This window comes from Nodosilinea nodulosa PCC 7104 (assembly GCF_000309385.1).
GTDB lineage: Bacteria > Cyanobacteriota > Cyanobacteriia > Phormidesmidales > Phormidesmidaceae > Nodosilinea > Nodosilinea nodulosa.
Window position 1 is genome coordinate 3,359,149 of sequence record NZ_JH976537.1, and the last position, 42,007, is coordinate 3,401,155.

Below are 42,007 nucleotides of genomic sequence, written 5' to 3' on the forward strand. Positions count from 1 at the left end.
CCATGGCAGACGGTGTACACCTACTTCCGGAACTGGCGCAAGGACGGCACCTGGATCATCATTCATGACCACTTGCGCGAGTGGACTCGGATTGAGCAAGACCGACACCCTCAACCGTCAGAAGCCGTCATCGATAGTCAGAGCGTGAAAAGCGCGGCCATGGTGCATGAGGCCGTTGGCTATGATGCGGGCAAAAAGATTAAAGGACGTAAACGGTTTCTGGGCGTCGATACCTTCGGCTTGGTGCTGCGGGTGCTGGTCACCGCCGCCAGTGTGCCGGAGCGTGAGGGGGGTAAGCAACTCCTCAAGCGCGTCAAAGCGATGGGGCCTGCCATCTCGAGACTGACCATTATTTGGGCGGATGGGGGCTTTGATGGCCCTGCTTTCATGATGTGGGTGATGGATACCTGTCGTTGGATTCTCCAAGTCGTGCTGCGACCTCAACAAACTAAAGGGTTCGTGCTGCTCAAGAAACGCTGGGTGGTGGAGCGTACCCTCGGTTGGCTGATGGGGTGCCGACGTTTGGTGCGAGATTATGAACTGCTACCCGAAACCTCAGAGACCCTCATCTACCTGGCCATGATCCGTATTATGGTCAGGCGGTTGGCATAATTTTTGACCCCTCAGATCTTTTAAAACGTCCTCTGACCACTGCTATCGCTACATGAGAACGCTGATTCAAAATTGACGCACGGCCCAAAACCGCAAGATGCTGAGAATGCTGTCCATACTCAGCACCGACAGCACGCTACCGGCACTGCCAACGCTCAAAATGCTGCCCGCACTGCCAATACTGAGAATACTCCCCGCGCTGCCGATGCTGAGAATGCTGCCGGTGCTGCCAATGCTGAGAATGCTGCCCGCGCTGCCCAGGCTCAGCAGGCTAAAGTAGCTGCCCCGGCTCAAAATAGCGCGATGCCCTGGGGTGACGGCGCGACCATTGGCAGGGTTAGAGACGGTTTGCTGTCGTTCAAACATGCCTGGATACCCTAATCGAATCTGTAGTCTCAGCTAGCGCTCTGTCAGCACTAAGCATTGGGTTTAGGGATCTCTGAAACACTTGTTTGGCAAGCCTTTTCAAAGAGAGCAACCCTAAAATTTAGTCTTGACGCGGCCCTAGTCGTCGGGACTTGTTCAGAATGCCATTCGTTGGCCGTGACTGTGACACCCGATGCCTGAATTAGCCTACCCCATCGGTCCGCCCAGAATGACCTTGGCCAGGGCATTGATCACCGCTTCGGGGGGTTCTTGCTTGAGGTCGCTGTACCACTGCTGGGTGGCTTCGGGCACGTGGCCGTAGATGGTGCTGGTGCGCTTGCGGGCTTTAAGCGCCAGGTCGGCGGTGCGATCTTTGCGGGCGGCTTCGTAGCGGTTGAGGGCATCGGCCACGCCGATGTTGGTGGTGACCAGGTAGCGGGTGATGACTTCGGCATCTTCGATCGCCTGGCAGCCGCCCTGGCCCAGGGTGGGGGTGGTGGCGTGGGCCGAGTCGCCGAGCAGGGCAATGCGGCCTTTTACCAGGTTCTCAAGGGGGTCAATATCGCCGATTTCCAGGCGGTTGGTTTGCTCAGAGTCGATCGCCTGAATCAGCTTTTGCACCCGCTCGGGCCAGCCCCGAAAAATGTTGGCCAGCTCGTCCTGGCGATGGGTGGGAGCAACCTCGGTGCCCTCGGCCATCGGCGCGCCAAAGAAAAAATAGAAGCGATCGCCCCCAACCGGCATCATGGAGGCGCGCTTGCTGTCGCCCACGTAGATTACCCACAGGTCTTTTTCGCACAGTTCCGGGTCGGCCTTTACCAGGCCATTCCAGTTGACGTAGCGGGCATAGCGGCGATCAACGCAGGACCCGACCACGTAGGCGCGCACCGCCGAGTGAATGCCATCGGCCCCAATGACCAGATCGCCAGTGGCGCGATCGCCATTCTCAAAGATTGCCGTGGCGGTGTGCTCGTCTTGCTCAACGCCGACGCAGTTCATGCCCAGGTGTACGTCTTCGGGGCCGAAGGTGTCGAGCAGCATGGACTGCAAATCAGTGCGAGACACCGGATAGGGACGCTGACCCACCTGCTCAAACAGGGGCCGCAGATCGACGTAGCTGAGGCTTTCATCGGTGTGGCTGCGGTACTCCATCGCGTTCATTTCGCCGCCGATGGCCGCCAGCTTTTCGCCCAGCCCCAGGTAGTTGAGCACCTTGACCCCGTTAGACCAGAGGGAAATGCCCGCCCCGGCAGGGCGCAACTCCTGGGCGCGATCGTAGATCTCCACCTGGTAGCCCGCCTGGCGCATGGCAATACCCGTGGTCAAGCCGCCGATACCGGCTCCAATAATCACCACCTTCAGGTTGTACATGGGCCTCTCCTAACTGTTGCGATGGGTAGAGCGTTGCGATGGATGGAGCACGCTGCCTAGACTATCCAATCCGTCCGCTGCTGCCTAGGACTTTAGAGTCACTCTTTTCACTATAAAGAAAAAGCTGTATACAGTGCACATTTAGGCTGCCTCGGCTAGCGGCTCGACCTTGGAACGTCAACCCTAAAGGAGAACTGGGCAGTATTTATACTCAATCTTCAAAAAACTATCCAATCGTTCACCAATTTATTACCCCAAAATCTCAGAAACAGCTGGATTTTTCTTGGCCACAGAGAAAAGGTAACTGTCCAGATTTGGAAGTCCATCATGTGGCATCGTTTCCCTGTAGTGTTGACTCTGCTTACCGCTGGTGGTCTGGGGGGCTGGGGCTATATGGCCCTATCCCCTCAGGCGGCCTCCGCTCCGCTGTCCTTTGGAGGTGAGAAAGCTAAGGTTCCCGCCGGCCTCGAATCCCCTGGGATTCACTCCGATAAAGTTGCCACCATCTATGTGCAACGCAACAAGCGCCCCGGCAGCGGGCGGCGCGGTATGCGCGGCTAGGGTGTAGGTTCACCCGCTTTAGCGGCTCGGAGCCTTTCTAGCTGGTACTGAGCATCGTCAAAGCAGCCCAGGCGGCTGACATCTAGACAGGCGCTGGCTACGGTTTCTAAATCGGCGATCGCGCTATCGATATCCCCCAGCTCCGCATGGAGCAAGCCCCGGTCGTAGTAGGCGAAGGGATGGTTGGGATTGAGCTTGATCGTCTGGTTGAAGTCGTTCATCGCCCCGGCAAAATCGCCTAGGTCCTGGCGCGTCAGGCCACGGTTGTAGTAGGGCTCTGGGCTGCTGGCATCGATTTGAATCGCGATCGAAAAGTCTTGAATCGCGCCCTGAAAGTCGTTCAGGCGGCGCTTGACCAGGCCTCGATTTTCGTAGGCCAAACTGTTGTTCGGGCGCAGGTTTACGGCTTCGGTACAGTCGCTCAGGGCGGCGGCCTGATCGTTTAGATTCGACCGCGACAGGCACCGATTGAGGTAGGCATCGGCTTTGCTTTCGGGATCTTTGGCCAGATTGATGGCGGCGGTGTAGTCCTGCATGGCCCCGGCTTCGTCGCCCAGCTCGGCTCGGGCATTGCCCCGGTTCACGTAGGCATCGGTGTAGCTGTCTTTGTGCTGGAGGGCCTCGCCATAGTCGGCGATCGCCCCCTGCAAATCGCCCAGCTGAAAGCGCAGGTTGCCCCGCTGGTAGTAGGTAACGGCCTGATCGGGGTGGGCCTCAATGGCGTTGGTCAGGTCTTGCAGAGCTGCCTCCGACTGGCCGTTTTCCCACAGCAGGGTAGAGCGCTGGGCCAGGGCCTCGCTGTTGTGGGGCCTCAGCTCTAGAACCCGATTGAGATAGTTGAGGGAATCGTTCTTTTGGCCCATCTGCTTGGCTGTTTCAGCCTGCTGAAGCAGATGGTTCACTTTCATGGTTTGGGGAATGCGCAGCCAAACAACCGCTGCCGCCACCAGCAGGGCCAGGGCGGCCCCGGCCCCCAGCCAAAGGGTCGATCGGTGCAGGGGGCGGGTCGCCCTGGCGGGGACCGGGTCATCGGCTACCGGCGATCGCTCTTCAAAGTCCATCGCGCTGTTTTCCTCGGGTAAGGGGTTAACTGCGGCGGTGGCCGCGATCGGGGGTGGGGTGGGCTTCAGGTCGGGGAGGGCCAGCAGGATGTCTTTGGCCTGGTGAAACTGCGACTCAGCCTGGGGCGACACCATGCGCAGCAAGATGTCTTTGAGGGGGTTGCCCAGGGTGGAGCACTCGTCAAGCTGAAGTTTGATCTGGTCCACAAAATCGTCCTGGCTCAGCCGGGGAATGGCCTCATTCGACAGCCCAGTCGCCATCTGAATGGCAATCATGCCGAGGGCAAAGTGGTCGGCGGCAAAGCGGGTGTACTGCCGGTGCTTGACCTGGGGCAGGTAGGCCGACTCAGGGCTGAGGCTAGAGGAGCTGCCGTTGGTTTCTGGGCCAGGTTCTGGGGTGCCCGTATCTTGAATTAGGCCAAAGTCGACCAGGACTAAATCGCCGCGATCGCGATGGCGAATTAGGTTGTTGGGGTGCAGATTTTGATGGGCAATGCCGTGGCGCTGAATTAGATCTAGAATGCCTAGACTCTCTCTCAAAAAGCTCTGTACGTCGGCCTCAGACCGGGGCTTTTGCTCGACTAGCTCGCTCAGCAACGAATGCCCGGGCACATAGTCGCGCACCCAGTAAAAATCCTGCCCTTCTTGAACCGTGGACAGGTTTTTGGCGATCGCTTCGTACTCGCCCATGCGCTTGAGCAAATTGACTCGCTTGGCCAGCAAATCGTTGAGAAATTTAAGGGTAATGGTGTTGTGGGCCGGCAGCTGCAAGTGCTTGACAATACATTTCGCCTTGGCCGAACTGCCATGATCGGTCATCAGGTAGGTCTTGGTGTAAGCCTTAGTACTGACAACTCGAATGAACTGAAATCGTCCATCGATCAGTCTTTTCACAACCATTAGATTTGCCGCGGTAAATGCACTGGGCAGAGTAATAAAGAAAACTCTTAGCCCGCTAAAGACGCGAATCTGCTGCCGCTTTTTGTTGAATCAGAGCCTCTGATTTAGGAAATAAAATCCCTATTTTGAGGGATTAAAATAACCCCTGCGGCTCCCTGTAGTTGTAGCGTCGACTTCAGGATATTGAGCCATGAGTCACATTGCCCTTCGGCTGAAACTCAAGGCTCAGGCAGCTAAGATAAGTGTGACAACCCATCAGCAGCAATACTACTATGTACTGTGTAATTTATGACGGTAACTGTAACCTCTGCGTCAGTCTGGTGCGGTTGTTAGAGTCGCTCGATCGCGGTGCCCAGTTTCAGTACGTGCCGATGCAGGACGGGCAAACCCTTGACCGCTATGGCATTACCCCCGCCGACTGCGAGGCCGGAATGCTCCTGATCGATTTACAAGCGCCCGATCGCCGCTGGCAGGGCAGCGATGCCGCCGAAGAAATTGGCCGTTTGCTGCCCCTGGGCAACCCCTTCGTGCAGGCCTACCGCGCGCTGCCGGGGGCCAAGCAGGTGGGCGATCAGGTTTACGCCTTTGTGCGCGATCGCCGCTACGAGCTATTTGGCCAGCGCCCCAGCCGCTACAACTCGGCCTATCCCCTCTGCGACGATGGGCGGTGTCGGCCCCCGGCCAACCCATCCCCGGAGCTGCCTTAGCTAACACTTTTGACATGTAACGACATGCCCTATTACTCGAAGGCTGAAATATGCCGACTATTCCAGATCGCTTGGCTCCCTGGCTCCCCTGCTCCCCCGCGATTGGCAATAGTCGCCACACTTGTGCCGCAGTCTACTAGCTACCTCTCCGGGGCGCATGGGCGATCGCGTTAGCCGCCAATAAAACCAGGTTTTGAGTGCTGCTAAATGGCTAGCTCACGCCGGACTAACTCCGGTGCGAGACCCTGGGAGTCCGTTCTGCGAAATCGTTGGGAGGAAAGCGGCCGGATAGGGTGTATCCACAGATGACGGCGGCGGCTGACCCCTGAGATTCTAGAGAAACAGGCGGCATTCCCCTCACCAATGGCTTGCCGCCCCCTCTTCACTCAGCACAGGAAGGATGACTGCTATGGCTTCGCGATCGCACTTTGCCCTGGTTGTTCTCAGCGTTCTGACTACCGCTGCGCTGGCTGCTACCGCCGCCGATGCTCGCCCTGGGCAGGGGCAGGCCCATCGCCCTCAGCCCGGCGCGGCGGTGGTGCAGGGGGTTATCCCAGGTTGAGCCTGCCGCTGTCGTGGTAGAAACCTCTGAGGGCACCGTTGCCCCCCCTGAATCTATTGTCGAGGCCACCGGGGAACCTCTGAAGCAGAAGCCCAGGAAGGCCTGCCCCTCGATGGCTCTGGCGCTCAGGAATCCGCTGAAAACCCCCAGAATTTACCCCCCGGCCTCCAGCGCCAGGTTGAGAGCGGACGCGGCCTGCCTGCCGGTTTGCAAAACCGATAAAACTGTTCAGGCGCAATTCTCCCGCAATTCCGGGGACCGGGTTTCTGGGGGGTATCCAGCCATAATTGGATGTTCGCCCAGAGGCCCGGTCCCTTTGGCGTAGACCTCTACTCAGGGAGCACCCGCACCCGGGCAAACTTGAGGCCGTTGACGCCCTGGAGCGGCTCAACGGTGCCCTGTTCCACATGGCTATCGACAATGCCTTCGCGGTGCAGGTAGCGCAGGTAGCGCTGGTATTCCTGCCACTCTTCGCTGGTGGAGTAGACCACGGTGAGCATGCCGGGCTGGGTGATGCGATCGCCCGTTTCGGCATCGCAGGCTTTGTCGATGCGTTTTTTGACAATTTCGTAGCGGGTGTCGCGGGTGCCCCGCACGTCGAACAGGCGCTCGGTGGTTTCATCGTGAACAATGTCCACTGTGTAGCCCTGCACCAGCACCAGGTGGGTGATGGTCATGTCGGTGTCGTAGTTGGCCTTGAGGGCAAAGCCCTGGCGGGCGCAGTCGCATACAGCCCGCAGCTGCTCGTAGCGCAGCGACTTGAGCTGAAAATCGGTGAATTTGGCATCAATGGCCTGACCCGCATAGATCATGTGGTCGATGCCGTCGGTGGCCTCCAGGTCGCAGTAGTGGGCGGTAATGGCCTGCATCGACTGCTGCCAATGGTTCCAGGTGTCGCGCAGCAGACCGTTGATGTGGCCGATGGTCTGGTCGTAGATGGCGCGGGCTGTGTACACACAGCCGTGGTTGGTATCAATGGCGGCCTGGTACTGGGCGATCGCGGCTTCTGCCTCGGCGCTGTGCTGGGCAAAGTAGGCAAAGTGCACCTCGACTTCTCCCTGGAGGTAGCGCAGCAGCGTCACTTCCGAGTCTACGGTGACCCCTGCCTCCAGGGTGGTAATGTGGTCGGCCAGATCTAGGGCCAGCTGCCCCACCAGGGCATTGCTCACCGCCCGGCCAGCGGCTTCGACCACCGCCAGGGCGAGGCGAAACTGGGCCAACAAATCTTGCTGAATGGCTCGATTGCGCTCGTCCGACGAGCCGCGAATGTCGGAGATGCCGTACAGGGGGTAAACGCTCTCAAACACAATGGGGGTGGGGGGCAGGCCGAGGCTGAGCCGCTCCGACTCTTGCTCAAACCGCCAGCGCACCGAGGGATGAATATTGGTAAAGCGATCCTGCACGCTGTGGCGCATCGCCGCCGTCAGGGCCGGAATGAGTGTGGTAGCGCGGCTGCAATCGGCCTGGTCAAAGGCGTAGGGCTTGGGGCTGGCAAGGCCCACCAGGCCCACCATTTGAGCGCTGCTATCGCCCAGGCGGGCGGTGCGCATGACCAGGGGGATGAGCAGGAGCGATCGCACCCCTTGACTGAGCATATCCATTTCGCAGGAGGTATTGCTGTCGAGGCTGAGGTCGGGCACGTTGACGACCTCGCGGCGATCGGTAGCCCGCAAAAACGCCGAGCCCTGTAGGTCCTCTACGGTGTAGGTGGCAATTTGCCATTCCGGCTGATCTAGCTGAGTAAACAGCTGCGCCTGGCAGTTCTCGGCGCTCAGCAAAAAGCTGTCGGTGGCGCCAAACAGCTGCTTCATTAGCTCATTGGCCTGCTCAAAGCGGCGCGTGCCCAGCACCGACTCATGGCCCACCAGCAGCTGAATTAACGCTTTAGAGGTCTCCCGTTCGGTAACATCGACGCCCTCAATCAGAATTTGGCCGCTAACGGTGTAGTTACCCGGCTTGAGCGCTGCCAGCAGGTGCTTAAAGGCTGGCTCCTTGCCCAGGAGCTGCGTGGCAATCTGCTCGCGGCTGGGTGGTTCAGCCCAGCAATCCGCCAGGCTAGCCGCCAGCTCAGGGCTAATGGCCGTAATGTCCAGGCCAGCTTCAGCGGTGCGCAGGCGCAGTTCAATCTGCCGCTGCTGGCCCGTTTCGGAGTCGGCTAGCGATACCACCAGCGGCTCGTGGAGCAGCCGCTGGGAGACTAAGTTGGCCTGCCCATAGGCGTAGCAGAGCAGTGCGCTCAAAAAATGCCGCCGAAACCGCTCCCGCAGGGCCTTCTGGTGAGCTGGTGTCAGACGGTCAAAAAAGCTGAGATCGAGGTGACCGCCTTTGGCCGGAATGCCCGTCAGACGGCAAAAATAGCGGTTGGCAAACAGCACCGGATGCGGCTGGGGCTGAGCACCCACCTCACCGGCCACATCCACCACCGCCATCACCAGCTGGCTGTAGTGCTGAATTAGCTCTAGCCAGGGCAGCGGGGGCTTTTCTTCGTCATGATTGGCCTTTTCAATGCGATCAGGGGTCTCACCCTCCTGGCGATTATCGGCGCGATCGCCCAGAGTGTAACCGAGGTCGATCACAGGAATAGCTCTGGAGATTGGGTCTGTGTCGATGCAGCGAGACGATTCGTTAGCCATAGTTGCGTTTGATACCACCCTTCAAAAACTCTTACAAGGCAGCTCAATGGAATTCCGAATCTCGACTCAAATCTTTGCGGAATCCAAGGACTTAATGGAGATGCGGTAAACCCTCATCTCCCCGATGCACCCTTGGATGTAGTTCTGCGCCATGGCCCATTGGCCAGGTTTACCCCTTGAAATCCATGGTACCCAATTGCGGCAGCTAACCTCTGCCCAGATTCACCCTGCTCCCGCTGGGGCCTCCACCCTTTAGAATAGAAGTCCTACCCAGGATTACCTTCCCCGCTGAGCTATGTTTGAAGCCCTCTCCGATCGCCTTGAATCTGCCTGGAAAAGCCTGCGCGGCCAGGACAAAATCAGCGAATCTAACATCGATAGCGCCCTGCGGGAGGTGCGCCGCGCCCTGCTGGAGGCCGATGTCAACCTCCAGGTAATCAAAGACTTTATCGCTCAGGTGAAAGAAAACGCCCTGGGCATTGAGGTGGTCAAGGGGGTCAGCCCCGACCAGCAGTTCATCAAAGTGGTGAACGATGAGCTGGTGCGGCTGATGGGCGACACCAACGCGCCCCTGGCCAACGCGCCCACCAAGCCCACGGTAGTGCTGATGGCGGGCCTCCAGGGCACGGGTAAAACCACCGCCACCGCCAAGCTGGCCCTGCACCTGCGCAAAGAAAACCGCAGCACCCTGCTGGTGGCTACCGACGTCTACCGCCCGGCGGCGGTCGATCAGCTGGTCACCCTCGGCAAGCAGATCGACGTGCCTGTGTTTGAGCTGGGCACCGACGCCAACCCGGTGGACATTGCCCGTCGGGGGGTCGAGCAGGCCAAAGCCGACGGTATTGATACCGTGATTGTAGACACGGCAGGTCGTTTGCAGATTGACCCCAAAATGATGGGCGAGCTGGCCGATATCAAGACCGCGATCGCGCCCGACGAGGTGCTGCTGGTGGTCGATGCCATGACCGGCCAGGAAGCGGCCAACCTGACCCGCACCTTCCATGACCAGATTGGCATCACCGGGGCCATTCTGACCAAAATGGACGGCGATGCGCGGGGTGGGGCCGCTCTGTCGGTGCGGCAAATTTCCGGGCAGCCGATTAAGTTTATCGGCGTGGGTGAAAAGGTGGAGGCACTCCAGCCCTTCTACCCCGATCGCATGGCATCGCGCATTTTGGGCATGGGCGACGTGCTCACCCTGGTAGAAAAAGCCCAGGAAGCGGTGGACCTTGGCGATGCCGAAAAGCTCCAGCAAAAAATTCTTGAAGCCGAGTTTGACTTCGACGACTTTCTCAAGCAGATGCGCTTTATGAAGAGCATGGGCTCTTTGGGCGGCATCATGAAGCTGATCCCCGGTATGGGCAAGCAAATTACCGGCGACATGCTGGAGCAGGGCGAAGCGCAGCTCAAACGCTGCGAAGCCATGATCAACTCCATGACCACCGCAGAGCGCAAGCAGCCCAACCTGCTCTCCAGTTCCCCCAGCCGCCGTCGCCGGATTGCCAAAGGCTCGGGCCATCAGGAAAAAGACGTGGGCAAGCTGGTCAGCGACTTCACCAAGATGCGCACCATGATGCAGCAAATGGGGCGCGGCGGCGGTTTCCCCGGCATGGGTGGCGGTATGCCGGGTATGGGCGGCGGCTTCCCCGGGATGGGCGGCGGCATGCCGGGGCTGCCGGGCATGGGCGGTGGGCCTCAGCCAGGTTTTCGCCCCCCCAGCAACAAAAAGCAGAAGAGCCAGAAGAAAAAGAAGGGCTTTGGCCAACTTTAGATACCTGAGTTTGAGCTAAGTCAAACAGTGGTAATGCTCTTGGGCAGGAAGAACTAATGATTGTTGATTGCTGCTCAATTTAGATGTTAGTCGTCATGTGGAAGGCCATTGCTGATTTGACTATCGAAGATCTGATCCAAGCTCCGGTTTGGGAGCTTGCATCCAGTGAAGCCCAGGATCTGGTTCGCCCTACTTCACTCAAAGCTCTGAGCGAGTATCGAAACGGTCCCGTCCACATCGCGCTTACCAGCTTTCGTGCCGCTGGGGGGAAGAAAATGATTGGGTTCTGCTCACCTGCTGAGCCTTCTGGACTCGACTATGTCTAGCCCGTGATAATCGTAAATGGTAGCCAAGTTCCGCTTTGGCGTCGAGATGAATTCAATGAGACCGAGTGGCAATCTTTAGCTCTGAGACTTGGCTTAGCAATCGAGGAGTTTCTGCCGCTTTCAATTCGTTGCGAGGTACCCGTCGATGGGACTTTCTATCGTCACGTCCTTGTTGCACCCTAATTCGGCATTGTAGTAGAGATAAGGTTGCCAGTGGTGTTTCCACCATCCTGTGTCCTGGCTTAATGACAGTAAACCCAACGGCTTATATCGGGCAACTCAAACTCGCTCCCAAACCAGATCAAATACCTGTAAACCCCCGTTTTGATCAGTGGGTGCCGTTCTTAGCGTGACCCGGTTTCCGCTGATCGTAAAGGTTCGCACCAGATCGGTGCCCACCCGGTTGGGGATGGAGGCTACCTCAAGGCGATGGGTGACGGTGTTGCCCTCTATGCTGTAGGTTCCGGCGTAGGCGCTGAAGCTGGTGAAGGCCCGGGCCAATTCCTCGGTGGGGATAGCATCCATCTCGCTGCTCAGGGGGGAGCCTACTGGCTTGCTCAAGGCTGGGCGATCGCCCCTGGCAAACATCACCATCATGCGCCCGGCGGCGGTGTAGGTGATGTAGCCCTTGGGGTTAGCTCCGTATACCTCTGGCGTTACGCTGCCGTCAGCGTAGATGGCGCTGGCCGAAACCAAGCTCCAGGTGCCCAGCAGGGGGTTCTCTTGGCTCATAGATGTGGTCTGGTTTGGGGTTAACCCTAGTAGACCACTTCATAGTCAGCATGTTCAGCAGTATGGAGCTTCCAGTATTCTGCGGCGATCGCATCGCTGCTGTACTTGGGGTCATCGCCATTGACGGTGCCGCAGATTGTCACAGTTCCCACCTTAATCGGTGAATCTTTGAGGGCCGCATGGAGGGTGCTGGCCAGCACGCGAATGCCCGCCTTGCCCAGAGAAAGCGAGACAAAATTGGGGTCAGGATACAGCGCAAAGCCGCCGCCCGTAAACAGCAGCGTGCCTTTTTGCTGGCTCTGCATGGCAGGGAGCACGGCCTGAACGCAGGCGATCGCCCCGGCGACATTGGCGCGAAAGTCGCTGACTAACGTGTCGAACTCGGTTTGCAGCACGCTCTCCATGCGGGGCACAGCGGCGTTGTAGACCAGCACCTCTGGCGTACCCAACTGGGTTTGGATGGCCGCGAACGCCGCTTTTAGGGCTGCTTCATCGCCAGCATCGGCCAGGAAATAGTGGGAGGTAACACCTTCGGATTGCAGCGTAGACTGATAGCCTTTGAGCTTGGCCTCGTTGCGGGCGATCATCACAATTTCAAAACCTTCACTGGCAAATTTGCGGGCGATCGCCATGCCGTTGCCTTCGCCCATGCCCACAATTACACAGAGCTGAGTCATAGTTTTAATCCTTGCGTTAGGCCAAAATTAGCGGCGTGAGTACTGGAGCCATCAGCATTTCAAACTCTAGATTGGTGGCGCTGACGATATTTTCAACGATCTTGCCGTTGGCCAATCGCATGACGTGAGTTTCATGAAAAGTAATCACGCGATCGCTTTTGGGAATACCAAAATAGTCTTTTACGTGCTGCTGAAATGACTTGAAGCGCACCACAACGCGATCGCCTGCGGCAAAACTATCCTCAATACTCAGCGGTTTCACATCGGGAAAAGCGTCATAGAAGCCAGAAAAAACCTGCTTGTATTCTTCAATACCATTGATCGGGCCAGTGGGCTTGAGGCCGGTAATAATTTGAACGTTTTCGTCCAGCAGTTCTTCTGCCAGACCCATGTCACCCTTGCCTAAAAACTGCTCAACATAGCGGTGGGCAACGGCTAAATTTTGGCTTTCTGCTTCACTCATCCTAGATACTCTCCAACTTGCTTGAAATCTACAATAGTGGCAAAATTCAGATAAATCAAATTGATAATAAACATAGAATGCATCAATCAAAGTGATAGATCTCAGCGCCATTGACCTCAACCTGCTGGTGGCCTTTGAGGCGCTGTACACCGAGCGCAGCGTGACGGCGGCCGCCCAGCGCATCCACATCGGGCAACCGGCGATGAGTGCGGCGCTGGGGCGACTGCGATCGCTCTTTGCCGACGACCTATTTGTGCGGGTGGGCCGGGAGATGAAGCCCACCGCCAGGGCCGAGGCGATCGCGCCTCAGGTGGCGGCGGCGCTAAACGCGGTGCGGGCCACCCTGGCTGAGCGACAAACCTTTGACCCGGCGACGGCAACCAAAATATTTACCCTGGCCACCTCTGACTATTTCGCCAGCCTGATCTTGCCAAAACTGCTGGCTGTATTTAAACACCAAGCTCCCCAAGTCGATCTCCGCCTGATTACCGTTGAGAAGGAATCCTTTGTGGAACTTTTAGAGGAGAACATTATCGATTTGGCGTTGGGAACCTTTGCAGACTTGCCCTCGCATATTTCGCAAGAAACTCTGGTTGTAGAGAATTTTGTGGGCCTCTGCCGCCAGGGGCATCCTGCGATTGAACATGGCGCCGTTAGCCTGGAGCGCTTCGTTGGGTTTCCCCACGCCCTGTTTACGCTGCGCCGAGATGCCGTGGGCATGATTGACCAAACCCTGGCTAAGCTAGGCTTACAGCGCCGGATTGCCCTCACCATTCCCTACTGGTTTACGCTGCCAACGGCGATCGCCGCTTCCGATCTGCTCACCGCCATTCCCTCCTGTTTGCAGCAGCACTTTGTCAGCTATTACCCGGTACAGTGTTTTGAGATTCCCCTGGAACTGCCGTCCTGGGGGGTAGCGATGGCCTGGAGTAAACTGCAAGACCGCGATGCCGCCAATCTTTGGCTGCGGCAAATTGTGCGAGACGTTTGTCGAGAGCTGGACCTGTAAACGGCCATGGCGCTTCAAGAGCAGATTCAATTGGCCGTTGGCCCACTGCTGACCCAGGGAGGGATTCCGGGGGCTGCGATCGCCCTGTCTATTGATGGGCAGCTGGTTTTGGAAATCGGCCTTGGCGATCGCGACCTCCATCAATCCGCGCCATTACCCGCCAGTGCCAGCTTCTATATCTACAGCGTCACCAAAACCCTGATCGCGGCGGCGGTGCTGAATCGGGCGAACGCCGGGTGGCTCGATCTAGACGCACCGATTCAGCAATACTGGCCCAATTTTCCGGTCGCAACGCCCCTTACCCTGCGGCAGATTCTCAGCCACACCAGCGGCCTGCCCGACTACGGCGGGCTCCCAGCCTACGGCGCAGCGGTAAAATCGACGCCGGGTTCCCCCTGGTCAGGCGAGGACTACCTGGATGTGGCCCGCAGGAGAGGCTTGCTATTTGAGCCAGGGACGGGCTGGTCGTACTCCAACATCGGCTATCTGGCCCTCAAAACCCTGATGGAGCAGAGCACGGGCCAGTCGATGCAGGACTTTTTGGACGAGCTGTTTTTTACCCCGCTGGGGCTACAACGCACCTTTGTGGCCGCCTCCCTAGGCGATGTGGTTGGCCTCACGCCGGGCTACACCGCCATGTTTGACGACGAGCTTCAGGATATGTCGCAGCGCTACCATCCGGGCTGGGTATCCCACGGGGTAGTGGTGTCTACGGCGGCGGAACTGGTCAGGATGATGGACGCTCTGATGTCAGGGCAAATTCTGAACAGATTGCTGGTTGAGCAGATGGCTCAGCCGGTTCACAGCCTGGGAGCCCACCCACCCCTCCAGAGCGTAGCCAGCGGGCTGGGGCTATTTATGGACACCAACTCGCCCTATGGCCGGGTGGCCGGGCACAACGGCGGCGGTCCGGGCTATTCGATCGCGGCCTTTCATTTTTCCGCGCTGGCGGGTCGCCCCACCACCATTGCGGCGGCGACCAACCGAGAGGGCAACAACGTGGGGTTAGATGTCGCCTATGCTGTGGCCCGCGTGCTGGCGGGGGCATGATCGATTGCTACAAATTGTTCGGTGCTGGGAATTCCTGTCGGGCAGCGGGCAAGCTAGGGACGTGAACCAAGGTAGGTCAGCCCCCGGAGCCTGTATGAATAGCAAACGCGCCCCCCGCAGAATTTTTCCAAAAGTGAGCACCATGCCGCGTCCGGCCACTGAGGCCGCTCAGTACCTCGACATGTACAAGCTAACGGTCGAGAAAACGCGCCTTCAGCAGGAGCTGGAGTACATTGACGGTCGCCGCCAGCAGCTGTGCGATCGCCTGGCCGAAATCGAGCAGGAAACCCAGGCGCTGGATGCCAAAGCCGTCAATCTGCGCCCGCCATCTCACCCCACCGCCGCGCCGAAGCCCCAGGGCATGAACTTTGCCCCCAGCGCCAACGTGTACCTGCCCGAGCGCAACAGCCGCCAGGCTCCCGACGACTACAACACGCTGATGCTGGACTATTAGGCTGCGGCTGGTGGCTGAGCGCAGTCGAAGCCCGATGTCTCCCGAGGGGAAAGCAACTCGATAGAATAGGAGCATGAAGCAACTCCTGCTGGTGCTGATTCGCGGCTATCGACGCCTAGTTTCGCCCCTTTTTCCGCCTACCTGCCGGTTTACCCCCACCTGCTCGCAGTACGCGCTGACGGCGATCGAGCGGTTTGGCCCGGTGAAGGGGAGCTGGCTGGCGGCGCGAAGAATTACGCGCTGTCACCCCTTTCACCCCGGCGGCTACGACCCGGTGCCGGAAGGGGCCGATGCCGAGGCATCCGACATATAGTTAAGGTGAGGCATACAGACCATGGGACGGCCAGGAAAGCTCTTCTTCTTTTGTGGCAAGATGGCCGCAGGAAAATCGACCCTAGCCAGGGAAATAGCGCGGCGAGAGGATGCCATTTTGGTTGAGCAGGATGATCTTTTACTCAAATTGTTTCCGGGCGAAATTGTAGATATCCCTGGCTTTATCAAGTATTCATCGCGGTTAGAAGATGCCCTAACACCGCACCTATGCTCACTGCTCTCAAAAGGCATGGTCGTGGTGCTCGACTTTCCCGGCAATACGACGACACAGCGCGCCTGGTTTCGAGAACTGATTGACTGCACAAATGCCGACCACGAGCTGCACTACATTGATGTGACCGATGAGCTGTGCAAGCGTCAGCTGCGGGAACGCAGCAGGGAGCTGGCTGAAGGCTCAGCTTTCACAAGTGATGCCGAATTTGATGCCATCACCCAGTATTTTCAGCCGCCGTCAGCGAGCGAGAACTTTAACGTCATTCATCATCAGCGCGGCTAACGTCGAATCATGACTCAGTCAAAACAGATTTGCTAGAAACCCGGTTTCTGCTACGGGATGAGCAAGGATAGTTGCCTCACCACAAAAGAAACCGGGTTTCTGGTCTGATACCAAATCCGAATTCCATAATCCCGATTCCCAAAAGGTAGGACCGTAGGGTGCATTCGCGGCTACACCCCCGTCTGGCAGCGCCCTGATTGCTTTGATTAGCCGCAATGCACCGCTGGGGAATAGGGGATAGCTAATCAGGATTTGGTCTGAGCGCATTCTCAATGCAAGAAGTGGCGCACCCCGGTCATGGCCATGATCAGGCCCAGCTCGTTGGCGGCTTTAATTGAGTCGTCGTCGCGGCGGCTGCCCCCCGGCTGCACCACGGCGCGAATGCCCGCAGCGGCGGCGGTGCGCACAGAATCGTCGAAGGGGAAGAAGCCGTCGCTGGCGAGCACGGCGCCCTGGGCTTTTTCACCGGCTTGAGCGAGGGCGATGCTGACGGAACCGACCCGGTTCATCTGCCCGGCCCCAATGCCGAGGGTTTGCTGCTGGTGAGTCACCACGATCGCGTTCGATTTCACATGCTTGACCACGCGCCAGGCAAACAGCATTTCGGCCAGCTCCGTTTCGCTGGGTTTGAGTTCAGTCACGATCTGCCAGGTGGTGGGGTCGTCGCGGTGGGTGTCGGGGGCTTGCAGAAGGAATCCGCCTGCGATCGCATTCACCACCTGCTTTGGCCCCGTCAGCAAATCCTCCAGCACCAGCACCCGCAGGTTCTGCTTTCTGGCCAGAATGGCTTTAGCGGCATCGTCGCACCCTGGGGCCACGATGCACTCCAAAAACGTGCCCGTGAGCTGCTGGGCTGTATCGGCATCGATCGCCCGATTGAGCACCACAATGCCGCCAAAGGCTGACACATCGTCGGCATCGTAGGCGCGGCGGTAGGCGGTGGCCAGGGTGTCGCCCATGGCCACGCCGCAGGGGTTGGTGTGCTTGAGCACGGCAGCGGCGGGGCGATCGCTAGGGAATTCTGCAATAATCCGCCGCGCCGCCTCCAGATCCACCAGGTTGTTGTAGCTCAGCTCTTTGCCCTGGAGCTGCTCGGCCCCGGCCCAGCCCGTCGGCACCGACCCGGTGCGGTACCAGGCCGCCGTTTGGTGGGGGTTTTCGCCGTAGCGCAGGGTGGCCTGCTGGCGGCCCGTCAGCGCCCACTGCTGGGGCAGGGCCTCGGCCTCGCCCGTGGACTCGGTCAGGTAGGTGGCGATCGCCTGGTCGTAGCTGGCCGTGTGCCAAAACGCGGCGCGGGCGCAGGCCTGGCGAAATTCTAGCGGTACTTGCCCCTGATTTTCGCGGAGAGATTCCAGATAAGGCTCGTACTGCTCGGCGCTGCACAGCACCGTCAGGTAGGCGTGGTTCTTGGCCGCTGCCCGCAGTAGCGTTGGTCCGCCAATGTCGATATTTTCGATCGCATCGGCCAGGGTCACGCCTGATTTTGCGATCGTCTGCTCGAAGGGGTAGAGGTTGACCACCACCAGATCCAGCGGACGAATGCCGCTGGCGGCCAGATCCTGCTGGTCCTCCGGCAAGTCTTGCCGGGCCAAAATGCCGCCGTGGATTTTGGGGTGCAGCGTTTTGACCCGACCGCCGAGAATTTCGGGCGACCCGGTGTAGTCTGACACTTTGGTAACGGGGAGATTGGCCGCCGCGATCGCCTTTGCCGTACCGCCGCTGCTAATCAGGTCAAAGCCAAACTCTTCCACCAGGGCTTTGGCCAACGACTCCAGGCCGGTTTTATCGGATACGCTCAACAGTGCCAGGCGCGCCATAGCTCTCTAATCCTTGATTTTGCAGACCCCCACTATACCGAAAAAGCCCATCTCCCCCTTATCTGTAATGTGGGTCAATCCTCAGCCTATGGGCTAAATCTGGCTTCATCCTGCGCGCCCCCGCGACCATCCCCTCACCTCCTCACCCTCCTCACCTCCTCACCTCCTCACCCCCCTCACCTCCTCACCTCCTCACCTCCCTCATCTCCTCACCCCCCTCATCCCCCTTACCTCCCCCATCCCCCTCTGCCCTGTGACACCATAACGATGCCCCCTCACCGTAGAATGATTTTCGACCACAGGCCTCAAATGCTCAACTCAAACCTCGGCGGGCCACTACTATGGGCAGCGATGGTGACTAAACAACCAGTGCTAAAGACCCAAAGGCTTGTGCTGCGCCTGGGCAAGACCGAGGATATTCCGGCGATTTTGCAGTATTACCGGGCTAACCGAGCGTATTTAGAACCCTTTGAGCCTCAGCGCCCGGACAATTTCTATACCCGTGACTTCTGGAAAACGGTGCTGGTTGCCAGGGAAAGCGATTTGCATACAGGCTATGCGGTTAAGCTGCTGATATTTTTGCAGGCTGACCCCAACCAGGTAATTGGCACCATTAACCTCAATACCATTGTGCGTGGAGCACTGCACGGAGCCGTTCTCGGCTATGGCCTGTCGGCCCAGCACCAGGGCCAGGGCTATATGACAGAAGCCGCCCAGCAGCTCATCACCTACGCCTTTGACGAGCTGAATCTGCACCGCATTATGGCCAACTACATGCTCCACAACTACCGCAGCGCCAATGTGCTCAAGCGCCTGGGCTTTCAAATTGAGGGCGTTGCCAGAGATTTTCTATTTATCAACGGCCAGTGGCAAGACCACGTGATGACCAGTCTGGTGAATCCGCACTGGCAAATGCCGGAACCGTAGCGGTCAAGTTGTGCCTCCGAAGCACCGCTTTGACAGGCGAACCCCAGACCTGTTTAGGGTTTGTGAGGCGAGTTTAGATTACTCTGGTGAAATATGTCAAACTGCTCCTCTAGACCCACCGATTTTAAGTACCAAAAAGCAATGGCAAGGGGCAGAATATATTTATCCCACGGGAATGCCTTCATCATAATTAAGCTATTGAATAGCACAACTAAAGTCATTAGATTAAGCCTGGAAAAACGAAGGCAGGCCAATAGAGCTAAACTATAAAAAAATATAATTTTTAAGCTGCTGGACGATATTAAGTTAGCGATCTTAGACGTTGTGCCTAAGCCTGTCAAAAGAGGCGGAAAGATTATGCAGTACAGCAGCAGCCCTGCCGCGATTAAAAGAATTTTAAGTTTTTTCTGCTTCAGTAACTCTCTGAAATTTCGGAATCGCTGCTTGGGTTCAAACAAAAGAAATTCTGAAATCGCCACATAAAGGCCTATGAAAGACAGGAAGTTGACCGCTCCTCCCGGCGTTAAAGCCCAGTTCGTTTGCTGAACCTCAGGCGTACTGCGAACTTTCAATGCGGCCTCTGGGGCCAAGCCCTGAAATAGATAAAACCAGCCGAAAAGAGATAGCCCCGCAATTAGAGGGGCCAGCCATTTCCACTGCTTGACAAGAACGATGCGGCGATCGCGAACAATCTCAACGGCTGCGATTATGAATTCGTAGGTTAAAATCGCAGCCGGGAAAGCAACCATGTACTGCCGAGATGCGATCGCAAGAATAAAGCTAAGACTGCTCAAAAGATAACGATTTTTGACGTAGAAAATAAAGCCAGTCAGAACCCAGAAGCAAGCAATAATATCGGTATATAGCAGTCTGCTATACCAAAGAAAATAAGGGCATAGCAGAAGCCCCAGCAGGCAAAGTAAAGACCTTTTACCGTTCTCTCGCCTGGGCCAACCGATAGCGACGGCTATGCTCATAGACAGCATTATGTTGAGCAACCGGCCCGCTGCAATTCCACCATGGAAAAAATATTCCAAGCCACCAAATATAATAAATGGCAGCGGTGTATTAAGCTCTTTATAGTCTCGTATAGACTCAAGGCTGGGGGGCATTTGCTTGCTAAACGTCAGGCTAGTATCCCAAAACCGCTGCTCATCCCATAGCGGCGGCGCTTGGGAGATATCTAGCCAAAATACTAATATGCTGTAAATAGCCGTAACACACACTAAAAAGATAAAGCGTTGTTGCAGGAGGGAGGGTCGATTTATCATAAAAGTCAGTGTTAGGTCAATGGTTATTGGAGTCTAAACAGAAGGACCAAGTTAAACCCGATTTAAGTTGCCGGGTTTTCTCCTTTCGGGAGATACTTCGTGAATGACTCCGCTCAACCCTCTGCCTAGCAAAAGATCGAACATTGAACGAAGTTGAAATGTGCATCCCGTCGAATTTTGCTGCTATAGGCGTGGTTTCTAGCTGCTCAACTAGGTTTTTTTAAGTCAATTGGTGGGTAGGATGACTACGCGGACGATGTTCGGCTTGATTTGGGTTTAATGCCCTAACAAATTCTTGAAGGCTGGTGGAGCCTTTAACTTCAATCCGAGGCAGTAAAAGTAGTGTATCTTGAAACGAGCTATGTCCCGGGCGGCACGATAGACCCATGGTGTAGCCGCAGGCTCCGACTAGGTGTTGTACGACTGGGTCCACTTCTCCATAGGGATAGGCAATGGTTTGAATGGGGTGGCCCAGTTCTTCGGTAAGGATGGCGCGCGATCGCCCGCTTTCTTGAACAATATCCTCTATAGAAAGTGCAGTCAGATGGCGGTGGGTCGCGGTATGAGAGCCAAATTCAATGCCTTGCGCCTGCAACTGGCGAATTTGCGGCCAATCCATTAACTGAACGTCTTCGCCATAGACAGCGTCCCATTGGTTCGATTGCCCCACTCGATCGGCGACCAAGAAAACCGTGGCGGAGAACCCATATTTTTTCAGGGCAGGATAGGCATGCTCAAAGAAGTCCAGATAGCCATCATCAAATGTGAGGACGATGGCACGTCCAGGGAGAGGCTGTTTGGTCGCGATCGCCTTCTGCCAAGCCGCTAAGCTAACGCTGTAATAACCGGCATCGCGGAGATAGCATAACTGCTCAGCAAACATCTCTGGGGAAAGCCGCCATTGGTTGAGATCTGCCGCACCAGTGGGAGCAATGCGGTGGTACATCAAAATGGGAAGGCGATTGGTCGTTATGGGCTGGGTATTGTTTTTACAAGGCTTTCCACCATGCCATAGAACCATGGAAGCGACTGCTTCAGGGGGTGGAGTGGGCTGAGGTATTTCTACAATGCTCGGGGAGTGCTTTTTCCAAGGCATCCAGTTACGCCCTGATTTTTGGTAGAGCTGAATCCGATAGAGGGGAGTTCTAATTTCCTTCACAAGGCGCAGATTCTTCACCTTCATAAAGGTGTCACTGATGCCTTTTGCGCCAAAGGGGTGATCCCAGTTATAGCCAGTGCGATCGGGCTCATCAACGACTAAATGGGCATGGGCCGTGAGAAAATAGCCGCCCGGTTCTAGAGCGTTCACGGCCTTTTGGGCAAAATTTTCTAATGCGCCCCACCCATCCATGTAGTAGAGCACTTCGCTACAGACAATGAGTTGGAGAGACTCGGGCAGGGGGTCGATTGCCATATCCAGCTGTTTAAATTGGATATGGGAGAACTGAGCACAGCGCTGAGCGGTTCGATCTACGGCAATTTGAGAAATATCTGTGGCGATTAAAGACTGAACTCGGGGTGCAAGTTGCGCGGTAAAGTGCCCCTCTGCACAAGCTAGTTCTAGGGCGCGTGTAATCTTTTCGGTGGGGAGTAAGGAAAGAGTTTGTTCATATTTTGTTTGTTCGTAGCCGATGGTGTATTTCCAGGGATCGGGGCAAGTCGCGAAAAGGGTCTCAAAGTAGTCGCGGTTATTAAAACCGACTTGTACGGATGCAGGGTTGGCAGACTCTTCTGAGGAAATTACCCCTTTGGCTCGATTGGGTTGCGTTGACCGAGCTAAAGGCAGGATATCGGGCGCATACATCACGCGCTGGATCGGTTGGTGCGGATCGGGGGTTTGGGCGATCGCCTCTCCCGTTGCCTTTGCCATATCCATCAACGCTTCGGCAGTTTGGGTCGGTAGCGATGCCCATCGAGAACTGCTGCTGCCAAGCATCTGGTGACGTTGCCCGAAGAGCAGCGTGTGAGAGAGCTCCACAAATTCTTTGGAAAGGCTAGCAGAACAAGATGCTGGATGCGTTGGTCGGTGTTGTAGCTGCGCTTGAGCGGCGATCGCCAAACCCTGCCGAAGTGTTAGGTTTGGCGTGATGGGCTGTCCTACAAACGCCTCCCGTACTGACACGCGGCACAACTCAACGCCGCCTTCTAAGGTGAGGGCAACCCGCAGTGCCTGAGCCGATACCTTGCCATTATGCACCGGCACCGTAAATAGGCCAAAGGGGATACCCCCAACAGTCAAGGTAACCTTGAGGTCGGATACATCAGAGTTCGCCACAATGACATCAGATAGAGGACAGCTGACCTCCACGGTGATTGCATGAGAATCGGGCTGAAGCGTTTGGGGCGAGGGATCTACATGGGTTGCATCATAGAAATTTTCCCCAGACCAGTCAGGTCGATCCCAGAAGTCTTGTAAAAAAGTTGTCCAGCCAATTTGATTGTGCTGAGTATTCCAATCATCGGTATCTACACCATTGGAAATAGCCTGTTTTTGGTAAACCGTTTCTTTATAAAAGCACCCCAGAATTTGCCAGTAAAACTGGGCAACAATGCTGTCTTTTAAAACGATTTTAGAAATCTGTCCGTCACAAACAGGTAGTTCTAACACCCCTAAGCGCAGGCCTGCAACCGTCACGATGCCGTATAGCCGCTCAACCCCAGCAGGAGGAATTATATCGACAATCGGTTGTGTGGCCTCTAACACCGTGCCGTATGTATGACCTAACTGGAGGGGCCATGGTACGTCGGCGGCATGTTCCAAAATCATTCGTTCTAAGATGATATTGACGCGCTTCACTAAGCCTTGAGCTGCGGAGGCGTGTTCCAGAGCTACCAAAAAGTGCTGAAGCGATAAATTGATGTCTTGCCAAAGTTGCCACCACTTTGTGGGCGGGCAACAGGTTGGCAGAGGAACTGACTCAAATAAACTCGCTGCAATGCAATAGGGATCTAAATTCGGTGCGGTGCCGTTGAGTAATGTGAGTAAAGGGCTTGTATTCTTACTGAGTCCAATAACTAATCCTGCTGGCCATGTGGCCCAATGGAACTGTAGACTGTTGAGTGTGTCCCCAGGGAGACCATCTTCGTAATCTGGATGGGGGTTGGAAACTCGTGGGTCAGGGGTATGACCTTGTTTTAAAACCCGTAGTCCATCAACAAAAAACTGAGTCCCATCGCTAGAAAGCGATTGGGCGCGCATTCGGTAGTAGGCTAAAGTATCTGGAATGCCGCCAAAACGAGTACCTTGGCGAGCTATGCGTTGCCATAGATCCCAGTCTTCGCAAGTTTTTAGAGAGGTATCAAACCCTCCTACACGATTAAAAACATCTTTTTTGACGACACAGGCATGCACCGCAAAAGGGCAATAATGCGCCAGAGTGCTAAATAAATCGGTGGATTGAGGTACTGGCTTTCCATAAACCAAAAAGCCATCGGGGGCAACTCTGGCCCAGCCGCAATGAACCGCGTCGAGAGAGGCGTCCTCATGAATTTTGGTGGCGATTTGGCTTAAATAGGTCGTCGCAATCCAATCGTCTGCGTCTAGAAAGAGCAACCATTCTGCTCTTGCGAACTGCACCCCTGTATTGCGTGCCGCACTGACCCCCTGGTTGGCCTGAGTTACAACGCGGATTCTGCTGTCTTGGTTGGCAAACTGGTTGGCGATCGCCCCAGTTTCATCTACAGAGCCATCGTCTACAATGATTGCTTCCCAATGAGATGTCGTTTGACTCAACAGAGAGGCAGTGGTTTCAGCCAGTGTCGCCGCCGCATTGTGTGCTGGAATAATGATCGAAACACTGAAGGGGATCATGGAGTTTTAAGCTAAAAATAATGTAGCCAGTCAGTTAATTGGCAATATTTCATAGATGGCAACTATAAAATCTGTTTAGCAAAGGGTAGCTGCCTAACGATATGCCCAACCAAAAAACAGAATGCGATCGCTATCGGTGTAACAAGGATGCATTTGATTACAGACTCCAGCATGACATTACGCAACGCAAATATGAGTAGTGTGAGAACAGGAGTATGAACAACATAAACAGCATAGGTATTGCTTGCCATCGTCTTGGTTAAATTAGTCTGAAAATTTAGTTTTTCACGACACCAAACTAATAGGCTAATTATGATTGCGACACACATAAACTGTTCCCAGATAGAAAAGGCAAGCAGCGATCGCCAATCCCACCCTCCCCCTGCCGAATAGGGACTAAAATTACCATCCATGATTCCAGCAGCAATTAAGATTCCAGGGAGTACTAGCAGCAGACCAAGAGCAACACCCGTCCATATCTTTCCTTGCATTTTAGTGAGTTCTGAAAACCAATTGTATTGATACGCCAGCATGCCTATGGATAGCAATACAACATATTGAATAAAATGTCCGTTAGGAAGCCCCAATAGCTGTAAGAATTTATTTTCAACAAACAACATGCGATCGGCGAATACCAAGATTCCTAACCCCAAAGCTACCCAGAAAATTTGCGCATTACTAGGTCTGTTCATCACTCTAGTAGAAACGCATATTTTCCAAGATTTGATGATCTTATATTTACTCAGCCATTGCCATAGGACATAGGCGAAAGAAAATATCAGCAGGACTTCTACAAACCATAATACGCCCACATCTAGTCCGTTATAAAACTTGATATATTGAGGTAAGAACTGCCAAAAGCTGCCTTCAAAACCAGCCTTTTGAATCCAAGCCACATAGGCCAGGATGGGATTAACTACAATAATATAAATGCAAAGAGGAATCCCTAACCGGATTAGTCGTTCTTTAATGTAAACATTAGCCCCTTTTCGTTTATACGAGCCAGGACTAAAGTAACTTGACAACATGAAAAGAAATCCCATAAAAAAGGACTGGTTAAGTAACCAAAAAAATGTCATTACATACCATGAAAATCCATCTATTTGCCCTGGATCGTTATAGTACCATCGCCCGGAAGCACCGCCATAACCCACAATAAGATGGTGAATAATGACTAATATGGTTAAGAATATCCGTAGATTGTCAATGTACAATAATCGTTTTTTGCTAGCTCTTTTTTGATCCAAAAATGTATAGTTAGTCATGAGTATTCCATATCTCTAAGCACTTCGCTATTGGCTTTCGATGATGCACGCAAAGCTAGTGCCAGGTTGACCACACAAGAATTCTATTTGCTGTGCCAACTGCATGATTTTAAGGGCTGGACGATCGCATTTACCTCAGAATTTGCTGCTTCCCAACGCATAGGAGGGCACAAAACTCCAGCTGCTTTAGAGGACAACGTCGCATCAATAGTTAACGGATAAACATGCCAGTGATAGTCATAGGCGTAGCTCCAGTCTTGTTGATAAATACCCACGTTAACAAAGTAAAAACCACCTACCAGATCCAGGCGATCGAGGGTAAGTCTAATGGTGCCCTCCTCCTGTAATCGGATATAGGGAATGCCCATATCTAGCGTGTTTACGTCTAGGCATGGGGCACCGTTTTCTTGGCTGATAGTAATACTAAAAATGGCGCTATCTAAAGGTTGATGGGTTTTATAATCTACTTCAACACAGAGGAGATCACCTGATTTTATGGTCGATTTTGGTTTTAGACGGACATCGGTAATCTCAATATCCTGAGAACCAAAGCGGTTTTCGTTCACCCGCAGTTCCATACCCATCTGGGTAAGTTGGGGCGGTCGCTGAGGGGTGCGCTGCTGGGTTTGCGATCGCATCTCCATCGTGTACTGCCCGGCAACCACCGCTGGTTCGCCGTAGGCAACAACGGTGCCCTGCTTGAGCCAGAGAGCGCGATCGCACAACCGCTCTACCTGCCCCACATCATGGGATACCAGCACGATGGCACAGCCCTGTTCTTTCATATCGGCAATGCGATTGAGGCACTTAGACTGAAACGATAAATCCCCCACTGACAGAAACTCGTCTACCAGCAAAACCTTGGGGTCTGTGTGTACAGCTACCGAAAAAGCCAGCCGCATCATCATCCCAGAACTGTAGGTACGCACCGGGTTGTCAATAAATGCTTCTAGCTCAGCAAAGGCAACAATCTGATCAAATCTCCGTGCTACCTCACGGCGAGGCAAACCCCCCACAATCGCTGTGACAAAGACGTTCTCTCGTCCGGTCAGGTCGCCATGAAACCCCGCTCCCAGATCCAGCAGTGCCCCTATCCGCCCCCGCATTTTGATGCGTCCCTCGTTAGGATGGGCTACTTTGCCTAGTACTTGTAGCAGAGTCGATTTGCCAGCCCCATTATGACCAATCACCCCCAGCATTTCCCCCTCTGCAACTTCAAAGGAAACGCCCCGCAATGCCCAAAAATCTTCGATGGGCTTGATCCGTCCCAAACCTGTAAGCGCCGCTTCCATAAGTGTGGCGGGCTTCGCCGTATGGTAGCGATCAAACCGCTTGCCTAAATTCTCGACCAAAATGGCAGTGCCCATCCTAAATCTCCTCCACGAACCGCAGGCTTTGGTACTTGAAGAGACGATAGCCAATGGGCAAAAACAACAGCGTGATTCCCGAAATAATGAGCAGAGCTAGCCAATCTGGTTGTGTACCCCACATCAAAATTTGTCGGTAGCAGGTCACGATATGCACCATTGGATTTAGCCCATAGATAAACCAGTAGCGAGGGGGAATGTTGCCTAGCTCATAGAAGATAGGGGTTAGGTAGAACAAAAACTGAAGCAAAACTCCCAGGGTATGTTGGGTATCTCGGAATGTGACGTTGAGTGAGGCTAGGAAATAAGAAAACGTCACGGTGACGGCAAATTGAATTAGCTGTAGCAGTGGCAACGCCAGCAAAATAGGCGTAAATTTGACTCCATCAATGAGTAAAAAAACAAATAGTACTGGCAACGCCAGAACAAAGTGAATCAACCCTGTTGTAACTACAACAACTGGCAAGATAACCGTGGGAAAGCCTGGCTGCCTGATTAACGGGCGACTGCTTATAATAATGCCTGTGGCCTGAAATAGAGAATTTTGGAACCAGTTCCAAACCAATAACCCTGTAAACACATAGGAGGAATATTGGGGAATATCAATCTTGATAACGACCTGAAAAACAAAGACAAAAACCAGCAGCTGTAGCAGTGGGCTAATCAGAGTCCAGGCAATGCCCAGGGCCGATCGCTTATACATTAGCTTCATGTCGCGATCAACAAGCGATCGCAGCAGATCATATAGATAGCCAAGATTCTGCGTAGGGAACTTCTGCCTAGACAGATTAGATGTTCTTTTTAAGATCATTGACTGTCACAGGCTTAAAGAACTGAAGTTGGGGATTGGAAAGATTCCCGCGAGGAAGAAATTGACTCGATAAGTTGCTTTTCTATCTTGTCTTGATTCCTAGCGTTCACTGGCACATATGGTTGACTGCGACCAAGTTTCTTCACTCGCCGATAGGATTGCCAGAGAGACCATGGCCCTGCTAGATTGCCACGAATTTCTAGCCAGATGAGAGAGAGAGGGTAGTCACTTCGCTTGAGCAGATACTCCTTGATTCGATGGTAGTGGGCATAGGGCAGACCTAAGAGAACTTGAGCCAGTCCTCGCCAATCACCATGGTGTAACCATGTAGCGAGGTTATACGATACATGACCTTTGCTGTAGCCATAGAGTTGTCGCTCTAAAGCTTCTCGAGTCTTGCGATGTTTGTGCCAGACAAAGGCTTGAGGGTTATAAACGATGGTATATCCGGCCTTCAAAACTTTGTAAAACACATAGGTATCTTCGCCCACACCAGATGGCATTCCCGGCCCTAGAGCTTCGTCCATTAGGCCAATTTTGGGATGGTGAAAAATACTAGCTCGAAAGGCAGCATTTGCTGTGGCTCCCAAAGACCATGTTGGCGAGGGTTTATGAGGAAACAGGTCGTACCATGCTCCTCCTACCTCAAAGGGCTCAAACCCTCGTCCTAATCCTCCGTAGTTTTCAAAAGCTTGTTGAGAGGCATCTTCTAGCTCAATAGGTAAAACATTGCCATTCACAACCATAACGTCGGGGCGGGTGAAGGGCATAATTAGCTTCTCAATCCAGTCTGGAGGAACGGTAACATCATCATCTGTTGCAATAAGGATGTCACCATGGCTGGCAATAAATCCTGCATTTCTTGCGTATGCTAACCCTTGGCGAGGTTCGTTTACCAAGACTACTTCAGGAAATTCCTGGATAACTGGTGGGGTTAGGCCAGAACTAGGATGATTATCTACAACTATAATTTCAACTGGGCGGCTAGTTTGCTGAACTCTAAGATGGTGCAGGCAGTTGCGGAGATCGCCTGGGCGATCGAAGGTAGCAATCACAATGGAAACCATAACTGAACCAGGCAATGGGTCGGGAACTTGCTGGGTAGATAGGCGATATCTCGATGCTATTGTATTTATGGCCTGTGCCCAGATGATATCGCCTGCCATAATGCCTGAAGGAGCAAGCAATTTAGTGCCAAACTGATTTACAATCAGTTTAGATAAGGTAGATAGAGATATGTTTTGATTATTGTTTATGTAGTCAAAGCTGCCGATGGGGCTGTGATGCCAACTAACAAAGACACGAGCTTTGCTGTATTCTTCTAGACCGATCAGAGGTGACACTGGTTGGCTCAGTTCAATCTGGCGAATAGCGATTGCCGACTGTTTAGTTTCTGTCTTTAGCTTGAGTGCAGGAAAATAGCGAATGGGTAAAGGTTTGTCGGTTTGCCAGCCATGCTCCTGAATGATGTCTGCGACACGTTTAGTTGCTGTTTGATAAGTTTTGAAGCTTGAAAATGCGCCCTGAAATTCAGCCAAGATCAAATCTTTGGGAAACTGGGTTTGATGGAGAGATGCTATTAAGGTGCGACGTATATTCCAGTAAAACATCCACCAAATGCCAATTTTGGCACAAGCACCTCTTAGGTCAGGATAGGCGATTGCTAGGCTTAGCCACAGAGCATAGAGACTGCCATTGAAAGAAATTTGCCGTTTCAATTGGGCATATTCACGGCGATGACGATGGCGAATCATTGCAGCCGGTTCATAAACTAAACTATAGCCAGCCTTTAGTACTCGGATGAACATTTCTAAATCACCCCCACCGTTTGTTGGAGTACCAACATCCAACGCAGGGTCAAAGTAACCAATTGTCTCAAAAACCGACTTCCGATAAGCCATGTTTGCCCCGGTACCAAACTGCCCAGCTCCTAACCATTGCCAGGGCATAGACTGATTTGATATTGTTTGGTATCGCAGGGTTTTGAACCCTCGCCCAAAACCACCGTATTCCTCAAATAATACCTGCGCTTCAGTTTCCAGCTCATAGGGGACTACAAGCCCAGTAACAGCCATTATGCCCGGGCTTTCTAGAAATGCTTGAACCAGTCCTTTTATCCACCCAGTATCTACCACTACATCATCGTCGGTGTAGGCAATAATCTCGCCTTTGGCCTCTAAAATAGCGCGGTTGCGGGCCCAGTCTAGACCGGGACGAGGTTCGCGCACATAGCGCACTTGGGGATAGTGGGTTTCAACGAGTTCTTTGGTGCCTTCCGTTTGGGGGGCGTTGTCTACTACTAGGATGTCGAGGTGAGGATAGTCTAGCTGGCTGATAGCTTCGAGGCAGAGCTTCATGTCATCGGGGCGATCGCGCGTACACACCGCCACCGTCACCAGCGGCCATTCTCCCGTGTACTCCACAGGCGGCAGACTGATCAAATTTTCTAACGTCAGATCTTCGGAGCGTTGAGGCGAAGCTAATCCATTCTTCAGCAATTGGCTGATAATCGCCCAGCTGTGCTGCTCTAAAATTAATTTACTGAGCGTATTTGCCGTGCAGCGGCCCAGGGATATGGGGGCTTTAACATATCCAAGCGGTACACCATGCAGGCGAACTAGCGCTTGCAAACCCATATAGCCTTCCAACTCCTCGAAAGTTGGAATAGGCTGGCTCAGTTCGATATCAACAACTTTTATAGGATAAAGCATATGGAACTCCTAGAGACTAAATTCTGGATAATGACTGATGCAAAACCGTCCCGGCCAATAGCTTGAGCTGAATTTTTAGCGGGTGAACGGGTAGGTAGAAAGGCAGCAGCGTACCAGGTACAAGCATTGATCTGCCTGGACCTTTCGAGGCGAGGTGACGAGGCTTGGTCAATGCAAGCGGAGCTGGTCGCATTTTTTGAGAAAGCTTTAGGAGACTTTTGATCAGCAACATGTAGAAGCTCAGCCTCCCCAGGGGGGTGATAGGATCAATCTTGACGGCTCGCCATAGCCAGCTCAAGGTATCGCGTGAATTTTCAGAAGCACTACATTGCTGGGCCAAATATAAGTAAAAGCTGCTGCAAGACAGTCGGTAGAAATAACTGGGCAGATCGGGGCTTTTCTGCTGATTTTTTTGGAGCATGAGTTGATGCGATCGCGCCATCTGCTCATGGTTCCTAGACATGCTGCTTTGTATTTTTCTGTAGCCGATCAAGAACTCTGGAACTACAGCAAAGTCATAGCTCTTGGCTAGTCGTAAATATAGATCCCAATCCTCACATCCCTGAGAATTTTGGGCCATAAACTCAACGTCATACCCTCCCGTTTGATCCAAGCAGGCTTTGCGGATCAAGGTGGAGCTGGCATTGCCTAGAAAATTGTGGCAAATTAGGGTTTTGTAAACGTCACCCGCAATTCTGGCGGCGTGAAAACTGCCAGTGGGGCGGTCGTTCTGATCAATATCTACTGACCAAGCGTAGATGACTCCTACAGTTGCACTGCTGGCTTGGAATTTACTAACTAGCTTTTCTATGGCATGGGGGTGCCACACATCATCGGCATCAAGGGGCGCAATAAATTGACCCCTGGCATTTTCAATGCCTAAATTTCGCGCGGCGGCTACTCCCGCGTTAGCCTGGTGCAATAGCTTGATGTGAGGCTCTTGCTGCATCCAGCCTTGAACAATGGCTTGGGTGCGATCGCATGAGCCATCGTCTACAACTATTATTTCTAGATGACGATAGGTTTGAGCCACAACCGACCGCAGCGTTTGACCAATAAAATCGGCTGCGTTGTAGGCTGGTATAACGACTGAAACCAGAGGATCCTCTAAGTTGTTCATAACCTTCTCTCCAGGCTAGGGCTAAAGGCTAGACAGTATTGGCCGGCTGCTGAGATTCGGCTTGGCAGACTTTTGTCGCTTCAGCGCATTCCACTCAGCATCCGTAAAGTTTTCCTGATAAGAGCGATCGACATTGACATCCCATAGATCATGGTTTTCGCCCAAAATATTTCTGGCCGCCAGTATAGCTGTCAGCATTGAGTGATCTTGGTTGTTGTAGCGATGCATGCCGTTGCGCCCTACCGTCTGTAAGTTCTCAAAGGTTGTTATGTAGTCCTGAAGTACTTGCAGGTGCTGGCGATAGTCTTTGTCGTAGACCGGATAGGCCTTTGGCTGACGAATTACGCAGCCATCTTCTATGTCTCCTGCACTAACGCCCAAGCTGAGCCGAACAATTTCCTTAGAAGCCAACTCAATCAATGTTGAGTCGGCCATCTCCCAGAGGTCGCCTCCTTTGTTGCAGAAATACTCCATGCCCAGACAGGTCTTGTGGGAGTTTGGCACCATAGCCGGGCTCCAGTTCTTAAAGTTTTGAATGCGCCCTACCCTAAATTCAGGGCTGTGGATATACAGCCAGTTGTCGGGAAACAAGTGCTCGCGGTTAATCACAAGAGACACAATCAAAAAATCCCGGTATTTCAGCCCTCGTGCTGCCGCTAATACCTCGTCGGGAGGTAAGGGGTCAAGGCGGTGCACTAGCTGCGCTACCGGCATCGAATTGATAAAGTGCTCGCCGACCAGTTCCAGCGTGTTATTTCCTTGTTTAGCTATCACTTTGGTAACATGGCCAGCGCGGTGTTCAACCCGTATGACCTCGCTATTTAAGTGCACTGAAGAGCCGCTGGACTCTAGCAGTTCTTGGCAGCGCTCCCACATCATGCCTGGCCCCAGACGAGGGTAGGCAAAGGTTTTAATTAGGCTTTTGGCATTTTGACTGCCAAATATTGCGTTGATGATGGCCCGCTTGAGCGACATATTTTGAATCCGCTGAGCGGCCCAATCGGCTTGGATCTGGGTGCAGGGAATGCCCCAAACCTTCTCAGTGTAGGTTTTGAAGAATATGCGGTAAAGCTGCTCGCCAAAGCAGTCAATGACCCATTCTTCAAAGGTTTCTGGTTTTGGGCGCAAGTGCAAAAATTTCTTGGCCTTTGCCTTAAGATAGCTGTATAGAATCAGAGTGCTGCGAATGGGGCCTAGGTTAAACAATGCTTTGAACAGCGATAGGGGGTAGTCATAAAATTTGCCGTCATAGTAAATTCTGGAGAGGCGAGGAACTTGGATAAAGTCCTCGCCTAGAATTTCCTTCCAGATGGCTTGAACTTCGCCCACCTTAGTAAAGAAGCGATGTCCACCGATATCAAATCGGTAGCTTTTGTAGGTCTCTGTGCGCGAGATGCCGCCTACCTTGCCTGCCTTCTCGAGGACAATAGCCTGGGTATTGTGTTTTGAAAGTTCGTAGGCTGCTGTCAAGCCCGCAGGGCCACCGCCAATTACTACGACAGCTGTATGAGTTATAAGACCTTGCATTTTCTTCGCAGTAAACAGCCTGTCTAGGGAGATTTTTGATTTTTAGAAAATTAGACTTTAAAGCGTCAGTCAACCGAAATAAGGATTCTGAATTGGATGTTGGGCTGGTAGCAGCTGCTGCGCAGTAACCACGTCTTTTTTGAGCCTCTAATTTGCTCCTACGTAGGTTTTGGAATCAAATAGTGTCGAGCGAGATAGTATCGAGCGAGGCCCAGCCCGTAGGCCAATCCGCAGTAGCCAAAATAAAGCCAGTGCCAGGGAATTGCTTTTAAGGCGAAAGCCAGACCTCTCTTGCTATAGAAAAACTGATAAACTGACCAGTTTATCAGCAGCAAAATGAGCGCTAACGCCCCAGCTAAGTAAGCTGCCTGATATAAAAATAGGCTGCCCCCCATGGCCCCGGCGATGGTAAATATGAGCCCAATGCTGACCCGTGTGGAGACTTTAAGATTTAGATCGTTTACCAGCATGTGCCGCTGTTGCAGCAGCAGGGTTGTCCAGGGGAGAGCCCGGTAAAAGAACTCTGCTCTTAGTAGTGAAACTGGTTCCCACCGCTTTAAGTGCTTGACCAAGATGTTCTTGCACAGCTGGATGCGGTGCCCGCTTTGTTTTAAGCGATAGCCTAGTTCGATATCTTCAATGGACGGCTGACGAAAGCGTTCGTCAAACCCGCCAGTGGCCCAAAATATCTCCCGCCGAACGGCACCACAAGCGCCCCAAAAGGTGGACGCTTCTTCGTGGCCGGTTTGGTGGGTGTAGTGATGGAATAGATTTTTGTATTGAGATAGAAAGTTTGAGGCCCCTGGGGCATCGTCGTAGGACCCGATGGCGGCGGCGAGCCCCTGGTCGCCGATAAACATCTGGGCCATTTGGGCAACGGTTGCTGGGTGGATGGTGACATCGGCATCGATAAAGAAGAGAATCTCACCTCGGGCTTGGCGAGCCCCCAAGTTTCTGGCTTGGGCCGGTCCACCGGGATGCTCTGTGCGCAGAACCGTGGCCCCAAACTGTTCGGCCAGTCGATCAGAGCCGTCGGTGCACCCATCGGCAACCACAATGACCTCGGTTGTAACCTGGTCAGGGGAGGGCAAAAACTTTTCTAGACTATGGAGGCAGGCCTTAAAGGCTGTGCCACCGTTATGAACCGGAACAACAATTGAAACGAACGGGGGCGGAGAGACTACCATCGGAGGGCTTCCTGGCAGGATTCTACTTACCCTCTTCAATCGGTTCTCGGTAAATCTGGAAGCTATTGGTAGCTACATGCTCAATTTAAGGATTTGGGGGGGGAACATATTTTCTAGCCTCGGCTCCGCTGGCATAGTTGCTTTTTTGGGGTTTTTATATACAATCTCTATCCCTGAATTAGCACTCCTGGCAGAAAGGCTGCGGGGCCGCAATTGGGTCGAGGTCAGGACTGGTGGGTTAAGCCAAGCGCAATCTCCCCGGGCTCTGGAGCTAGAAGCTGGCGAGGGAGCTTCCTTTAGAGGGCGTTTGAAAAGTGATCTGCTTTAGCCACCTGCTGATCCCCCCTGCCCCCCTTAAAAAGGGGGGTTAAAAGTCCTCCTTGTTATGGACGCTTGTGGCTTCCTGTAAGGCAGGGAGATTTAAGGGGGATCTCCACTTTGGCTACTAAAAAATATGACGTTTCAAACATTCTCTTGTCAGGGCGTTGGTCAGCGAGCGGGAGAACGGTCTGAGCTGAGTGATGAAATAAGCCCTGGGATAGAGGTGCAGAGGCGTTAGTTCTTGTACTTTTTGGCCAGGAATCGATCGCACCCTATGGCTAACGCTATCTATGCCACAAGACTTATTTGATCTGCCCGGGCCTAGGGGCAATTCTCTGGCCGGAAGCCTGCTTGAAATGGGAGCCGACCCCCTGGGCTTTTTAACCCAGTGCTCTCGCGACTACGGCGACCTGGTGCCGCTACAATTGGGGCTGACGCCCGCCTGCCTGGTCAACCATCCCGATCTGATTGAGGCGGTGCTGCGCGATCGCGACTCCTTCATCAAAAGCCGGGGTTTTCGGGTACTCAAGACCCTGCTGGGGGAAGGGCTACTCACCGCCGAGGGCGAGTCCTGGTTTTGGCAGCGCAAGCTGGCCCAGCCCGTGTTTCACCAGAAGCGCATTCAGGGCTACGGCACCGTCATGGTGGACTACACCCAGCAGATGCTGGAGCGCTGGAACGCTGGCGATACCCTTGATATCCATCGGGAAATGATGCAGCTGACCCTGCGCATCGTGATGAAGTGCATTTTTGACAAGGATGTCGATGAGGGGCAGGCCAGCACCGTTGCCCACGCCCTGGATGTGGCGATGGACTGGTTTGAGAACAAGCGCAAGCAGAACTTTTTGGTGTGGGAGTGGTTCCCCCGGCCCGAAAATATTCGCTACCGCCAGGCGATCGCCGACATGGACGAGGCCATCTACGCCCTGATTCGGGAGCGGCGCGAGCATCCCGACCAGTCGGGCGACCTGCTGACGATGCTGATGCAGGCCCAGGATGAAGCCACTGGCGAGCGCATGGACGACAAGCTGCTGCGCGACGAAGTGGCCACGCTGATGCTGGCCGGCCACGAAACCACCGCCAACGCCCTCTCCTGGACCTGGATGCTGCTGTCGCAAAACCCTCAGGTGTGGGAGCGATTGCAGAATGAGCTGGATACAGCGCTGGAGGGGCGATCGCCCACCATTGACGACCTGCCCCAGCTGCCCTACACCAGCGCCATTATCAAAGAGTCGATGCGGCTGTACCCTCCCGTGTCGCTGCTGGGTCGCGAAGCCGCCGAAGATACCACCGTGGGCGATTGCCAAGTCCCCCAGGGCACGGTCATGCTGCTCAGCCAGTGGGTCATGCACCGCAGCCCCGACTATTTTGAGCAGGCCGATCAGTTTCTGCCCGATCGCTGGGAAAATAACCTGGAAAAATCCCTGCCTCGGGGCGTTTACTTTCCCTTTGGGGACGGGCCGCGCATCTGCATTGGCAAGGGGTTTGCCCAAATGGAGGCGACCCTGCTGCTGGCCACCATTGCCCAAAAATTTGAGGTGGCGGTGGTGCCCGATTTTGAAATTGTGCCCCAGCCGTCGATTACGCTGCGGCCCGAGACCGGCATTCAGGTCACCCTCAGCCCCAGGCGGCAGGCCTCGGCGGTAGCGGGGTAAGGCCGCCGAGAGATGAAGCAGTTAGGTGCGATTACCTAACTGCTTTGTAGGCGTTGAGTTAAGTATGCGCATACGAGAACACCTATGTTGACCGTCCTTGTCGTGCTAGTGGTCTCTGGCGCTTTACTTCTAGGGGCTGCATGGGGCATTTATGGAAGCCTGTCTAAATCGGTAGAGGGATTTATCGTCGCCTTAGCGGGCGGCGCGCTGATCATATCGGCGGTTTTGGAACTGATAGAACCTTCCACAAAGGAAACTAATATTTGGGCGGCTTTCGCGCTCGTGTTGGTTGGGGCGACCGTCTTTACCGGGCTAGACTACCTCGTGAAAAAGAAGTGGGGCAGCAGCAGCGGTGGTGGACTGTTGGCCGCCATTACCTTAGACGGCATTCCGGAGAATCTGGCGCTGGGCGTTGCCCTCATCGGGGCTGGGCCGCTGCAAGTTGCTGCCCTTTCAGGCTCTATCTTTTTGTCCAACTTGCCCGAAGCGGCAGGGGGGGCCAAAGCAATGGCCAGGGGAAATCGATCAAAAGGAAAGGTGCTTTTTCTCTGGGGCATGACCGCCGTGCTCCTGTCGGCTGCGGCACTCGCTGGGAATTTCTTCCTGGCTGGCGTATCGAAGGACGTTCTAGCCCTGATCAGGTGTTTTGCTGGCGGTGCGGTGATTGCCTCGCTGGCGATCGAGGTGTTTCCCAAAGCATTTAAAGAAGATGCGTACCTGGTCGGCATTGCTACTACAATCGGGCTGATCCTGGCGCTTTACCTAGATCAATTGAATTAGTAAGCAGGTGGCTTTACCATTTTGAACGTGGCTCAGCACTGACAGTTAGGCATACCCGCACCCGAAGCGAGCAGCGTAGTCTAACAGCCTGGTGCAATCGCGCCTTGTCAACCGTGCAAAGGAAGTGGTATAGCCGGTAAAGATTTGACTAAAGTATCTGCATAACGCCTCTCAGGAGGACTATTATGCGAATCAAGATCTGTGTAGCATCACGGTGTGGAGTAGTTACACAAGATTTTGATTTGTATAACATTTCGTTTTGGGTAAATAGCCCGATTAAGGTCTGAATAGCGCCCTAATTTGAGGTATTACACTGACATTTTTTAGCCTCTCACCCCCTACAGAAGGCAAAATTCAACCTCAAGCACTGGCTATCACCTGCTGAGGAATGTTAGACCAAATTAGAGTAGATCAGTTAGGCTAAAGGCCAAATTAGGCGTCAAGAGAGACAATCCGAGAATGCCCCGAAGCGATTTCAATTTAATTATCCATGATGTCACTCGTCGATTGGCTTACTACAGAATTAGGCTTGAGTCATGAACAGGCTATAGCGTCTGTTACCCAAGCCTTTAGAAAGGGTAAATCTTTGCAAGGAATAATTGAGCATCTGATCGAATATCCTCTACCTTTGGATCTGAATTTCAGGCTGAAGGAACTTCAGCGCTTTGAATGGGGCATTCGTTATGGGCTAGATGTCTTTACGCCAGGGATAGAAGAAAATCTTGCGGATCAAATTCTTTATCTGATAGAGAATCTGGTTCCGATGCGATTGTGTCAATTGCATCGAATAATTCCCATCTCAATGGCTACATATTCGCCAATTCCTGGCAGACTTTATCATTATATAGTTCGTGTAGCCATGGTGAACCCCGATGATATACAGGCCGAAGACGACCTTGGCTATCAGCTAAGGCGACGTGGATACGAGCTTCAACGCCTAGCAATTCTCCCAGAGGATTATGAAAGACTGTTTAGAATGTGCACAAACGAGCAGACTTTGCGAGAGCACCGACAAGCACTTCAACGGGCGTATGAGGCCAATCTGAAGCTTAAGGAGGAAAGAAAAGCTCTGCAGAAAGCCTATGAGATTGAGACGCGCATTGTGCATTCTCAACCGAAGGAATTAGTAGATCGATTAAGGCGTCTTCAGCGCTTTGAATTAAAGATTCTCTATGGCTTACTCTGTGTAAATCTAGACTGGAAAGATGAAAGCTCCGATCAAATATTTGACTTAATTGAAACCCTGATTCCCCTGAGAGTCTGTCAAGATTATCAGGTCATTCCCATTGCCAGGTTGAGGAATAGCCTTTCCTCAATTGTTCAAGTGGCCATGGTCGATCCCAATAATCTGCATGCTCAAAATATGATTGAGATATGCCTTAAACCCCATAAGCTAGCTCTCCAACGTTTTGTGATACCAATAAACGACTTTCGACAGGCTATTGACGCATATGTGGAGCGTCAGAACTTAAAAAGGCAGGGCGATCTTTGATTGGTTAACGCGCAGCGGATGTTTTTGTGGTGCGATCGCCCATCGCAGGTAGTTAGGGCTACTACAGGCAAACCGGAACTTAACTGCAAAGCTGCGGTCAAGCAATATCAAATTCATTTGAAAAAGGAAAGTTGCCGGATGATAGCCTATATTCTCGTAACGTTTTTTTGGATTGTGCTTCTTACTGTAGCGGTTGCCTTTTTTTCTGAACTCGGCTATCCGCTATGGTTTCTAATTATATTGTTACCTATCATGTTGCTTGTGATGAAGCGCCTACTAGGTATAGGTGAGATTTTATTTGGCGAGTTATCACACCAGCTTAAGCAGTTATCTCTTCGCTCTTGGGGTGTCGAGACCGAGGGTTTGATTGTAGAATCTACTGAAATCCCTGACCCGTACGACGACGAATGTTTCTTTTTTCAAGGAAAGTGTCGCTACACAATTGTGGGCGGGAAAGTTATGGAGTGCTATTTTGAGAGCCCGGTTTTTAATGCTCACCATATCAATTACGCCCACAGTGGAGATCTATGGGATGCAGAGCAGATCGATTATTCATGGGCAAATGTTAAGGCATCATTTTCTGCCAATACACTGGTGATGGTAGTTTATTTGCCTTGGCTGCCTATGGTTAGGTCGCTAGAAATTCCAAGGCCCGCATGGTACGAATCTTTGCAAAACATTGATGAAGTAGGCGCTTACAGGGTTTTACTATTTGCGTGGAATGTACAAAGGCTGCAAATCAGATCTAGGTAAAGATTGATCTCGCTCGCATAAAATACGTTAGGGCGATCGCAGATCTCCTGTAGATACTGTTTAGACCGCTGTAGGTCAAGTGTTCTGTGGGACTAATTTAGCGGCGTCAAACTTTTCCCCTGAAGACAACACTCCGTAGATGATGCGGATGAGTTTGTGCATAACGGCACCGACGACTTGCATCTTCTGCTTGCCAGCGGCGAGGAGCCGTTGGCGAAAGGCTTGGATTTCAGGGCAATAGCGAATCATCACGAGGGCTGGGAAATAGAGGGCCTTGCGCAGACGGGCATTGCCAATCTTGCACAAGCGCGTTTTCCCGTGGATGGAGCTACCGGACTGAAACTCTTGGGGAGTAAGCCCGGCAAACGCCGCCAATTGGCGTGCTGAGCCAAAGACCTCAATCGAGCCAATCTCGCCGAGCACAGTGAGCGCTGTCTGGGTTCCAATGCCGGTGATGGACTCCAAGAGGGCCTGTTGCTCCGCTAAGCGGTCATGGGCTTGAATATGCTGCTGCAAGCGCTTTTTTAGCGACGTTTCCTGCGCCTCCAGGAACTCAATATGAGCGTCAATATCGGCTTTGAGTTCGTCATCCTCGCAGAGGTCTCGGCGGTTCTTCTCCTGCGTCATCATCTGTTCAAGCGCCTCTAAGCGCCGGGTGAGCCGCTGGAGTGTGGCGACCTCATCAGGGGCGGGATGCCAGAGTGTTGGCTTGAGGTCTCGACAAAAGCGGGCAATCAGAGCGGCATCGGCGGCATCATTCTTGGTTCGACTCAGCTGACTTTTGCCATAGCCTTTGATGCGGGCCGGATTGACGATACTGACCTGATGCCCCTGGTGGTGCAGGTAGCGCGCTAGGGCATGACCATAGGTGTTGGTGGCTTCCAGGCACGCGTGGACCTGCTCAACATCCTGAGAAGTCAACCACTCACTCAGCTGCTCAAATCCAGCCGCTGTATTGTCGAACTTGGCTCGTTTTACACGGTTGTTCGCGTTCAGCAAGGCGACATCAAAACTCCCTTTGCTGATATCGATACCTAACGCAACGATCGCCGATGCACTCATAGGCCAACTCCTGAATTGGTAACATCTGAGTCACACAACAAGCGCACTATCCTTGCGGAATCCGGGGTGTCCATTGAGGGGTTGCCCAGCATACTGTCCAGGCTGCTTGAGGTGACGGTTGGAGGGGGGGAGGCTCTAATGAATCTACGAAGCAAGCTTGGTGGCTTGAGGTTGGGTTCGGAGTCCTCCCCGCAACGATATCCCTTTAGGATAAATCCAAGGGGCGTACCGCTTATATACAAGGTTGGGTTGACGGGGAGCATCCCACTTTCGCGAAAACAGTGTCAGGGGGAGAATAGAGGGGTAGCTCAGGGACGACTCACCATGACCCCCGAAGACCAAAAGCGATTGGAAGCTTGTACAGCAGAGATTGCCGAGATTTTGTACCGCAATAGCAACCGAGACAGGCTCGATAGTCTGGAAAGCATTGAGCAAACCGTGCGACAGCAGATGCTGGAGGAGGTCAGCCCTCGAGTCGCCGTTTTTTTGTCAACCAGCAAGCCTACCCGGCCCGAGGCCGGGTTCGCCGACTGAAGAGTTTGGTGGGTTTCCTCCAGATTCGTCAAAGCCAGGCAGAACACTCACGGTTCGCTCATTTTTAAATGAGGTCAGCCAATTGGGATAGGTTAGGGCTATGGATACCCCCCTAACCGTTATCACCGAACGGGTTGACGATATTCCCCTGTTGCTGGCCCAACTGCAGCGGATGGACGTGCAACCCCTGCTCGACGACTACTTTCCGACCCATGGGAACTGGCAGGGGCTCAGCTTAGGCCATGTGGTGATAGTTTGGCTGAGCCACATTTTGTCCCAAGCGGATCACCGGTTAAACCCCGTGCAGGCCTGGGTAGAGCGACATCAGGAAACCTTGCAACAGGGCTTGCAGCAACCGGTTCGCGCCCTTGACCTGAGTGACGACCGCCTAGAAAGCGTGTTGCGATATCTCAGTGATGATGCCCAATGGGCGTTGTTTGAACCGGCGTTGAATCAGCGTCAGATTCAGGTGTATGACCTGCACCCCAAACGGCTGCGTCTGGATAGTACCAGCGTCAGCGGAGATTGGACGGTCAATGAGTCAGGGCTGTTCCAATATGGCCATAGCAAAGACCATCGCCCCGACCTGCCCCAACTGAAGCTGATGCTGGCGACGCTAGATCCGCTGGGGCTACCGATAGCGACCGAGATTGTCTCCGGGCAGCGCGCCGACGACCCGCTCTACATTCCGGCCATTGGGCAGGTGCGTCAGACCCTCAGCCAGTCTGGGTTGCTCTACGTGGGTGACAGCAAGATGGCCAGTCTAGCGACCCGTTGCTTTCTCCAGGCCACAGGCGATTACTACCTCTGTCCGCTCGGTGGGACTCAACTCAAGGCGGAGGCGATGCAGGCCTACCTAGACCCAGTGGAGCAAGGGGCCGTTGAGTTGCAGGAGATTCACTACGACTATGCCGACGGTCACACCGCGCTGATTGCCCGAGGCTATGAGCAGACCCAGACCCGCACAGGAGAATGGGACGGACACACCTGGACGTGGTCAGAGCGGCAATTGGTCGTGTACTCCTTGGCTTATGCTCAATCCGCCCAGCAGGCCTTCCAAGTTCGACTCGAGCACGCCCAGACGGCCCTAGCGGCGCTCAATCAATCGGGGCGCGGCCAGAAAGCCTTTCCCGATGAGGTCGCCTTAGCGCAAGCCGCTGAGACGATTCTCACCCGCTACCGGGTCAAGGCCTACGTTCAACTCACCTACTCACAACAGGTGGAGCAACACGCTGTGCGTCGCTACCGGGACCGCCCGGCTCGGATGGTGGAGCACCGTCGATTCCAGGTGAATGGCACCCTAGAAACTGAGGCCATCAACCAGCAGATGCAAACCTTGGGCTGGCGGGTCTATGTCACCAATCATCCCGCAGCGGCATTATCGTTGCCTCAAGCCGTGACGGTCTACCGCCAAGATATCTGGTGGAGCACAGCTTTAGCCGACTCAAAGGGCATCCCCCTCTCCCTCTCCCTCTCCCCGACTGTACTTACAGCGTGAAGACCATATCAAGG

34 protein-coding genes and 1 pseudogene are annotated in these 42,007 nt (G+C 53.7%); 17 read left to right on the forward strand and 18 right to left on the reverse strand.

Going from position 1 to position 42,007, the window contains the following annotated elements; all coding sequences use genetic code 11:
• The coding region (locus LEPTO7104_RS0115425; protein WP_017299480.1) for an IS5 family transposase at positions 1–612 on the forward strand (612 nt) is incomplete at its 5' end.
• 66 nt (positions 613–678) lie between these two features.
• On the opposite strand, the gene LEPTO7104_RS0115430 is transcribed toward LEPTO7104_RS0115425, so the two are convergent.
• Together LEPTO7104_RS0115430 and hpxO are read right to left on the reverse strand one after the other, a co-directional pair.
• Complete coding sequence (locus tag LEPTO7104_RS0115430; RefSeq protein ID WP_017299481.1) at positions 679–978, reverse strand: hypothetical protein; 300 nt, start codon at positions 976–978, stop codon at positions 679–681.
• Positions 979–1,185: 207 nt separating this feature from the next.
• A complete protein-coding gene (hpxO, locus tag LEPTO7104_RS0115435; protein ID WP_017299482.1) occupies positions 1,186–2,349 on the reverse strand; it encodes an FAD-dependent urate hydroxylase HpxO in 1,164 nt (387 codons plus the stop codon).
• 327 nt (positions 2,350–2,676) lie between these two features.
• On the opposite strand from hpxO, the gene LEPTO7104_RS0115440 reads away from it, so the two are divergent.
• Complete coding sequence (locus LEPTO7104_RS0115440) at positions 2,677–2,910, forward strand: hypothetical protein (protein WP_225886991.1); 234 nt, start codon at positions 2,677–2,679, stop codon at positions 2,908–2,910.
• Here LEPTO7104_RS0115440 and LEPTO7104_RS37025 read toward each other — a convergent pair.
• Positions 2,907–4,871, reverse strand: coding sequence for a tetratricopeptide repeat protein (locus tag LEPTO7104_RS37025; protein WP_017299484.1), 1,965 nt, complete (start codon positions 4,869–4,871; stop codon positions 2,907–2,909). The genes LEPTO7104_RS0115440 and LEPTO7104_RS37025 overlap by 4 nt on opposite strands.
• Positions 4,872–5,143: 272 nt before the next feature.
• Here LEPTO7104_RS37025 and LEPTO7104_RS0115450 point away from each other — a divergent pair, with 272 nt between their 5' ends.
• Both LEPTO7104_RS0115450 and LEPTO7104_RS40165 read left to right on the forward strand, forming a co-directional pair.
• On the forward strand, positions 5,144–5,578 hold the full coding sequence (locus LEPTO7104_RS0115450; protein WP_017299485.1) for a thiol-disulfide oxidoreductase DCC family protein: 435 nt from the start codon (positions 5,144–5,146) through the stop codon (positions 5,576–5,578).
• 409 nt (positions 5,579–5,987) lie between these two features.
• On the forward strand, positions 5,988–6,140 hold the full coding sequence (locus tag LEPTO7104_RS40165; RefSeq protein ID WP_225886992.1) for a hypothetical protein: 153 nt from the start codon (positions 5,988–5,990) through the stop codon (positions 6,138–6,140).
• 329 nt (positions 6,141–6,469) lie between these two features.
• Here LEPTO7104_RS40165 and LEPTO7104_RS0115460 read toward each other — a convergent pair whose 3' ends face one another.
• On the reverse strand, positions 6,470–8,773 hold the full coding sequence (locus LEPTO7104_RS0115460; protein ID WP_155523655.1) for a GAF domain-containing protein: 2,304 nt from the start codon (positions 8,771–8,773) through the stop codon (positions 6,470–6,472).
• 295 nt (positions 8,774–9,068) lie between these two features.
• Between LEPTO7104_RS0115460 and ffh the strand changes: the two genes are divergently transcribed.
• Positions 9,069–10,544, forward strand: a complete 1,476-nt coding sequence (gene ffh, locus LEPTO7104_RS0115470; protein WP_017299489.1) for a signal recognition particle protein — start codon at positions 9,069–9,071, stop codon at positions 10,542–10,544.
• Positions 10,545–11,149: 605 nt separating this feature from the next.
• On the opposite strand, the gene LEPTO7104_RS0115480 is transcribed toward ffh, so the two are convergent.
• From LEPTO7104_RS0115480 to LEPTO7104_RS0115490, 3 genes are read right to left on the reverse strand one after another with little or no spacing between them, the layout of a single operon-like run.
• Positions 11,150–11,602, reverse strand: a complete 453-nt coding sequence (locus tag LEPTO7104_RS0115480; RefSeq protein ID WP_017299491.1) for a lipocalin-like domain-containing protein — start codon at positions 11,600–11,602, stop codon at positions 11,150–11,152.
• Between the two features lie 26 nt (positions 11,603–11,628).
• Positions 11,629–12,279, reverse strand: coding sequence for an SDR family NAD(P)-dependent oxidoreductase (locus LEPTO7104_RS0115485; protein ID WP_017299492.1), 651 nt, complete (start codon positions 12,277–12,279; stop codon positions 11,629–11,631).
• 16 nt (positions 12,280–12,295) lie between these two features.
• A complete protein-coding gene (locus LEPTO7104_RS0115490) occupies positions 12,296–12,742 on the reverse strand; it encodes an ester cyclase (RefSeq protein WP_017299493.1) in 447 nt (148 codons plus the stop codon).
• An 85-nt stretch (positions 12,743–12,827) separates the two neighbouring features.
• Here LEPTO7104_RS0115490 and LEPTO7104_RS0115495 point away from each other — a divergent pair, with 85 nt between their 5' ends.
• From LEPTO7104_RS0115495 to LEPTO7104_RS0115515, 5 genes are all read left to right on the forward strand, one after another.
• Positions 12,828–13,751 carry a LysR family transcriptional regulator gene (locus tag LEPTO7104_RS0115495; RefSeq protein WP_026072757.1) on the forward strand — a complete coding sequence of 308 codons (924 nt, stop codon included), beginning with the start codon at positions 12,828–12,830 and terminating at the stop codon, positions 13,749–13,751.
• Between the two features lie 6 nt (positions 13,752–13,757).
• Entirely contained in the window at positions 13,758–14,801 is a 1,044-nt protein-coding gene (locus LEPTO7104_RS34035) for a serine hydrolase domain-containing protein (RefSeq protein ID WP_017299495.1), read from the forward strand.
• Positions 14,802–14,895: 94 nt separating this feature from the next.
• A complete protein-coding gene (locus LEPTO7104_RS34040) occupies positions 14,896–15,255 on the forward strand; it encodes a hypothetical protein (protein ID WP_017299496.1) in 360 nt (119 codons plus the stop codon).
• Between the two features lie 73 nt (positions 15,256–15,328).
• A complete protein-coding gene (gene yidD, locus LEPTO7104_RS0115510; protein ID WP_017299497.1) occupies positions 15,329–15,568 on the forward strand; it encodes a membrane protein insertion efficiency factor YidD in 240 nt (79 codons plus the stop codon).
• Positions 15,569–15,589: 21 nt separating this feature from the next.
• Entirely contained in the window at positions 15,590–16,084 is a 495-nt protein-coding gene (locus tag LEPTO7104_RS0115515; RefSeq protein WP_026072758.1) for a P-loop nucleotide/nucleoside kinase family protein, read from the forward strand.
• A gap of 269 nt (positions 16,085–16,353) precedes the next feature.
• On the opposite strand, the gene purH is transcribed toward LEPTO7104_RS0115515, so the two are convergent.
• Positions 16,354–17,901, reverse strand: coding sequence for a bifunctional phosphoribosylaminoimidazolecarboxamide formyltransferase/IMP cyclohydrolase (purH, locus tag LEPTO7104_RS0115520; RefSeq protein WP_017299499.1), 1,548 nt, complete (start codon positions 17,899–17,901; stop codon positions 16,354–16,356).
• Positions 17,902–18,252: 351 nt separating this feature from the next.
• On the opposite strand from purH, the gene LEPTO7104_RS0115525 reads away from it, so the two are divergent.
• Positions 18,253–18,828: a GNAT family N-acetyltransferase gene (locus LEPTO7104_RS0115525; protein WP_026072759.1), complete on the forward strand. Its 576-nt coding sequence runs from the start codon at positions 18,253–18,255 to the stop codon at positions 18,826–18,828.
• A 53-nt stretch (positions 18,829–18,881) separates the two neighbouring features.
• Here the strand turns inward: LEPTO7104_RS0115525 and LEPTO7104_RS0115530 are convergent, their stop codons facing one another.
• The 9 genes from LEPTO7104_RS0115530 to LEPTO7104_RS34050 form a co-directional block, all read right to left on the reverse strand.
• Positions 18,882–20,099 carry a hypothetical protein gene (locus LEPTO7104_RS0115530; protein WP_017299501.1) on the reverse strand — a complete coding sequence of 406 codons (1,218 nt, stop codon included), beginning with the start codon at positions 20,097–20,099 and terminating at the stop codon, positions 18,882–18,884.
• 220 nt (positions 20,100–20,319) lie between these two features.
• A complete protein-coding gene (locus LEPTO7104_RS0115535; protein ID WP_017299502.1) occupies positions 20,320–23,910 on the reverse strand; it encodes a trifunctional glycosyltransferase/class I SAM-dependent methyltransferase/polysaccharide deacetylase in 3,591 nt (1,196 codons plus the stop codon).
• A gap of 62 nt (positions 23,911–23,972) precedes the next feature.
• The gene (locus tag LEPTO7104_RS0115540) at positions 23,973–25,175 is read right to left on the reverse strand and encodes an acyltransferase family protein (protein WP_017299503.1); all 1,203 of its coding nucleotides are present in this window, start codon (positions 25,173–25,175) and stop codon (positions 23,973–23,975) included.
• Between the two features lie 83 nt (positions 25,176–25,258).
• Positions 25,259–26,542 carry an ABC transporter ATP-binding protein gene (locus tag LEPTO7104_RS0115545; protein ID WP_017299504.1) on the reverse strand — a complete coding sequence of 428 codons (1,284 nt, stop codon included), beginning with the start codon at positions 26,540–26,542 and terminating at the stop codon, positions 25,259–25,261.
• A 1-nt stretch (position 26,543) separates the two neighbouring features.
• Complete coding sequence (locus LEPTO7104_RS0115550) at positions 26,544–27,353, reverse strand: ABC transporter permease (RefSeq protein ID WP_071527248.1); 810 nt, start codon at positions 27,351–27,353, stop codon at positions 26,544–26,546.
• A 14-nt stretch (positions 27,354–27,367) separates the two neighbouring features.
• Positions 27,368–30,064, reverse strand: coding sequence for a glycosyltransferase family 2 protein (locus tag LEPTO7104_RS0115555; RefSeq protein ID WP_017299506.1), 2,697 nt, complete (start codon positions 30,062–30,064; stop codon positions 27,368–27,370).
• 16 nt (positions 30,065–30,080) lie between these two features.
• Positions 30,081–31,184, reverse strand: coding sequence for a glycosyltransferase family 2 protein (locus LEPTO7104_RS0115560; RefSeq protein ID WP_017299507.1), 1,104 nt, complete (start codon positions 31,182–31,184; stop codon positions 30,081–30,083).
• Positions 31,185–31,205: 21 nt separating this feature from the next.
• Positions 31,206–32,711 (reverse strand): NAD(P)/FAD-dependent oxidoreductase, encoded by a 1,506-nt coding sequence (locus LEPTO7104_RS34045; protein ID WP_040695479.1) that lies wholly within the window; start codon positions 32,709–32,711, stop codon positions 31,206–31,208.
• A gap of 158 nt (positions 32,712–32,869) precedes the next feature.
• On the reverse strand, positions 32,870–33,898 hold the full coding sequence (locus LEPTO7104_RS34050) for a glycosyltransferase family 2 protein (protein ID WP_040695481.1): 1,029 nt from the start codon (positions 33,896–33,898) through the stop codon (positions 32,870–32,872).
• Between the two features lie 611 nt (positions 33,899–34,509).
• Between LEPTO7104_RS34050 and LEPTO7104_RS34055 the strand changes: the two genes are divergently transcribed.
• From LEPTO7104_RS34055 to LEPTO7104_RS0115590, 4 genes are all read left to right on the forward strand, one after another.
• Positions 34,510–35,874, forward strand: coding sequence for a cytochrome P450 (locus LEPTO7104_RS34055; RefSeq protein WP_040695483.1), 1,365 nt, complete (start codon positions 34,510–34,512; stop codon positions 35,872–35,874).
• Between the two features lie 84 nt (positions 35,875–35,958).
• Positions 35,959–36,654, forward strand: a complete 696-nt coding sequence (locus tag LEPTO7104_RS0115580) for a ZIP family metal transporter (RefSeq protein ID WP_017299511.1) — start codon at positions 35,959–35,961, stop codon at positions 36,652–36,654.
• 490 nt (positions 36,655–37,144) lie between these two features.
• On the forward strand, positions 37,145–38,146 hold the full coding sequence (locus LEPTO7104_RS0115585) for a GspE/PulE/PilB domain-containing protein (RefSeq protein WP_017299512.1): 1,002 nt from the start codon (positions 37,145–37,147) through the stop codon (positions 38,144–38,146).
• The gene (locus LEPTO7104_RS0115590) at positions 38,147–38,899 is read left to right on the forward strand and encodes a hypothetical protein (RefSeq protein WP_155523656.1); all 753 of its coding nucleotides are present in this window, start codon (positions 38,147–38,149) and stop codon (positions 38,897–38,899) included.
• A gap of 75 nt (positions 38,900–38,974) precedes the next feature.
• Here the strand turns inward: LEPTO7104_RS0115590 and LEPTO7104_RS0115595 are convergent, their stop codons facing one another.
• Positions 38,975–39,961, reverse strand: coding sequence for an IS110 family RNA-guided transposase (locus LEPTO7104_RS0115595; protein WP_017299514.1), 987 nt, complete (start codon positions 39,959–39,961; stop codon positions 38,975–38,977).
• Positions 39,962–40,285: 324 nt separating this feature from the next.
• Here LEPTO7104_RS0115595 and LEPTO7104_RS0115600 point away from each other — a divergent pair, with 324 nt between their 5' ends.
• Positions 40,286–40,495, forward strand: a complete 210-nt coding sequence (locus LEPTO7104_RS0115600) for a hypothetical protein (protein WP_017298910.1) — start codon at positions 40,286–40,288, stop codon at positions 40,493–40,495.
• A gap of 100 nt (positions 40,496–40,595) precedes the next feature.
• A pseudogene (locus tag LEPTO7104_RS34060) lies at positions 40,596–42,007 on the forward strand (IS1634 family transposase); the annotation flags it as partial.

What these genes read in the sequence shown, in the direction of transcription:
- LEPTO7104_RS0115430 (WP_017299481.1), bottom strand. Translation starts at nt 978, where the DNA reads ATGTTTGAACGACAGCAAACCGTCTCTAACCCTGCCAATGGTCGCGCC.
- hpxO (WP_017299482.1), bottom strand. Translation starts at nt 2,349, where the DNA reads ATGTACAACCTGAAGGTGGTGATTATTGGAGCCGGTATCGGCGGCTTG.
- LEPTO7104_RS0115440 (WP_225886991.1), top strand. Translation starts at nt 2,677, where the DNA reads ATGTGGCATCGTTTCCCTGTAGTGTTGACTCTGCTTACCGCTGGTGGT.
- LEPTO7104_RS37025 (WP_017299484.1), bottom strand. Translation starts at nt 4,871, where the DNA reads ATGGTTGTGAAAAGACTGATCGATGGACGATTTCAGTTCATTCGAGTT.
- LEPTO7104_RS0115450 (WP_017299485.1), top strand. Translation starts at nt 5,144, where the DNA reads ATGTACTGTGTAATTTATGACGGTAACTGTAACCTCTGCGTCAGTCTG.
- LEPTO7104_RS40165 (WP_225886992.1), top strand. Translation starts at nt 5,988, where the DNA reads ATGGCTTCGCGATCGCACTTTGCCCTGGTTGTTCTCAGCGTTCTGACT.
- LEPTO7104_RS0115460 (WP_155523655.1), bottom strand. Translation starts at nt 8,773, where the DNA reads ATGGCTAACGAATCGTCTCGCTGCATCGACACAGACCCAATCTCCAGA.
- ffh (WP_017299489.1), top strand. Translation starts at nt 9,069, where the DNA reads ATGTTTGAAGCCCTCTCCGATCGCCTTGAATCTGCCTGGAAAAGCCTG.
- LEPTO7104_RS0115480 (WP_017299491.1), bottom strand. Translation starts at nt 11,602, where the DNA reads ATGAGCCAAGAGAACCCCCTGCTGGGCACCTGGAGCTTGGTTTCGGCC.
- LEPTO7104_RS0115485 (WP_017299492.1), bottom strand. Translation starts at nt 12,279, where the DNA reads ATGACTCAGCTCTGTGTAATTGTGGGCATGGGCGAAGGCAACGGCATG.
- LEPTO7104_RS0115490 (WP_017299493.1), bottom strand. Translation starts at nt 12,742, where the DNA reads ATGAGTGAAGCAGAAAGCCAAAATTTAGCCGTTGCCCACCGCTATGTT.
- LEPTO7104_RS34035 (WP_017299495.1), top strand. Translation starts at nt 13,758, where the DNA reads ATGGCGCTTCAAGAGCAGATTCAATTGGCCGTTGGCCCACTGCTGACC.
- LEPTO7104_RS34040 (WP_017299496.1), top strand. Translation starts at nt 14,896, where the DNA reads ATGAATAGCAAACGCGCCCCCCGCAGAATTTTTCCAAAAGTGAGCACC.
- yidD (WP_017299497.1), top strand. Translation starts at nt 15,329, where the DNA reads ATGAAGCAACTCCTGCTGGTGCTGATTCGCGGCTATCGACGCCTAGTT.
- LEPTO7104_RS0115515 (WP_026072758.1), top strand. Translation starts at nt 15,590, where the DNA reads ATGGGACGGCCAGGAAAGCTCTTCTTCTTTTGTGGCAAGATGGCCGCA.
- purH (WP_017299499.1), bottom strand. Translation starts at nt 17,901, where the DNA reads ATGGCGCGCCTGGCACTGTTGAGCGTATCCGATAAAACCGGCCTGGAG.
- LEPTO7104_RS0115525 (WP_026072759.1), top strand. Translation starts at nt 18,253, where the DNA reads ATGGTGACTAAACAACCAGTGCTAAAGACCCAAAGGCTTGTGCTGCGC.
- LEPTO7104_RS0115530 (WP_017299501.1), bottom strand. Translation starts at nt 20,099, where the DNA reads ATGATAAATCGACCCTCCCTCCTGCAACAACGCTTTATCTTTTTAGTG.
- LEPTO7104_RS0115535 (WP_017299502.1), bottom strand. Translation starts at nt 23,910, where the DNA reads ATGATCCCCTTCAGTGTTTCGATCATTATTCCAGCACACAATGCGGCG.
- LEPTO7104_RS0115540 (WP_017299503.1), bottom strand. Translation starts at nt 25,175, where the DNA reads ATGACTAACTATACATTTTTGGATCAAAAAAGAGCTAGCAAAAAACGA.
- LEPTO7104_RS0115545 (WP_017299504.1), bottom strand. Translation starts at nt 26,542, where the DNA reads ATGGGCACTGCCATTTTGGTCGAGAATTTAGGCAAGCGGTTTGATCGC.
- LEPTO7104_RS0115550 (WP_071527248.1), bottom strand. Translation starts at nt 27,353, where the DNA reads ATGATCTTAAAAAGAACATCTAATCTGTCTAGGCAGAAGTTCCCTACG.
- LEPTO7104_RS0115555 (WP_017299506.1), bottom strand. Translation starts at nt 30,064, where the DNA reads ATGCTTTATCCTATAAAAGTTGTTGATATCGAACTGAGCCAGCCTATT.
- LEPTO7104_RS0115560 (WP_017299507.1), bottom strand. Translation starts at nt 31,184, where the DNA reads ATGAACAACTTAGAGGATCCTCTGGTTTCAGTCGTTATACCAGCCTAC.
- LEPTO7104_RS34045 (WP_040695479.1), bottom strand. Translation starts at nt 32,711, where the DNA reads ATGCAAGGTCTTATAACTCATACAGCTGTCGTAGTAATTGGCGGTGGC.
- LEPTO7104_RS34050 (WP_040695481.1), bottom strand. Translation starts at nt 33,898, where the DNA reads ATGGTAGTCTCTCCGCCCCCGTTCGTTTCAATTGTTGTTCCGGTTCAT.
- LEPTO7104_RS34055 (WP_040695483.1), top strand. Translation starts at nt 34,510, where the DNA reads ATGCCACAAGACTTATTTGATCTGCCCGGGCCTAGGGGCAATTCTCTG.
- LEPTO7104_RS0115580 (WP_017299511.1), top strand. Translation starts at nt 35,959, where the DNA reads ATGTTGACCGTCCTTGTCGTGCTAGTGGTCTCTGGCGCTTTACTTCTA.
- LEPTO7104_RS0115585 (WP_017299512.1), top strand. Translation starts at nt 37,145, where the DNA reads ATGATGTCACTCGTCGATTGGCTTACTACAGAATTAGGCTTGAGTCAT.
- LEPTO7104_RS0115595 (WP_017299514.1), bottom strand. Translation starts at nt 39,961, where the DNA reads ATGAGTGCATCGGCGATCGTTGCGTTAGGTATCGATATCAGCAAAGGG.
- LEPTO7104_RS0115600 (WP_017298910.1), top strand. Translation starts at nt 40,286, where the DNA reads ATGACCCCCGAAGACCAAAAGCGATTGGAAGCTTGTACAGCAGAGATT.